Source organism: Devosia sp. 63-57 (assembly GCF_001899045.1).
Taxonomy (GTDB): domain Bacteria; phylum Pseudomonadota; class Alphaproteobacteria; order Rhizobiales; family Devosiaceae; genus Devosia; species Devosia equisanguinis.
The window spans coordinates 2,272,791-2,318,419 of record NZ_MKUY01000005.1; the positions used below are offsets into that span (position 1 = coordinate 2,272,791).

36 protein-coding genes and 1 tRNA gene (1 of these 37 only partly in view) are annotated in these 45,629 nt (G+C 60.9%); 26 read left to right on the plus strand and 11 right to left on the minus strand.

Annotation, left to right across the window (positions count from 1 at the left end; all coding sequences use genetic code 11):
* The 4 genes from BGO80_RS19190 to hflX all read left to right on the plus strand — a co-directional run.
* On the plus strand, window positions 1-559 hold the 3' end of the coding sequence (locus tag BGO80_RS19190; RefSeq protein ID WP_164550440.1) for a sensor histidine kinase. 1,631 nt of this gene lie to the left of the window's left edge; the window shows 559 of its 2,190 coding nt (coding positions 1,632-2,190); its start codon lies off the left edge, out of view; it ends in the stop codon at window positions 557-559.
* Window positions 560-1,942: a nitrogen assimilation response regulator NtrX gene (gene ntrX / locus BGO80_RS19195; protein ID WP_126151514.1), complete on the plus strand. Its 1,383-nt coding sequence runs from the start codon at window positions 560-562 to the stop codon at window positions 1,940-1,942. It abuts the gene before it with no gap.
* Window positions 1,943-2,128: 186 nt separating this feature from the next.
* On the plus strand, window positions 2,129-2,380 hold the full coding sequence (gene hfq / locus BGO80_RS19200; protein WP_126151513.1) for an RNA chaperone Hfq: 252 nt from the start codon (window positions 2,129-2,131) through the stop codon (window positions 2,378-2,380).
* 8 nt (window positions 2,381-2,388) lie between these two features.
* Complete coding sequence (gene hflX, locus BGO80_RS19205) at window positions 2,389-3,756, plus strand: GTPase HflX (protein WP_126151512.1); 1,368 nt, start codon at window positions 2,389-2,391, stop codon at window positions 3,754-3,756.
* 56 nt (window positions 3,757-3,812) lie between these two features.
* On the opposite strand, the gene mazG is transcribed toward hflX, so the two are convergent.
* Window positions 3,813-4,622 (minus strand): nucleoside triphosphate pyrophosphohydrolase, encoded by an 810-nt coding sequence (mazG, locus tag BGO80_RS19210; protein ID WP_286722965.1) that lies wholly within the window; start codon window positions 4,620-4,622, stop codon window positions 3,813-3,815.
* A gap of 374 nt (window positions 4,623-4,996) precedes the next feature.
* Between mazG and BGO80_RS19215 the strand changes: the two genes are divergently transcribed.
* From BGO80_RS19215 to BGO80_RS19245, 7 genes are all read left to right on the plus strand, one after another.
* Complete coding sequence (locus BGO80_RS19215; protein ID WP_286722966.1) at window positions 4,997-6,820, plus strand: ABC transporter permease; 1,824 nt, start codon at window positions 4,997-4,999, stop codon at window positions 6,818-6,820.
* Complete coding sequence (locus BGO80_RS19220; protein ID WP_126151509.1) at window positions 6,820-7,968, plus strand: ABC transporter ATP-binding protein; 1,149 nt, start codon at window positions 6,820-6,822, stop codon at window positions 7,966-7,968. The genes BGO80_RS19215 and BGO80_RS19220 overlap by 1 nt, the downstream gene beginning before the upstream one ends.
* Before the next feature lie 35 nt (window positions 7,969-8,003).
* Window positions 8,004-9,101 (plus strand): ABC transporter substrate-binding protein, encoded by a 1,098-nt coding sequence (locus BGO80_RS19225; RefSeq protein ID WP_126151508.1) that lies wholly within the window; start codon window positions 8,004-8,006, stop codon window positions 9,099-9,101.
* Between the two features lie 65 nt (window positions 9,102-9,166).
* Complete coding sequence (locus BGO80_RS19230) at window positions 9,167-10,273, plus strand: ABC transporter substrate-binding protein (RefSeq protein WP_286722969.1); 1,107 nt, start codon at window positions 9,167-9,169, stop codon at window positions 10,271-10,273.
* A gap of 167 nt (window positions 10,274-10,440) precedes the next feature.
* A complete protein-coding gene (locus BGO80_RS19235; protein ID WP_286722970.1) occupies window positions 10,441-11,286 on the plus strand; it encodes an inositol monophosphatase family protein in 846 nt (281 codons plus the stop codon).
* Entirely contained in the window at window positions 11,283-11,930 is a 648-nt protein-coding gene (locus BGO80_RS19240) for a dual specificity protein phosphatase family protein (protein ID WP_126151505.1), read from the plus strand. The genes BGO80_RS19235 and BGO80_RS19240 overlap by 4 nt, the downstream gene beginning before the upstream one ends.
* Window positions 11,927-13,540 carry a metallophosphoesterase family protein gene (locus tag BGO80_RS19245; RefSeq protein WP_286722971.1) on the plus strand — a complete coding sequence of 538 codons (1,614 nt, stop codon included), beginning with the start codon at window positions 11,927-11,929 and terminating at the stop codon, window positions 13,538-13,540. The genes BGO80_RS19240 and BGO80_RS19245 overlap by 4 nt, the downstream gene beginning before the upstream one ends.
* Before the next feature lie 6 nt (window positions 13,541-13,546).
* Here the strand turns inward: BGO80_RS19245 and BGO80_RS19250 are convergent, their stop codons facing one another.
* Entirely contained in the window at window positions 13,547-14,563 is a 1,017-nt protein-coding gene (locus BGO80_RS19250; RefSeq protein WP_126151503.1) for a LacI family DNA-binding transcriptional regulator, read from the minus strand.
* A 283-nt stretch (window positions 14,564-14,846) separates the two neighbouring features.
* Here BGO80_RS19250 and BGO80_RS19255 point away from each other — a divergent pair, with 283 nt between their 5' ends.
* From BGO80_RS19255 to BGO80_RS19265, 3 genes are all read left to right on the plus strand, one after another.
* Window positions 14,847-16,457: a Na/Pi cotransporter family protein gene (locus tag BGO80_RS19255; RefSeq protein ID WP_286723098.1), complete on the plus strand. Its 1,611-nt coding sequence runs from the start codon at window positions 14,847-14,849 to the stop codon at window positions 16,455-16,457.
* Between the two features lie 316 nt (window positions 16,458-16,773).
* On the plus strand, window positions 16,774-17,829 hold the full coding sequence (locus BGO80_RS19260) for an ABC transporter substrate-binding protein (RefSeq protein WP_286723100.1): 1,056 nt from the start codon (window positions 16,774-16,776) through the stop codon (window positions 17,827-17,829).
* Window positions 17,830-17,904: 75 nt separating this feature from the next.
* Complete coding sequence (locus BGO80_RS19265; protein ID WP_286722972.1) at window positions 17,905-18,774, plus strand: inositol monophosphatase family protein; 870 nt, start codon at window positions 17,905-17,907, stop codon at window positions 18,772-18,774.
* Between the two features lie 133 nt (window positions 18,775-18,907).
* On the opposite strand, the gene BGO80_RS19270 is transcribed toward BGO80_RS19265, so the two are convergent.
* Window positions 18,908-18,984: transfer RNA gene (locus BGO80_RS19270), tRNA-Arg, on the minus strand.
* A gap of 76 nt (window positions 18,985-19,060) precedes the next feature.
* Between BGO80_RS19270 and BGO80_RS19275 the strand changes: the two genes are divergently transcribed.
* Together BGO80_RS19275 and prfB are read left to right on the plus strand one after the other, a co-directional pair.
* Entirely contained in the window at window positions 19,061-19,600 is a 540-nt protein-coding gene (locus BGO80_RS19275) for a peptide deformylase (RefSeq protein ID WP_286722973.1), read from the plus strand.
* 49 nt (window positions 19,601-19,649) lie between these two features.
* Window positions 19,650-20,778 (plus strand): peptide chain release factor 2 gene (gene prfB, locus BGO80_RS19280; protein ID WP_286722974.1). Its coding sequence is split into 2 segments (ribosomal slippage): window positions 19,650-19,718 and window positions 19,720-20,778, totalling 1,128 coding nucleotides; the frame shifts between segments, so codons are not numbered across the junction.
* 65 nt (window positions 20,779-20,843) lie between these two features.
* On the opposite strand, the gene BGO80_RS19285 is transcribed toward prfB, so the two are convergent.
* The gene (locus tag BGO80_RS19285) at window positions 20,844-21,983 is read right to left on the minus strand and encodes a M23 family metallopeptidase (protein WP_286722975.1); all 1,140 of its coding nucleotides are present in this window, start codon (window positions 21,981-21,983) and stop codon (window positions 20,844-20,846) included.
* Between the two features lie 72 nt (window positions 21,984-22,055).
* Window positions 22,056-22,565, minus strand: coding sequence for a peroxiredoxin (locus BGO80_RS19290; protein WP_286722976.1), 510 nt, complete (start codon window positions 22,563-22,565; stop codon window positions 22,056-22,058).
* A gap of 141 nt (window positions 22,566-22,706) precedes the next feature.
* Here BGO80_RS19290 and BGO80_RS19295 point away from each other — a divergent pair, with 141 nt between their 5' ends.
* Window positions 22,707-26,183, plus strand: coding sequence for an AsmA-like C-terminal domain-containing protein (locus BGO80_RS19295; protein ID WP_286722979.1), 3,477 nt, complete (start codon window positions 22,707-22,709; stop codon window positions 26,181-26,183).
* A gap of 57 nt (window positions 26,184-26,240) precedes the next feature.
* Here BGO80_RS19295 and tyrS read toward each other — a convergent pair whose 3' ends face one another.
* Together tyrS and BGO80_RS19305 are read right to left on the minus strand one after the other, a co-directional pair.
* The gene (gene tyrS, locus BGO80_RS19300) at window positions 26,241-27,491 is read right to left on the minus strand and encodes a tyrosine--tRNA ligase (RefSeq protein ID WP_286722980.1); all 1,251 of its coding nucleotides are present in this window, start codon (window positions 27,489-27,491) and stop codon (window positions 26,241-26,243) included.
* A 132-nt stretch (window positions 27,492-27,623) separates the two neighbouring features.
* The gene (locus BGO80_RS19305; protein WP_126151697.1) at window positions 27,624-28,286 is read right to left on the minus strand and encodes an alpha/beta hydrolase; all 663 of its coding nucleotides are present in this window, start codon (window positions 28,284-28,286) and stop codon (window positions 27,624-27,626) included.
* 283 nt (window positions 28,287-28,569) lie between these two features.
* On the opposite strand from BGO80_RS19305, the gene BGO80_RS19310 reads away from it, so the two are divergent.
* The 8 genes from BGO80_RS19310 (at window position 28,570) to aroA (ending at window position 36,854) form a co-directional block, all read left to right on the plus strand.
* Window positions 28,570-29,715, plus strand: a complete 1,146-nt coding sequence (locus BGO80_RS19310; RefSeq protein ID WP_286722981.1) for a cysteine desulfurase family protein — start codon at window positions 28,570-28,572, stop codon at window positions 29,713-29,715.
* Window positions 29,716-29,778: 63 nt separating this feature from the next.
* On the plus strand, window positions 29,779-31,308 hold the full coding sequence (sufB, locus tag BGO80_RS19315; RefSeq protein WP_126151494.1) for a Fe-S cluster assembly protein SufB: 1,530 nt from the start codon (window positions 29,779-29,781) through the stop codon (window positions 31,306-31,308).
* Window positions 31,309-31,368: 60 nt separating this feature from the next.
* Window positions 31,369-32,130 (plus strand): Fe-S cluster assembly ATPase SufC, encoded by a 762-nt coding sequence (gene sufC / locus BGO80_RS19320; RefSeq protein ID WP_286722982.1) that lies wholly within the window; start codon window positions 31,369-31,371, stop codon window positions 32,128-32,130.
* Window positions 32,130-33,338: a Fe-S cluster assembly protein SufD gene (gene sufD, locus BGO80_RS19325; RefSeq protein WP_286722983.1), complete on the plus strand. Its 1,209-nt coding sequence runs from the start codon at window positions 32,130-32,132 to the stop codon at window positions 33,336-33,338. The genes sufC and sufD overlap by 1 nt, the downstream gene beginning before the upstream one ends.
* Before the next feature lie 78 nt (window positions 33,339-33,416).
* Entirely contained in the window at window positions 33,417-34,637 is a 1,221-nt protein-coding gene (locus BGO80_RS19330) for a cysteine desulfurase (protein WP_286722984.1), read from the plus strand.
* A gap of 10 nt (window positions 34,638-34,647) precedes the next feature.
* Window positions 34,648-35,019 carry an SUF system Fe-S cluster assembly protein gene (locus BGO80_RS19335; protein WP_126151490.1) on the plus strand — a complete coding sequence of 124 codons (372 nt, stop codon included), beginning with the start codon at window positions 34,648-34,650 and terminating at the stop codon, window positions 35,017-35,019.
* A 54-nt stretch (window positions 35,020-35,073) separates the two neighbouring features.
* On the plus strand, window positions 35,074-35,454 hold the full coding sequence (locus BGO80_RS19340; protein WP_223214253.1) for a HesB/IscA family protein: 381 nt from the start codon (window positions 35,074-35,076) through the stop codon (window positions 35,452-35,454).
* A 119-nt stretch (window positions 35,455-35,573) separates the two neighbouring features.
* Window positions 35,574-36,854, plus strand: coding sequence for a 3-phosphoshikimate 1-carboxyvinyltransferase (gene aroA, locus BGO80_RS19345; RefSeq protein ID WP_286722985.1), 1,281 nt, complete (start codon window positions 35,574-35,576; stop codon window positions 36,852-36,854).
* A 51-nt stretch (window positions 36,855-36,905) separates the two neighbouring features.
* Here the strand turns inward: aroA and BGO80_RS19350 are convergent, their stop codons facing one another.
* The 3 genes from BGO80_RS19350 to parE all read right to left on the minus strand — a co-directional run bounded on the left by BGO80_RS19350 (window position 36,906) and on the right by parE (window position 41,857).
* Window positions 36,906-37,973 carry a GGDEF domain-containing protein gene (locus BGO80_RS19350; protein WP_286722986.1) on the minus strand — a complete coding sequence of 356 codons (1,068 nt, stop codon included), beginning with the start codon at window positions 37,971-37,973 and terminating at the stop codon, window positions 36,906-36,908.
* A 143-nt stretch (window positions 37,974-38,116) separates the two neighbouring features.
* Window positions 38,117-39,508, minus strand: a complete 1,392-nt coding sequence (locus BGO80_RS19355) for a DEAD/DEAH box helicase (RefSeq protein ID WP_286722987.1) — start codon at window positions 39,506-39,508, stop codon at window positions 38,117-38,119.
* A gap of 339 nt (window positions 39,509-39,847) precedes the next feature.
* Window positions 39,848-41,857, minus strand: coding sequence for a DNA topoisomerase IV subunit B (parE, locus tag BGO80_RS19360; RefSeq protein WP_286722988.1), 2,010 nt, complete (start codon window positions 41,855-41,857; stop codon window positions 39,848-39,850).
* An 812-nt stretch (window positions 41,858-42,669) separates the two neighbouring features.
* Between parE and BGO80_RS19365 the strand changes: the two genes are divergently transcribed.
* A complete protein-coding gene (locus tag BGO80_RS19365; protein WP_286722989.1) occupies window positions 42,670-44,187 on the plus strand; it encodes an ABC-F family ATP-binding cassette domain-containing protein in 1,518 nt (505 codons plus the stop codon).
* 7 nt (window positions 44,188-44,194) lie between these two features.
* Here BGO80_RS19365 and BGO80_RS19370 read toward each other — a convergent pair whose 3' ends face one another.
* Window positions 44,195-45,364: a GGDEF domain-containing protein gene (locus tag BGO80_RS19370; RefSeq protein ID WP_126151484.1), complete on the minus strand. Its 1,170-nt coding sequence runs from the start codon at window positions 45,362-45,364 to the stop codon at window positions 44,195-44,197.
* Window positions 45,365-45,629 lie beyond the last annotated feature (265 nt).

The window sequence follows — 45,629 nt, forward strand, 5'->3', positions numbered from 1 at the left end:
GGCTGATCTCAGCGATACCATCCGCCAGGCCGTATTCCTCGAAAGCGTTCGCCTGCCTGAGGTCAATATCGTCACGCAATTGCCCGACGACGCAATCATTGCCTGGTTTGACCACCGCCTTGTGTCTCAGACCCTTACCAATCTGATCAAGAATGCGGTCGAGGCGTTCGAAGACATTCCCATGTCCGCCGATTGGCAGCCGACCATAACCGTTCAGGGTCAGATCGAGGGCAATCACGCCCGCGTGGCGGTTTCAGACAACGGCAAGGGCTGGCCGAAAGACAACCGGCAGCGCCTGCTCGAGCCTTATATGACAACGCGCGAAAAGGGCACAGGCCTCGGCCTTGCCATCGTCGCCCGCATTATCGAGCAACATGGCGGCATCATCGAACTGATCGATGCCGAACCTGATCTCCAGGGAAGGGTAGGTGCCTGCGTCACCTTCACCTTGCCAATGCATTCCCCTACGCACACCACCAATAAGAGCGAAAGCGACGAAGACAGTGTCGCAGCGCTCCAACAGGAGGAGCCGCAATTGCATGCGGTTGTTCAAAAGTAGATGGCACTCGACATCCTGATTATCGACGACGAGGACGATATCCGTGACCTGATCGCGGGCATTCTCGAAGATGAGGGCTTTGAAACCCGCCAGGCACACGACGCCGACAGTGGTCTCAACGAGATTGCGCGGCGGCGGCCCAATCTTGTTTTCCTCGATATCTGGATGCAGGGCTCGCGCCTTGATGGGCTGCAACTGCTCGACGTGTTCCAGAGCCAGCACCCCGAAATGCCTGTGGTGATGATCTCGGGCCACGGCAATGTCGAGACGGCGGTGTCGGCGATCCGGCGAGGCGCTTATGACTACATCGAAAAACCGTTCAAGATCGACCGGTTGCTGCATGTGACCCAACGGGCGATGGAAGCCACAAGGCTCCGCAGTGAAGTGGCTGAACTCAAGGAGCGCTCCGCCGGCAAGAATGCCGATATGGTGGGCTCATCGCCGGCACTGCAGCAGGTTCGGGGCACGATCGAAAAGTCTGCGCCGACCAATTCGCGCATTTTCATTTCCGGTCCATCGGGCGCCGGCAAGGGCTTGGTGGCTCGGCTCATCCACCAACGCAGCCCGCGCGCAGAATCTTCCTTCATCGAAATCAACGCCTCCCTCTATGCTCCCGAGGAAGTTCCCGTTGTGCTGTTCGGGCGTGAGGCACGAGAGAAAAACGGCCTGCTCAAGGTCGAGGTCGGCGCTCTGGAGCGCGCCCATGGTGGTACGCTTTACCTGTCGGAAGTGACGACACTGCCGCCGGCCGTACAGGCGACCTTGTTGCGCACGCTGGTCGAGAACCGTTTCCACCGCGTCGGCGGCTCTCAAGCAGTTCCGATCGATGTCCGGATCATTTCGTCCAGTTCGCAGAATGTCGCGGCGCAGATTGAGGCCGGCGACTTCCGCTCCGACCTGTTCCACCGCCTTTCCATTGTGCCGCTACCGATTACCCCGTTGCGCGAACGTCGCGAAGATGTGCCCCCTCTGGTTTCGGTGTTCATCGAGCAGGTCTGCCGCATGCACAATCTGCAGCGCGTCAATATTGGCGATGATGCCATGGCCGTGCTGCAGGCACAGGAATGGCCGGGGAATGCCCGCCAGCTGCGCAATTCCATCGAACGGCTGCTCATCCTAATGAAGGACCAGCAGCCCGAGGGCGGTTTGATCACTGCCACGATGCTGCCCTCCGACATCGGCGAGGTCCTCCCCACCGTCGGCGACACCGACTCATCGGCCCATCTGATGAGCCTGCCGCTCCGGGATGCCCGTGAAGTGTTCGAGCGGCAATACTTGCTGGCGCAGATCGAGCGTTTTGGTGGTAACATCTCCAAGACAGCCGAATTCGTCGGCATGGAACGCAGTGCCCTGCATCGCAAAATCAAATCGCTGGGCCTTTGAGCGACAACAGAAAAATAGCGGGGTGCCATGCACCTCGCGCGGGTAGGCAGGTGTTTGGAACTGTGCCATACTCTTTTTATTGTATGATAAATCCGGAGTTTTTGGCTGGGCGGCAGCCAACAATAACCGGGTACTAGACTTAACCATGACAACAGCGACAATAAATGCCGCGACCAAGAGGCCTGAATGCCCAGCGAAAAGCAGCAAAACCTGCAAGATGCCTTCCTTAATCACGTCCGCAAGCAGAAAGTGCCGGTGACGATTTTCCTCGTTAACGGTGTCAAGCTGCAGGGTGTGATCACTTGGTTCGACAATTTCTGTCTGCTGCTGCGCCGCGATGCGCAGTCGCAGCTCGTATACAAGCATGCTATTTCGACCATCATGCCGGGCGCGCCGATCCAGCTGTTCGATCCTGAGCAGAACGTCGATCGCGACTGACGGGCCATATGGACGACTTTGACGACGAGGACGGCGGCTCCGGCGGTGGGCGCGAAAAGTTCATCGACCGCCAGGAAAAGCCGACGCGAGCGGGGCTGATTTGCCCCGACGTGCGCGGCCATATGTCTTTGCATAGCATTGAGGCGCGCAAGGCCGAGTTCGAGGGCCTTGCAGGCGCTATTCGGCTCGACATCGTTTTCTCCGAAGTCGTCAAGGTCCGAGAGATCCGGCCCGCTACCTTTATCGGTGGCGGCAATGTGGAATCCTTGGCCAAGCGTGTCAAAGAGGACGAGATTGATCTGCTCCTCGTCGATGCCGCGCTGACGCCCATCCAGCAGCGCAATCTCGAGCGCGAGGCCGGCACCAAGGTGTTGGACCGCACGGCGCTGATCCTCGAAATTTTCGGCGAGCGTGCTGCCACCCGTGAAGGCGTGTTGCAGGTCGAGCTTGCCCATCTCAACTATCAAAAGAGCCGGCTCGTGCGCTCCTGGACCCACCTTGAGCGGCAGCGCGGCAGCGGTGGCATGGGCTTTATGGGCGGTCCGGGCGAAACCCAGATCGAAAGCGACCGTCGCCAGATCACCGAGCGCATCGTGTTGCTTGAAGACCGCCTGGAAAAGGTCAAGAAGACCCGCGCCCAACAGCGGCAGAAGCGCAACAAGGCGCCTTATCCGATCGTGGCATTGGTCGGCTACACCAATGCCGGGAAATCCAGCCTTTTCAATATATTGACCGGCGCTGGCGTCTTTGCCGAGGACCTGCTGTTCGCGACCCTCGACACCACGATCCGCAAGCTCGAATTGCCGCATGGACGTGAGGTCATGCTCAGCGATACGGTAGGCTTCGTCGCAGACCTGCCGCACGACTTGGTCGCTGCCTTTCGGGCCACGCTGGAGGAGGTCGTCGATGCCGACGTCATCCTGCATGCACGTGACATCGCCAATCCTGACCACTCCGCCCAGGCCCAGGACGTACTGACTGTGCTGGCCGAGCTCGGCGTTAACCCCGAGACGACGCCTGTTATCGAGGTCTGGAACAAAATCGATCGCCTCCCGGATCCCGAAACTGCGCTCGCATCGGTGTCGCCAGCCGGCAAGGTGGCAGCCACCGTGCCGGTTTCGGCCAAGACGGGGCAGGGGCTCGACGCGCTCAAGCTGGCCATCGAGTCCGCATTTGGCGACAAGAGCCGGACCTACCACGTTCATGTCCCGCACAGCGCCGGCAGTGACATTGGTTGGCTGCACAGCCATGCAGAGATCATCGGCCGCAACGAGCCTACCGAGCTCGGGTCCGACTACGTGGTGCGTGTGGACACAAGGCACCGCGCTGCATTCCTTGAGCGCTTCAACGGCCGCATCGCCATTTCAGATCTCTAGGACAGACCGGTGGGCGGGCCGCCAAAGCTCGCCCCCCCCAGCGATCTCAGCTGGCGCTAAGCCTTGTCCGCCTTTCGGATCTCGTTCCAGTAGCCGTCCATCCGCTCAAGTCCCGCTTCGGTCGGCGCAATCCCGTCCTCGCGGCAACGGGCTTCTACGTAGTGGAAGCGACGCGTGAACTTGCTGTTGGCATCGCGCAGTGCGGCTTCGGCATCGACCCCGGCATGTCGCGCCAGGTTGGCGACCGCAAATAGCAGATCGCCGATTTCTTCATGCGTCGCGGCGCTGTCTCCCGATACCTGCGCCTCCGCCACTTCCTGGAGCTCTTCCTCGACCTTGGCTTTTACCGCGGTAAAATCGGGCCAGTCAAAACCAACCTTGGCCGCACGCTTGGTCAGTTTTTCGGCTCTGGCCAGCGCCGGCAGCACCTGCGGAACATCATCGAGCAGTGATGGTTCAGTCTCGCCCCGGCGATCCGCCTTGGCCGCACGTTCCCGGGCCTTGATCGCTTCCCAACGATTCTGCGCATCGGTAGCGCCATCGGCAGTCACGTCGCCAAAAACGTGTGGGTGCCGGCGGATCAGCTTCTCGGTGACGGCATAGACGACATCACCGATGTCGAAATGGCCAGCTTCTTGCGCCATCTGGGCGTGATAGATCGGTTGTAGCAGCAGGTCTCCAAGCTCCTCGCGCAGATCAGAAAAGTCCTCACGCTCGATCGCATCGGCGACCTCATAGGCTTCTTCGATCGTGTAGTGGCGGATGCTGCGGAAATCTTGCTCAAGATCCCAGGGGCAACCCGATTGGGGGTCTCGCAGCGCCGCCATGATTTCGATGAGTCGGGAGATGTCGCGGGAGGGCTGCATGGGAGAAATCCTGGGAATCGATCACGTGCGGACGATGCTGTCTTAGCTATAGTCAAACCGATCCTTGATGCCCAATCCCTATTCACGCAGCAATGCCTTCAGCCTGCGAGCGGCTCTGTTCAGCGCATTTTCCTTGTCCTTCCATGGCTCATTCGCAGTACTGAGACAGCATTGCAAAGCTGTGCAATTGTGTATTGACAGTCCGGCAAGGCTGCGGAATGATCCGTATCGAAGAGTGGCGTACGAACAAGCAGAAACTGCAAGACGCGCCACGATTTTCCGCAGTGCCATGCTGGCGCTCGGGAGGAGACAACCATTGCACGGCTTTGCGTTGCGGTTGCCCGCCGCTCCATTGTGCCGTTTTGGGGGAGTTCATGACGCAAATTGACGTGGCCGCGGCCCCGGCTGCACCGGGAAGTCGTTGGCGCTACCGGCTCAAACTGGCGATGCGCGAGCCCGCGACGCTGATCGGCCTGGTGATGGCCGCACTGTTTCTCTATCTCATTGCCGTGCCGATCATCTCGATCCTCTCGGACGCGGTGACGGTCCAGTTTGGCGACGAACGGCGCAGTCAGTCGCCCGTGGGCACCCACACGCTCTACTATCTGCAGCGCGCCTTCACCTCTCCGGTGGCGCATGATCTCTTCTGGACGCCGCTGCTCAACACTCTCAAAGTGGGCTTTGGCGCCATCATCCTCTCGGTGACCGTCGGCGGCGTCCTGGCCTGGCTGATTGCGCGCACCGATATGTTCGGCCGCCGCTGGTTCGCCACCGCGTTGATCGTTCCCTATATGCTGCCAGCCTGGACCTTCGCCCTTGCCTGGACTACACTTTTCAAGAACCGCACCGTCGGTGGCCAACCGGGCTGGCTTGAAGCTGTCGGCCTGACGCCGCCGGATTGGCTCGCCTATGGGCAGGTGCCGATCACCATCATCCTGGCGCTGCACTACACACCCTTCGTCATCCTGTTGTTCGGCTCGGCCCTGCGCCGCTTCGATAGCCAGCTCGAGGACTCTGCGCGCATCCTTGGGGCATCCGGTCGGACCGTGGCTTGGCAGGTGATCATGCCGCTGATGCGTCCGGCGCTGATGTCGGCCGTAGTGCTGATTTTCGCAAAATGCCTTGGCGAATTCGGCGTGCCTTATGTGCTGGGCCTGCCGGTGAAGTTCGACGTGCTCGCAACCTCGCTCTATCGCTCGATCAGTTCGCGCCAGACCGGCGTTGCGGGCGTGCTGGCCGGCGCCATCATGCTCATTGGTATCCTGGCGATCCTGGTGGATGGCTATCTGGCACGCGAAGCGCGTCGCTTCGTCACGGTCGGCTCCAAGGGCTCGATGAACCGCACCTCGCGGTTGAAGAAGTGGCGCTTTCCCGCGTCCGGCTTTGCCGCGGTGATGTTCATGATCTCGGTTGGCCTGCCGCTGCTCACTTTGGCGCTGTCCACCATCATGCGTCGTCCAGGCAATTTCGACTGGTCCAATTTCACGCTCGACTACTGGATCGGTCAGGACCTGCCGACCGTTGCCATGCGCACCGGCATCCTGCTCAGCCCCGATCTCTGGCAGGCCGCACTCAACACCATAACCATCGTCGGCACCGCATCGGTCTGCTCGGGCATTCTGGGCATCCTCACCGGCTATGTGGTGGTGCGTTCCAATGTCCGGCCGCTCTCCTTCTTCATGCGGCAAGTCACCTTCATGCCGTACCTCGTCCCCGGCATCGCTTTCGCCGCCGCCTATCTCTCGCTCTTCGCCGTGCCGCGTGGTCCCATTCCCGCGCTCTATGGCACGTCCATGATCCTGATCCTGGCGCTGATGGCCGACCAGATGCCCTATGCTTCCCGTGCCGGTATTTCGGCCATGATGCAACTGGGCAAGGATCCAGAAGAGGCGGCACAGATCGTCGGTGCCGGCTGGTTCCGCCGCATGATCTCGGTGGTCATTCCGATCCAGAAGGGTTCGCTGGTCACCGGTATCCTGTTGCCGTTCATCTCCGGCATCAAAGGACTGTCACTTTTCGTGGTTCTGGCCGTGCCCGCCACCGATGTGCTGACCACCTTCTCCCTGCGCCTCGTCGACTACAACTATACCCAGGCCGCCAATGCGGTTGTCCTCATCATCGCCGGCTTGGCTTATGGCGGCACCGTGCTGGCCCAGAAGCTGACCCGTACCAACCTGGCCGAAGGACTAGGCAACTGATGCCCGATATCATCCTGCGCAACGTGCAAAAATCCTACAGCGCCAATTCCCCAAAGGCGGTGAGCGATCTGGACCTTCATATCGGCAATGGCGAGTTCATGTGCCTGCTCGGCCCGTCGGGCTGCGGCAAGACCACCACGCTTCGCATGATTGCCGGTCTCGAAAATCTCAGTGACGGGGAAATCGTCGTTGGCGACAAGGTGGTGGACAGTCCCGCGCGGGCCCAGTTCATCGGGCCGGAAAAGCGCGGCATGGGATTGGTGTTCCAGTCCTATGCGCTTTGGCCCCACCTCACCATCGAACGCAATACCGATTTCGGACTGCGTTTGCGCAAGGTGCCCAAGGCCGAGCGGGAAGAGCGCGTGACCAAGGTCATGAAGGCGCTCGACATCGAAAAATACCGCACCCGCTATCCGTCCCAGCTGTCCGGCGGGCAGCAGCAGCGTGTTGCCCTTGCCCGCATGCTGGCGGTCAATCCCGGCGTCCTGCTGCTCGACGAGCCACTCTCCAATCTCGATGCGCGGCTGCGTCTCGAGATGCGTGCCGAACTCAAGCGTATCCACGCCGAATTCCGCACCACCATCGTTTTCGTCACCCACGATCAGTGGGAAGCCATGACCCTGGCGACGTCGATTGCGGTCATGAATGAGGGGACGCTGCAGCAACTTGGCACCCCCAACGACATCTATGATCGTCCGGCCAACCGTTTTGTCGCCGAATTCGTTGGTAGCCCACCGATCAATATTCTTGAGATCGGTGCCGGTCATGCGCTCGATCTCGCGGTCAATGAATGGCTGCGTCCGCGGCTGGGCACGCGCGGCGAAGTCGGCTCTGTTGGCATACGCCCCGAAGCACTGTCCTTCACCACCAGCGAGGCAGCGGTGCCCTCGGGCAGCTTCCGTCATCGCGCTGAAATCGGCGGCATCCTGCCCACTGGTGGCAGTTGGATCATCGAGCTCAAGGTCGATGGGCGCATCGTTTTCGCAACGACGACCGAAGCACCGACGCTACGGGGCGGCGAGACTGTCTGGCTGCATGCTCGGCCCACAGCGCTGCATGTCTTCGACAAAGCCCGCAATCGGCTCGAAGAAGCCGACGCCGCGCTGCAACGCGCGGCCAGCGGCGTGGCCGCCGTCAAAGGCGCCTGACCACACAGCAAGATTTCAATTCCGGGAGGGAATTCATGACTAGACTATCCGCATTCGGACTGGCGCTGACGGTCTCCATGCTCTCGCTTGCCGCTCAGGCCAGCGAACTCGATGACCTGATCGCCGCCGCCAAGGGCGAACCGCCGACCACTGTCTATGCCGTCACCGGCAAGATCGTGGAAACGGCCGAAGCATTCAGTGCCAAATACGGCCTGGAGGTCACAGGCAAGAAGGTCAATGAATCCGGCCAGATCGACCTGCTTATCCGCGAACACCAGTCCGGCAACGTCACCGGTTCGGTGTCGCTGGCGTCGGATGCCTCGGTGATCATTGCCGATCTCATCGGGCAGGGCCTGGTGGAAAGCTGGGCGCCCGAAGATATCGCGCCGCATCTGCCCGAATCTGCGCGCAATCCGCTCGTGGTGGTCAACGATCCTCATGTCTGGGCCTATAACAGCGAGGCCTATGAGAGCTGCCCGATCACCAATATCTGGCAGCTGACCGACGCCGACTGGTCGCGCCGGGTCACCGTCATGGATCCGCTCGACAAGCCTGCTTATGCCGATTGGTTCAACCAGCTGGCCGACCATCATGACGGTGCTATGGCCGCCGCCTATGAGGCCCATTACGGCAAGGCGTTCGAGGGTGTCGAAGGCACCGCGACCGAAGCCTGGGTAAAGGCCTTTGCCAGCAATAGTCCGCTCGTGGGTGACAGCAGCGTCGTTGCCGAGGCGATCGGCGCCCCCGGCCAGGCCGAACCATTCTTCGGCATGCTATCGACGGCGAAATTCCGTGACAATGAAAGCAAGGGTTTCAAGCTCGCTATCTGCAACGACATGCAGCCCTTTTCCGGCTGGCTCTATCCCGGCCTGGGCGTCATCGCCAGCGAGACGCCGTCGCCGAACACAGCAAAGCTTTTTATCCATTACCTGCTCACCGAAGAGGGTATCGCCCCGCAACGCGTTGACGGCAAGGTTCCGTCCGATCCGCGTATTGGCCTGCCAGCAGACGAAGCCTCAGGCGTGGCCGCGGTCATGGATCAGTTGATGGTTTGGGACACCGGGTCAGCGGTTTCCGATATCGACGCCCGCCAGGATTGGCAGGACATCTGGCGCACCAGCCTGACCCGCTAACCAATGTGTATCCACGCCACCCGAGGAGGAGTTGGGTGGCGCGGCGATTTCCTGGAGGAGAAATCATGAAACGACGCAGCTTTGCTACTGCCACTGGACTGGCGCTGCTTTTGACATCAGGCGCGATCGCGCAGGATTTTGACCTCGATGCCCTGATCGAGGCCGCCCGTGCGGAGCCGCCGCTGACCGTGTTCGACAGCACCGGCAAGATTGTCGACATCGCCGAGGGGTTCAGCGCCAAGTATGGCATCGAGGCGATTGGCACCAAGTCCAAGGCCACCGCGCAGATGGAGACCATCATTCGCGAAGTTCAGTCTGGCAATGTGCAGACCGACGTGTCGCTCATTGCCGATCCTGCGGCCGTGATCGGCCAGTTGCTGCCCGCCGGGTTTGTCGAGAGCTGGGTGCCCCCCGACCTCGAGGCCGATATCAAACCCGAGGCGCGCAATCCCTTGCTGGTGGTCTCGAGCCCGAACATCTTTACCTACAATACCGCGCTGTTCGATACTTGCCCAGTGACAAATATCTGGCAACTGACCGAGCCCGAATGGAAGGGCAGGGTGTCGATGCAGGACCCGCTCGGTAAGCCCAGCTATACTGACTGGTTCAACCAGATGCGCAGCTATGCAGACGACCGTATCGCTGCCGCCTACCAGGCGCAGTATGGCAAGCCGATTGAGAGTGAATTCGACAGTGCCGCCGAGGCTTTTGTCGCCGCGCTTGCCGCCAACGGGCCATTGCTCACCGATTCCGACTCTTCAGCAGCCGAAGCTGTGGCGGCACCTGGACAGACCGAGCCGTTTGTAGGTCTGGTGTCGGCGGCCAAATTCCGTGACAATGAGGGCGCTGGCTTCACCCTTGGCCTCTGCTCGGGAATGAACCCTATCATCGGCTTCGCCAACGCCACAGTCGGCGTCATCGTCAAGGGCACCGATAGCCCAAATGCCGCAAAGCTGTTCATTCACTACGTGATGACCGCTGAAGGCATCGCCCCACAGGCCGAGGATGGCAAGGTATCGTCGAACACCACAGTTGGCCTGCCTGGCGATGAACCTTCCGGGATCGGTGAGCATCTAAATGAACTACTGACCTACAACGCCGCCAGCGGTCTTGATGATTGGGACACCCGTCAGGACTGGCAGGATTTCTGGCGCATTCACTACAAGCGCTAATGCACCGGGTTGGGCCGGGCATTTTGCCCGGCCCGCTTACGCCCCGCCGCATTGGACCTCTCAGCGAACGGCATAACCATCACGACACTGTCTCGAAACGGTTGCAAATTTAGGTTGCACAGCTGTGCAATAATCAGCAAGGTGCGGCCAATGGAGGAATCTCCCAAATGACACTTGATGCGCTCGCCATCGATCGGCGTGAAACGTTTCTCGCGCAGCTGACCAGGGAGGCGGCGTCTATCGCCTTGGCCGGTTTCCAGCGCCAAGCCGGTGCCGCGGTCAGTCTCAAGGGGCCGCAGGATTACCTGACGGAAACGGATGGGCAGGTTGAAGAGTTCGTGCGGCGTCGCATCGCCGATGCCTTTCCCGAAGACGGTTTTCTCGGTGAAGAGGGCGGCGGCGTACCGGGCCAGCAGGCCTGGGTGGTCGATCCCATCGATGGCACCGCCAACTTCGCCCGCTCGATTCCGCATTTTTGCGTTGCCATCGCCTTCGTTGCCAATGGCACCGTGCAGCTCGGCAGCATCGTCAATCCGGTGCTTGAAGAGACCTACGCGGCGCGCTTGGGGCGCGGGGCCACGCTCAACGGTCGCCCGATCCATGTTTCCGGCGTCGACGATATCGCTGCCTCATCCGTCGAGATGGGCTGGTCGGGTCGTCGTCCCCTGGCCAATTACCTCTCCGCCATCGAGACGCTCTATGTCGCTGGTACCAATGTGCGGCGTGGCTCCTGTGGTGCCCTCGGCCTCGCTTATGTTGCCGATGGCCGCAGCGATGGCTATGCCGAACTGCACATGAATTCCTGGGACTGCCTGGCGGGTCTGCTCATGGTGCGCGAGGCAGGCGGCGTCACCGGGCCGTTCCTGGCCGTACACGGCCTCACCGAGGGCGCGCCGGTCCTGGCTGCAGCACCTGGCGTGGCCACAGTCATGTCGCGCGCCACCGGTATTCCGCTGCACGAAGAGATCGATTTACTGCCCGACGCGGCCTATCAGCAAAGGAAGACAGCATGAGCGACAAGCCCAGCCCCCGCTACGATCGGCCCCATATCAGCAAGGTCTATGAAGACTTGCCTGGTTTCGGTGTCGATCTCTATGTCGGCGGCCGCGAAGGCGCCTCCGATGTGCCTCTGTTGCTCGAGAATGGCATTTCCACGGTTCTGAATTGCGCCGTGAATCTCGACTTCAACTACGTCGCCGAGCCCGACGAGGTCTCTCACGATAGCCGCGTTGGCTACGGTGCAGCCCCCATCCGCTACTACAAGCTCGGCATTGTCGATGGACCGGGCAATCCCGACACGATGATGCTGGCCGGCTACTATCAGCTGCGCGGTGCCCTCGACCAGATCCTGCCGGATCGGCCGAGCTATCCCACCCGCACCAGGGGCAATCTCCTGGTCAATTGTCGGGCCGGTCGGTCGCGCTCGGTGATCCTCGCAGCGCTGTTTTTGCACCTGCATATTCCCGAGCAGTTTCCCCGGCTGGTCGACGCCATTGACCACGTCCGCATCAAGCGCGAACTGCGTCGTGACGAGTGGCACGAAACGCCCAAGCCAATGCTGATCGCTGCCGCCGAGCGCACCGCCCATTGGGTGCATCTCGTCGAATCCGACCGGACGGCCGCTCAGGCGAAAAAGGTCGCTGGAGCGTCGGCGTGATCCGTTTTGCAGTCATCGCCGACCCGCATGTGCACGATTGCGATTGGGTCCCCACAGGGTCAGGCCTGCCGGGTGCCATCCGCAGTTTCGGCGAGACCGGGCAATCGACCCGCATCTTCAACGAGAGTGTGCCCGCGTTTCGTGCCGCGCTGACAGCGGCGGTCGAGGCAGGCGCCAAGATTGTTGTTCTGGTTGGCGACCTCACCGATGATGGCCAGCGACCGAACATCGACAAGGCGCTTTCTATCATTGCTGAGTTTCGGAAGCGCCATGGCCTGAGGGTTTTGATGACCCCCGGCAATCACGACTTCTTTGCTATCGATGGCCGACCGCAGCGCAAGACGTTCCTTGCCGCCGACGGTATGCGTGTGGCCGTGGACAGCGCGGCCTCCGCTGAAGCTGCTACCCTGGGCAGTGGCGAGGCCTTGCAAATCCTCTCCGGCCTGGGCTTTACCCCGGACGCGGCCGACCGCCACTGGGAGACGCCGTTCGGCCACGATCCGGACTGGCAGGCGCGCAGCTACAGGACAACGAGCCCGAACGGACACACTGCCTGTGATATGATTGATGCGTCCTATCTGGTCGAACCGGTGGACGGCCTTTGGGTGCTTTCCATCGACGCCAATGTCTGCATTCCCCGCGACGATGCCACCGATTTCACTGATTCCATGCATTTTCTCGATCCCAGCAAGCTTGGCTGGGATGTCGTGGCAAAGCATCGCCCGCACCTTTTGGGCTGGATCACCGATGTGGCGTCACGCGCGCGTCGACTGGGCAAGCACCTGGTCGCTTTTTCGCACTATCCTCCGCTTGATGTCTTGGGCAATAGCGCCGCGACCGAAATTCCGGTGTTCGGCGCAAACGGCCTCGCGCAGCGCATTCCGGATCCGAGTGTTGCTGAAGCTCTGGCGGCCACTGGCATCAAACTACATTTTTCTGGCCATCTGCACGTTAACGACACCGCGCGCTATCGCTCGACCGCCGGTGGTTTCGTCAACATCGCCGTGCCGTCTCCGGTTGGCTATGGAGCCGGGCTAAAAATCATCGATATGACGCCGACTGCGACCCATGTCCGCACGCTTCCATTGCGTCGCATCGAGGGGCATGACATCGCCTTCGCCGCCTATCGCGCCGAAGCTGCGCATATGCATCGGGCGGCGCCCGCTGCGAGCAAGGCGGTTGACCATGGTCAGTTTCTCAACCGCCATCTCTGCCACCTTGTCCGCCGTCGCTATCTGCCGCGCGAATGGCCGTCCGACCTCGAGGCATTCGTGCAGAGCGCCAAGGTATCCGACCTGCTGAAATTGCTCGGCGTGACCCTGCCAGTCGTCAACGACTTCTCCATGTTGTGCATGGTGGAAGACTGGTATCGGTTCCGGAAGGCAGGCGCTTTGGCCTTGCCCGACATTGCAGCAGAGCGCGTGGCGCTCTATCAGCGCCTGGTGTCTGGTCCGCGTGCCGAGCCCGAGACTGAGCTTGCCGCTCGCATGGCGGTGATCGTGGACCTTTTGGGTCTCTATATGAACCGGCAGCCGAGTATCGACTTCGCCATCATGCCGAACCTCGACATCATCGAGGGTGGTGCAGAACAGGGCAGGGCGGTAGCCTAGTCGCGTTCAGGGCCGCACAGTCTTGCGCCACACCACCTGCGTCGGCAGCACGACCGGCTGTCCGGGCTCGGCATCTTCCTTCTCCACGATGGCGACGATGTGGTCGGCGATCTCGGACAGCGGCTGGCGGAACGTGGTGAGCTCGTAACCGAGCCATCCGGCTTCGGGGATGTCGTCGAAGCCTATAACGCAGAGATCCTCGGGGATGTTCATGCGGAATTCGAGCCGCGCCGTATCCATGAACCCCAGCGCCAAGAGGTCGGTGACGCAAAACACGCCATCCGGGCGGCGCGAGGTGGCCAGCACCTGCCGCGCGCTGTCCACGCCGGTCTGATAGCCGGTCGGCCCGGCACGTGAGACGCTGACCTCCAGGCCATGCTCGGCGGCCGCCTCGACAAAAGTCTTTTCGCGCATTTCCAGGCCGGGCGTGCCTGCTGTGGAATTGATCACGGCGACGCGGCGGCAACCGGCGCGCTTCAGCATCAGGCAGGCCTCAAGGGCCGGGGTTCTATTCTCGACCGAAATGAATTCCGGCCCTTTGATCGGGTCGGCGCGGTTGATGAGAATGACGCGTTGGCCGTTTTCGAGACAGGTCTTGACCAGCGATGCCGGCGGCGTCCCGGAAATGACTACGGTGGCATCGGCGCGATAGTTGAGCGTCTGCCGCAATGCCGCTTCAACGCCTTCCGCTTCGCCCGAGGTGTTGAGCACCATCACCACCTTACCGATGGCCTGCAGCCGTCGCGTGATGATTTCGACGATGGAAGCCTGGAAGGGGGCCTGCATGCCGGCCACGATAAGGCAGACAATTCCGGTGCGATGCCAGAGCAGGCCGCGCGCAAGGTGATTGACGTGATATCCCAACTGGTCGGCCGCCGCGAGCACCTTGGCCCTCGTCTCCGGCGATACGCTCGCGCCATCTGTGAAGGCTCTTGAGACCGCAGAGCGCGACACGCCGGCAAGCTCGGCGACCTTATCGGCGCTGACAGAGGCCTTGCGCGGCTTCGTCTTGACCTTGGACATCTGTGCTCCTCCTCAGGGCGCTGTGCTTGTTGCACAGTTTTGCTGCAAACCTGTTACCGTTTCCTGCCGACGCACCGCACCGCCGCCTCAAAAGCCTCGGAAATCCGCAGCTTCGATGCAATTTATGCCGGCTGATCGCCACCGCTGTCATAACCCAGGGCGAGCTTGTTGCAAAGCTGTGCAATGCGTGTAATGCTCCCCTCTGGCTGAAGCCGTCTGCTTGGAGAGGGGTAGGGTTTTGGAATCCACCATAGGTTTGGTTGATCTGCTGGGCGCGGCCGCGTTGCTGCTCTGGGGTCTGCGCATGATCAAGACCGGCGTGCTAAGGGCCTATGGGACAGTGCTCCGCCAGCGCCTGGGACGCAGCACAGCCAACCGATTCATGGCGGCGTTCTGGGGGTTCCTGGTGACCCTGGGCCTGCAATCAAGCACGGCGACAGCGGTAATCATTGCCTCGTTCACTGCCCGTGACATTATTCGCCCCCGCATGGCCCAGGCCATGATGCTGGGCGCCAATTTCGGCACCGCCGTGGTCGCGCTCGTCCTGTCGGCCGATATTCATTGGGTCGGCAGTGCGCTGCTCTTCTGCGGCGTCATGCTGTTTAATCTCTCGCAGGGAAGCCGCAACCGCAATCTCGGGCGCGCGATTATCGGGCTTGGACTGATGCTGCTCGCGCTGCAACTCTTGGGGGGCGTAACCGCGCCGTTGCGCGAATCCGAGACTCTCATCACTGTCCTTGCTGCCTTGGGCGAGGCGCCGGTCTTTGCCGTTATTCTTTCGGCCGGGCTGGCGGTCATGGCGTCGTCTTCGCTCGCCGTCGTGGTTCTGGTCATGATGCTGGCAGCCGCTGGCGTCGTCGGACCGGAACTGGCGCTATGGCTGGTCGCTGGCGCCAATTTGGGCGGGGCCATACCCCCTTACCTGGCAGTGCGTTCCGAGGGGCTGCCGGCCCGCCGCCTGACCCTTGCAAATCTGCTGGTGCGCAGCAGTGGTGCCATGGTGGTGCTGATTTTTGCTGCGCCATTGGCCGAACTGTTGTCGCGCTGGTTTACTGATCCTGCGGCCTTCGTCGCCGCCGCGCATCTGGGATTCAGCGCGGTTCTACTCCTCGTTTTTCTGCCTCTCCTTGGGCCGGTCACGAAGCTGGCGGAACTCCTGCTGCCGGCGCGTGCCGACGCCGACGGCGAAGCACAAACCTATCTAGACGAGGGACTCATGTCGTCACCCGACATGGCCATTGCCGTGGCTGCGCGGGAAACCCTGCGCATGGGCGACCTCATCGGTTCTATGCTCGATCAGACGCAGCGCTCACTGCGCGATGGTGACGAGGCGGCCTATGCTCTGGTATCGCGCCAAGAAGAAGAGGTGGACCGGCTGCACGAGGCCATCAAGCTCTATGTCGCGCGCATCAGCCGCCTCGATCTCGAAGAAGACGATGCCCGCCGTGCCAGCGAGGTGATTTCCTACGCCATTAATCTTGAGCATGTGGGCGACATCATCAAGCGAGGCCTCGCCGAGATCGCCGCGAAAAAGGCACGCAAGAAGCTTTCCTTGTCCCCTGAGGGACTGGCAGAAATCTCGGAATTTTTCCAGTACACGCGGGACAATCTGCAGCTGGCGCAGGCCATTTTTATGTCGCGTGATCCTGATATTGCCAAGCGACTGCTCGCCCAGAAAATCGAAATCCGCAAGCTTGAGGCACGGTCTGCCGGCTTGCACATGGCGCGCATGCGGGCCGGACGGACGGAGAGCGTCGAGACTAGTTCGATTCATCTGGACCTGCTGCGCGACCTCAAGCGCGTCAATGCACATCTCGCGTCAGTAGCCTATCCTATCCTCGAGGAAATTGGCCTGCTTGACGAAAGTCGGCTGCGTAGCGCCAAGGGTGATTAGTCGCCTCTACCCCTACCACTCCACCCCTCTCCGGCACGGCCGAACTACGCGCCTCATCTGCCAAGACAAAAGTTCGCTGCATCGCAGCGGAATTTTTATTCCACCACCCATCAGTTTTGGAATTTGTCTGTTGCAATGCAGTGCAAGTTGAGCTCAACTTTTGATCGTGAACAGCCGTGCAAGGTGCGGCCGAAAACAATATGGGGCGCACCCACGGACCGCCGGGCGTGTCGCCGCGAGCGGTGATTTTCGGAGGAAGGAAGCTGTGAACACAAATCTCAAACGAGCCCTGCTGCTGTCTGCCGCGGCCGGCTTGATGGCCGGTCCGGCAATGGCCCAAACGGTGGACGAATTGCTCGCTGCCGCCAAGAACGAGCCGTCGATCACCGTCTATGACAGCACCGGCAAGATCGTCGACATGGCCGCCAATTTCGAGGCCAAGTACGGGCTCAAAGCCGTGGGCCAGAAAGTTTCGGCCAATAGTCAGCTGGAGATGATCATCCGGGAGAGCCAGGCCAACAATGTCCAGGGTGACGTGGCGCTGATCACCGATGCACCGGCGGCCATGGCGCAACTGCTGCCGAATGGCTTTGTCGAAAGCTGGCTGCCGGCCGATTTGGCTGACAAGATCGCGCCGGGCTTCCAGAACCCGCTGGCCATTTCCACCAATGCCAATGTGTGGGCCTACAACACCGAGGTCTATGAGAGCTGCCCCGTCACCAACATTTGGCAGCTGACTTTGCCGGAGTGGCGCGCCAAGGTGGCCTTCGTCGATCCTTTGACCAAGGGCACCTATACCGACTGGTTCAACCAGATGGAGATGCATGGCGATGCCGCCGTGGCCACCGCCTATAAGGAACAGTTCGGTAGCGATCTCGATACCAGTTCTGAAAGTGCTACAAAACAGTGGTTGAAGGCCTTCGCCGCCAATGCGCCGCTGGTGGTGGATGGCGACGATCCGGTGTCAGAAGCGGTCGGCGCTCCGGGGCAGGCGGCTCCTTTCTTCGGGATGCTGAGTTCGGCCAAGTTCCGCGACAATGCCGACAAGGACTATAAGCTCGGCCTCTGCGCCGAGATGACGCCATGGGCTGGCTGGACCTATACCAAGCTGGGCTTGATCGCGACGGGCACGGACAGCCCTAACGCTGCCCGCCTTTTCGTCCACTATATCCTGACCGAGGAAGGCATCGCGCCTCAGGTTGCCGACGGCAAGATTTCGACCAATTCCGACGTCAAGATCCCCGACGAAGAGCCATCGGGGCTCGCCGACCATCTCGACGCACTCTTCCCCTACGATGCCACGACCGGTCTAGACGACTGGGAGACCCGCCAGGACTGGCAGGATTTCTGGACCATCAACTACCGCAAATAGCCAAGTATTGGCGGCCCTGAAACATGGGCCGCTACCGCCGCCGACCATCCTGGCGATGATTAACCTGGACCCAATATGACCCTGCCTATCAATCTCTCGCCGCACCAGCGCGCAGAATTGTCCACGCGCCTGATGCAAGTTGCCAAGGACGCTGCGTTTCTTGTCGGCCCTTCGCTTCGCGCCGCGTTCCGTTCGACCATGGCGGTGGACTACAAGGTCGATCTCCACGACATCGTCACCATCCACGACAAGCAGAGCGAGATCGCGATTCGCGACTACATCCTGGCCGCCGAACCTGACTCCACCCTCCTGGGCGAAGAGGGGGGCAGTGTCGGGACGGGGCGGGTGCATTGGTATGTCGATCCGATCGACGGCACCTCGAATTTCGCGCGCGGCCTGGCCTTCTGGTGCGTTTCCATCGGCGCCATGGTCGATGACGAAATCGTCGCCGGCGTTGTCTATGATCCAATCGCGGAGCAGCTGTTCTCTGCTGATCTGGAGGGCGCCTGGCTCAATGACCGGCCGCTACGGTCGCAGGCCGCCCTCGACGAAAGCCACGCAACCCTGATCACCGGCTATCCAGTGGCGCGTGATTTCCGCCTCGATGGCAAGGATGCTGCCCTCGAGCGTTTTGGAACCCTGGTTGAAACCTTCTCCACCCTGCGTCGTCCAGGCAGTGCCGCGCTGACGCTGGCTCATGTCGCTGCCGGATGGTCCGACGCCGCAGTCGGCTTTGGCGTCAATCCGTGGGATGTCACTGCGGCTATGCTGATCCTCAGGAATGCCGGCGGCACCTACAGGCCGCTCACCCTCGGCAAAGTTGGCGTCGATGCTCCCGCAAACCAATGCCCCGGCTATGTGGCCACCGGCGCGGGCGGTCACTATCCGACCCTGGACCGCGTGGCCGACGCCATCGACATGAGCCGCAAAGCCGCTCGCCGTTAGTTCGGTCGCTATCCGTCTTCCAAGGCGCGCAGCTCGTCAGCGTCTCGACAAATTTGCTAAGCTGAGCGATTTTGGGAGCGCTACACGGAACGACCCGCATCCTTGGGGGGTAGCAAAACCGATCCAATGTCTCTGGTGACCCCGACTGGATTCGAACCAGTGGCCTCAGGATTAGGAATCCTGCGCTCTATCCTGCTGAGCTACGGGGCCGACCGCGTTCGACCTAGCAGCGGCAGGGGTGATTTTCAAGCTGTACCGGCGCTCAGGGCTGTTTTAACCAGGTGCCATGACACACCTTCCCGATATCGTGCTCTATCCCCACCCGGCTCTTGCCAAGGCGGCCATGCCTCGTCCAGTGGACGACGAAATGCGCAGCGTCGGGGCGGCACTCCTGGACGTTGCCCGGTCAGTTAACGCCTATGGCCTGGCCGCCGCCCATATCGGCCGCAATGAGCCGCTGGTGGTTGTGAGCTTCGGCCCGCTCGAAACGCGCGACTATCGCCTGTTATTCAATCCCGAAATCGTGGCCATAGATGGGGAAAATTCCTCGGGAGCAGAGGGTTCGGTATCCTTGCCGGGGATCGAGGTGGACGTTGCGCGGCCCACCGGGGTGAGGTTGCGCTATGACAATGGCCATGGCGATGGCGATGGCGAAAGCACAGAACTAGCGCTGACCGGCTTCGCGTCACGGGTGGCCCAGCACGAAATCGATCAAATGAATGGCATTTTCTTTCTAGACAAGCTCTCACGCCTGAAGCGCGATGCAGCACTGCGCCGCTATGGAAAACGCGCGCGACTGGGGAATTTGAGCGGGCAGGGCGGTTGATCCAGTGCTCTCGGTCCGGTAAACGGAGCCGGAACGAAAAGGAATTGCAATGCGCGCGGAAATTGAAAAAGCCGTTGCCGAAATCGAGCAGGTTCTGACCCTGCTGAGGAGGCATCTTTGACTGGGATACAGCTGAACTCCGTCTCGATGCGCTAACGGCGCAAACTGAATCTCCCGACTTCTGGAACGACCCGCAGAAGGCCCGCGTCACCATGCGCGAGCGCGATGACCTCGACGTGGCGGTGAAAACCGTGCGCGAGCTCGAAAACGGCATTCGCGACAATATCGAGCTGATTGAACTGGGCGAAGCCGAGGGCGACGCCGAGGTGATCACCGAAGCCGAAAACGCTCTGCTTGAGCTCAAGCAGGTGGCCAGGCGCACCCAGATCGAAACGCTGCTCTCCGGCGAGGTCGATTCCAACGACTGCTATGTGGAAATCCACTCTGGTGCCGGCGGCACGGAGAGCCAGGACTGGGCCAACATGCTGCTGCGCATGTACACCCGTTGGGCTGAACGCCGGAAAATGAAAGTCGAAGTGCTTGAAATGCACGACGGCGAAGAAGCCGGCATCAAGTCCGCGACCATTCTGGTCAAAGGTCACAATGCCTATGGCTGGCTCAAGACCGAAAGTGGTGTGCATCGGCTGGTGCGCATCAGCCCATATGATTCCGCCGCTCGCCGTCATACGAGCTTTTCAAGCTGCTGGGTTTATCCGGTGGTCGATGACAGCATCGACATCGAAATCCGCGATGCGGATCTGAAGGTCGATACCTATCGCTCCTCGGGTGCCGGTGGCCAGCATGTGAACACCACGGACTCGGCGATCCGCATCACCCACATTCCCTCGGGCATCATCGTTGCCTGTCAGCAGGAGCGCAGCCAGCACAAGAACCGAGCCACCGCCATGGCGATGCTGAAGTCGCGGCTCTATGAAATGGAACTGCAGAAGCGCGAAGAAGCCGCCAATGCCCAGTCGGCCAGCAAAACCGACATCGGCTGGGGCCATCAGATCCGCTCCTACGTCCTGCAGCCCTACCAGATGGTCAAGGATCTGCGGACCGGGGTCGAAAGCAGCCAGCCGGCAGCGGTTCTGGACGGGGATATCGACGAGTTCATGGAAGCAGCTCTGGCGCAACGAGTCGGTGTCGCAACCGACGTCGTTTCCGACGAAGCCTAACAAAACAAACGCCCGGCCAATGCGCCGGTCGTTTCACTTTCGGCGCTGCTGCACGCGGCGCGCGCCTAGTCCACCATTGCCATCAGCCGCTTGCCGGCATCCATGAACGGCGAGGGGTCGATGGCCTGATCATCGCGGCGCACTTCCAGATGCAGGTGGGGCCCGGTAGAGCGGCCCGTGGAGCCGACTTTGGCGATGGGCGTGCCGGCCTGAACTGCCTGACCCTCCTTGGTCAGAAAGGCGCTGAGATGGGCGTAGCGGGTCATCAAGCCGTTGGCATGGCTGACCTCGATGACATTGCCATAGCCTGACTTGGTGCCAACAAAACTCACCACGCCCGCTGCCGCACTCAACACCGTGGTGCCGGAAGGCGCCGCCCAGTCCAGCCCGGCATGGAAGGCGCGCCCGCCGGTAAACGGATCGGTCCGATTGCCGAAGCCAGAGCTTCTCCGAAAATTGCCGGCAATCGGCATATGGACAGGCACGGAATCAAGGCTATCGCGCGCCGCCTTGTAGCGTAGCAGCGCATCCATGACCGCATTGGCGTCTTCGATCATCGGCGATGCATCCGCACCGTCGACGGCATCGAGCAGCGGGCCGCCAGCGCCGTTGAGGCCAGCTGCCGGCAACTGCAGGCGAATGCCCAGCTTGCCCAATTCTGATGAAATGCCTTCAGTGCGCTGGTTGGCCGCGGTGGCAATGCCGGTCATCGCCATCTGCGTCTCTTCCATCATCTGAGCGACGGCTTGTGCCGTCGCCGGCACGTCGGGATTGCCAGCGGCGCCAATGGTCATCTGCGGTTTCGGCACGGATGCATCGGGCTTGACCGCGGCAATGCCGAGCTGATCGGCTTTCTCCACCAGGACGCGGACCAGTTGATGCTGTTCCAGCAATACGTCCTGCTGCTGCGCCAACTCCTGCAATTGCAGGTTGATATCGCCCGCCTGGGCATAGCTGCGGGAATGCAGCCGGTCGATTTCGACCCGCATTTGTGCCAACCGGTCCTCGTAGGCCGAGACCACGAGATTGTTCTGCCCGCTCATCAGCCGGGCGATGTCGGGCGCCATGAGGAGGCCAGTTGCGGTTAGCGCATTGGTGCCAAGCAGCGCCGCAAACAGTCCATAGAACAGGGCAGGATGGATCCCCTTGCGCGCAGGTGCCGCGCCTTTAGTCTCGCTTCTGCGATAGCCGGACGCTTGCAACACGCCGCACCCCCAAAACCAGCCCCGTATGGTTAGGGAAATATAACCGGCGATGGTTAAGAAAGCCGAAAACCGTCAGGGGGACCCGCCCTTACGGGCTTTTCCCGCCCCGCCCGCCAGGACGCCATCGAGCGCTTCCAGCATCTTGGCAGCGTGGCCCTTGATGCGCGTGGCCCGCACGATGGCGGCAACCCGGCCATCGGCACCGATAATGAAACTGGTGCGAACAAGCCCCATGAATTCCCGGCCATAGAGCTTTTTGAGCTGCCACAGCCCGAAACCTGCAATGGCCTTGTGCTCGGGATCGGCCACCAGCGGAACGGTCAAGCCATATTTGGCGCGGAACTTTCGATGTTTGTCGAGATCATCAGGCGAAATGCCGATCAGCGCCGCATCGCGCTTGGCAAAGTCTGCCGCCAGTTCGGAGAATTCGCGGTTCTCGTCGGTGCATCCGCCCGAGTCGTCCTCGGGATAAAAGAAGATCACGACCGGCTGGCCGCGCAAGGCGCTGAGGGTCACCGTGCTACCGTCGTCGCGCGGCAGTGTGAAGTCTGGTGCGATATCGCCGATCTTGAGCTGGGTCATGAGGCTTTCCTAGGCAGCACTCTGATGCAATAGAGGGTGTTGGCGCCACATTCCAGCCGGTATCATCTCGCAATGGACCGCGATGGGCGGTTGATTCTGAAGGGCGATGGGGGAAACGGCTGACCCTCGATCTGGCGGCAAGTGAACGAAGCGACCATTTCAACAGATCAGCCCAATCCCAAGCCAAAGGCCGGCAATCGTCGCCCCTTGCGCCGCGTTTCAAAAATTGCGGTCTGGGTGCTGGGCGTGCCTGCCGCGCTGCTGATCCTGCTCTATGTCGTGCTGCTGATCACCCCGGTGCGCCTGCCCTTTACCGGCCAGGCGGTTCGCGGATTTGTCCAAGGGTTTATTCCGCCCACCTCCAGCATCGAGATGGGCGACATGGCACTGGCGCTGGAAAGCGGCATCTGGCCAGTCATTCAGTTCTCACCGGTCGTCCTCACTGACAGCAAATCCGGTGCCCGTGTCGCCATGGCGGCGCTCGAAGTCGGCTTTTCGCCGGCCCGCGCCCTGCTTGGGCAGCCCGGGGCAACCGTGACAGTGGTCGAGCCGCACATCCAGATGGTTCAGGATCTCTACGGCCCACGCCTCTCAACGTTCGAAATGGTCGATAGTCCTGATGGTGGCACGCCCACGCTCCGCGTGTTGGAGGGCGAGGACGCCTTTCCCACCATAGCCATCTCTCCGGAGGGTATCGGATCGGCGCCTGGCAAACCCGTGCCCATGCGATCGGATAATGACTGGCTGATCTACAATCTTGAAGCCAGCGAAGTGGCGATCAACGACCTCGTCGCGCAGATCGAACAGGGCAAGTTCTCGCGTCTCATGGTCCGAGGCGGCATCATCGACATGTCGGACACGGTCTATAGTCTGCATCGACGCTTCGAAAATGTCTCGCTCGAGATTGGCCCGGCTACGGGGGCCAAAGCTATTCACGGCGAGTTCGGCGCGTTGATCGGTGGTCGCACCGTCTATGGCACTATAGATCGTGGCGTTGCCGATGACGGCACGTCTCGCCTCCAGGTCGATATTACCAATCTCGATTTCGCGGCCTTCCTGCCTTTCATAGACGATGCCGAAAGCATGGCGGCGATGCGGGGTGCGGGGGCTGTTTCGCTGGACGTGGCCTTCAGTCCAGCCGGTGGCAAGCTGGTGGATGGGACCATGAAGGTTGATCTGACAGGGTTGGACCTGCGGATCGGTCAAGATTATTTCCCGGTCGCCAGTTCCATCCTCGAAATCAACTGGCTGCCCGCCGAAGGCCAGTTCAAGCTCGCCGAAGGCGCCTTGCAGATCGGGCAGAGCTCGGCCCGAATTTCCGGCACATTTGCCTTGGGGCTGGATCGCACTTATGGGCCGACCATTGGCATTGCTCTTAACGCGCGAGACGTTATCATCCATCCAAACGACATGAACGCGCCAGCCCAACCATTTGACTCCATGGATTTTTCTGGTTGGTCAGCCCCCTTATATGGCGCCCTCGGCATCGACAGATTCGTGGCCCGAAAAGGCGATGCGGTTGTCGAAACCACTGGCCGCATCGACATGTTGCTGGCGGGGCTGGGCGTCAAGATGGAGGTAGCCGGGCAGGGGGTAAGTGCTGACGATCTCAAACGGCTCTGGCCTTATGTGATGGGCAAGGAAAGCCGCGACTGGTTTGTTGCCAACGTTACCGAGGGCGTGGTCAAGACGTCGCGCATGCAGTTCCGATTCCCTGTTGGCTCCATGGCCCTTGAAGGTGAGGACAAGCCCATCCCCAAGGGCGGTATGCATGTGGAGATCGTCGGCGAAAACGTCGCCATCAAAGCCACCGAAACCATGGCCCCGATTGTCATCGACGGCGAAACGCGCCTCGTGGTCGACGACGCCAATGTGACCATTGCCGGTGGCGGCGGCGTGATTGACACGGCCGACGGCGCCATCACCGTCCGCAATCCTGCTTTGGTGATGGACAATGCCAATCCCGACGAACGCATCGTCGAAATCTCGGGCGATCTATCCGCACCCATTCCCGCGCTCTTGGACCTGATCAAAGAGCAACAGCCGGATGCCTTGGCAAATGCCGAACTGCCGGTTGATCTTGCAGCACTCGAAGGCTCGGTCGATCTCGGTCTCGTCGCCACCATCGTATTGGCCGACGAGAAAACCGGCCGCGCCATGGACCTCGACTATGTCATCAATGGCAGCGTCAATGATTTCGCCAGTACCCAGCCCATTGAGGGCCGCAAGATCGGCAATGGCCAATTGGCATTCTCCGCCTCGCAGGATGGCTATCAGTTGGGTGGAAGTGCCGAGATCGACGGCATGAGGGCAGATCTCTCCATCGAAGGCACACCGACCACTGAACCGGTCTTCCGTCTGGGCTCGACCGTGGCCGTTGCCGACCTTGCGGCATTGGGCTTCGATGTTTCCCAGTTCGCCAGCGGCCGGGTGCGCTTCGTCGCGCAACCCATGGCCAATGGCGCCCTCAGCATGCTGGTCGATCTGCGCGATGCCGGTCTTGCCATCAAGGATTTGGGTATCAACAAAGCCGTGGGCACGCCCGGCAGCCTCACGGCGACCATCAAGCCCGAAGGCGATACCACAAAGCTCGAAGACATCGCTTTGTCCTTTGGCACCGTGTCGCTGGCCGGCGGGCTTGAATACCACGCGACCAAGGGGCTGGTCTCAGCCGATTTCTCGACCTTTGCCCTCAGCACTGGAGATCGTGCCCAGGTCGCAGTCGCACCCATCGAGGGCGGCTATCAGGTGCGCATTCGTGGCCAACAGCTCGATCTTAAGCCGATGTTGAGCCAATTCTTCAGTCTCGGGCAGGGTAGCGGCGGCGTGCAGTCGACGCAGTTCACCCAGACCATTGCCCTCGATGTCAAACTGGACCGGGCCGTTGGCTACTACGCAACCACCGCCTTCAATGTCGACCTCAACCTGCTTCTTGCTGGGTCGGACCTGCGCCGCGCTGCACTAACGGCCCAGTTCGGCGAGGGCAATGCCGTCTCCGTCACCACGAACCCGGCGCCAAATGGCCGCACCATGAGCGTCGCCTTCAACGACGCCGGAACCATCCTGCGCCTGCTCGGGGTCTATTCGCAGCTGGCCGGCGGCTCGGGCAGCCTCGTGCTCACCACAGATCGCACCCAGGATGTTGAAGCGGGCCAACTGGTCATGCGTGATTTTGCCATCGTCGATGAAAAGAACGTGGTTCAGGTCCTCGGCAACCACTCCGATTCTCGCGCGGCAATCTCGGCCAGTAATCGCCTCGACTTCGATGCCGCGCAAGTCGATTTCCTGCGCCGCAAGGACCGGGTTGAGGTGACCAATGCGCTGCTGTCGGGTGATACCGTGGGCGGCACCATGCGTGGCTTCATCTACACCGATCGCCGCCAATATGATCTGGCGGGCACCTATGTGCCGCTCTACGGCCTCAACAACGCCTTCCAGCAAATTCCGCTGCTCGGTCCGCTGCTCGGTGGTCGTGCCGGCGAGGGCCTGCTTGGAGTGACGTTTGCCGTGCAAGGGCCCCTCGACAACCCGCAATTCCGCATCAATCCGCTGTCGGCTCTCGTGCCAGGAGCGTTCCGCGAGCTCTTTGAATTCCGCTCGCGTGAATTGCCACGATAAAAAAGGCGCCGCACCCAATGGTGCGACGCCCTTTCAAACGTCAATGTGTTCGGACCATCAGATCGGCTTGATCAGCGCGTGGCGCTTCTTGCCGACGGACAGCTTGATAACGCCTTCCGTCAGCAGGGCGTTTTCGCCAAGGCTGAGCTTGTCATCCTCGACGCTCTCGTCGTTGACCTTCACCGCGCCAGAGGCCACATGGCGGCGCGCCTCGCCATTCGAAGCGGCAAGGCCGGCCTTGACCAAGGCATTGAGGATACCGATGCCGGAATTCAGTTCGGCATGGGTCACCTCGGCGGTCGGCAGTGACAGATCGATGGCCCCGGCCTCGAACGTCGCCAATGCCGTCGCGGCGGCCTGAATGGCGGCATCACGGCCATGCACGATAGCCGTCACTTCGGTCGCCAGGATTTTCTTGGCTTCGTTGATTTCGCTACCACCCAAGGCGCCGATGCGCTCGATCTCGGAGATCGGCAGACGGGTGAAGATCTTGAGGAACTTCACCACGTCGGCGTCTTCCGTGTTCCGGAAATACTGCCAGAAGTCATAGGGGCTGAAGAGGTCGCCATTGAGCCAGACGGCGCCAGAGGCGGACTTGCCCATCTTCTCGCCACTCGACTTGGTCAGCAGCGGCGTGGTCAGCGCATAAAGCTGCGGCCCGCCCATGCGATGGGAGAGATCGACACCGTTGATGATGTTGCCCCACTGATCAGAACCGCCCATCTGCAGCACCGTGCCATAGCGCCGGTTGAGCTCGACGAAGTCATAGCCCTGCATGATCATGTAGTTGAACTCGAGGAAGCTCAGCGACTGCTCGCGATCAAGGCGCAGCTTCACTGAGTCGAAGCTCAGCATGCGGTTGACCGAGAAATGGCGGCCGACATCGCGCAGGAATTCGACATAGTTGAGCTTCAACAACCAGTCGGCATTATTCACCATCATGGCAGGGTTGGAACCGCCATAATTGAGAATGTTGCCGTAGACCCGCTTGATGCTCTCGATATTGGTGGCGATCTGCTCGACCGTCAGCAGTTTGCGCTGATCGTCGCGGAAGGACGGGTCACCCACCATGGAAGTGCCGCCGCCCATCAGGCTGATGGCCTGGTGCCCGGTTTCCTGCAGCCAATAGAGCATGGTGACGGTAATCAGGTTACCGATATGGATCGACGTCGCTGTCGCGTCATAACCGACATAGCCGGTGATCTTGCTCGTTGCCGCGAGCTGATCCAACCCTTCCGGATCGGAAATCTGGTGAATGAAGCCGCGCTCGTCGAGCACGCGCAGGAAGTCGGATTTGAACTTGGTCATTTTGAACCACTGAAGCCTGGTGAGACCTCATGGCGAGCCTGTCGAACCATGAGATCGTTTTGTTTGGAACCTCGCCCCTGGACAGGCTCAGGGCGGGGTTCCACCAATGGGTCGCTTCAATGCGCCTCTAACTCAGCGCCCGCCGCCGTCCGCGATCTCCTGACGACGACGGTCGAGATACTCGGCACAGTTGGCCGTCAATTCGTCGATCTTGCCTTCGAAGAAGTGGTTTGCCCCTTCCACGACCTGCTGTTCGATGGTGATGCCCTTCTGTGTCTTGAGCTTGTCGACCAGCTTCTGCACCGAACTCGGCGGCGCGACGCGGTCCTTGTCACCATGGATGATCAGGCCGGAAGACGGGCAGGGGGCAAGGAAGGAGAAATCGTAGAGGTTTTCCGGCGGCGCGATGGAGATGAACCCTTCCACTTCCGGACGGCGCATGAGCAGCTGCATGCCGATCCAGGCGCCGAAGGAGAAGCCCGCAATCCAGCAGCCTCGCGATTCGCGGTTGATGATTTGGAGCCAGTCCAGCGCCGCCGCTGCGTCGGAAAGCTCGCCGATGCCGTGGTCGAACACGCCCTGGCTGCGGCCGACACCGCGCGAATTGAAGCGCAGCACCGAAAAGCCGCGTTCCGCGAACATATAGAACAGGTTGTAGACGATCTGATTGTTCATCGTCCCGCCGAACTGCGGATGCGGATGCAACACGATCGCAATCGGTGCATTCGGCTCCTTGCCCGGCTGATAGCGCCCTTCCAGGCGCCCTTCCGGGCCGTTGAAAATCACTTCTGGCATAGGTTTGTTTCCGGCCTTCTCGGCTGTGTCACAACGGTCGTTCCGGGCCCGGGAAAGCTGCCGCGCGGCTTGACTAAGCGCGGGGGGCTCCCTAAAACATGGGTCCGAAAAACCAGTTTAGAATTGTTCAAAACGCGGTTTTGGCCACGGATCGGCCATTTGGAGCGCCCCTTGTAATGAAGTTGGGCCTCGAATTTCAAGAAGTGTTTGGTTTTGATGGGGTTCGAACCCCGCAAGCCGCACATGAGAGGTATGAAGGGTGCGCATGCGCCCGGATAACGCGATGAGCAAAGCTGCGGTCTATCTCGATCACAATGCTTCATCCCCGCTTCGGCCAGAAGCGCGGGAGGCGTTGCTTGCTGCGCTCGAGCTCAATGGCAATCCGTCGTCCGTCCATGGGCATGGTCGGGCGTTGCGGGACCGGATCGAGACCGGCCGACAGCAGGTGGCGCGCCTTTGTGGCGCCGAGACGCGCCAACTCGTCTTCACCGGTTCAGCCACCGAGGCGATCACCCAGGCAATCGTCGGTGGCGCCAAAGCATTTGCACCCGATGCCATTGTGGTCAGCGGCGGCGAGCACGCAGCCGTACTGAAGGCTGCAGAGGCAACCGGCCTTGACATATGGACTATCGGGCTTCAGGCCGATGGCCGCCTTGATTTGGATCAACTGGTTGCCGCGCTTGCTCGTGCGGACGCCGAAGGCATTACGCTCTTAGTTGCGCTGCACTGGGTCAATAATGAAACTGGCGTCGTCCAGCCGATGGCGCGGATAAATGCCCTTGTCGGCCCTACGCGCCACAGCCTCTTCGTCGACGCGGTACAGGCGCTCGCCAAGCTGCCGCTGGATTTTGCCGCCTCTGCACCCGACATGATGGCGATCAGCGCGCACAAGATCGGTGGCCCTGCAGGCATAGGCGGCCTTTTGGTCAAGGGCCATGCCGACACTGTCAGGTTGATTCCGGGCGGCGGGCAGGAGCAAGGCCGCCGCGGCGGCACCGAGTCTGCTGCGCTCATTGCTGCCTTTGGCGCCGCTGCCGCTGCCGCTAGCTCTAATACTGATACCATGCGCGCCCTCACCGACACCGTCGAGACCGGCTTGCGGACCATGGCGCCAGATGTGGTTATCTTTGGCCAATCAGCCGAACGGATCGGCAATGTCGTCAACTTCGCCGTGCCCGGCCTCGGCAATGCCACCGCCATGATGGCACTGGACCTGATGGGGCTCTCGGTGTCCTCAGGCTCCGCCTGCTCGTCGGGCAAGGTCGGCGCCAGCCATGTCCTCGCGGCTATGGGCGTCGACAAGGCGCTTGCCGGATGTGCCCTGCGGGTCAGCTTCGGCTGGAATTCACGCGTCGAGGATGCCGAGGCATTTCTCGATGGTTTCGAAACGCTCCTTTCCCGCCGGAAGCGGGGAGGGCAGGCGGCCTAGCCGCCCAAAAGTCTATCGTTCGCGGCGGCCTTGACCCGCCGAGGGACAAAAAGGAGAAGCCGAATGGCGGACTACGATATTCCGACCCTCAAGGAAGAGATCGACCGGGAAACGGTCGAACAGGTGCTGGCGCTCGACGTCGACAAATACAAGTACGGCTTCGAGACCGACATCGAATCCGATGTGCTGCCGCCTGGCCTGACCGAGGATACCGTCCGTTTCATTTCCGCCAAGAAGCAGGAACCGGAATGGATGCTGGAATGGCGCCTGGATGCGTTCCGCCGCTGGCAGACGCTCGAAGAGCCCAACTGGGCAAAAGTCCACTATCCCAAGATCGATTATCAGGCGATCAGCTACTACGCGGCGCCCAAGTCGGTGACTGGTCCGAAGAGCCTGGATGAAGTCGATCCGGAACTGCTCAAGACCTATGCCAAGCTCGGCATTCCGCTCAAGGAACAGGCGATCCTCGCCGGTGTGCAGGGCGCGGGCGAGCCGACCGGTACGCCGTTCGGCGCCGGCGTGGCCGTCGACGCCGTGTTCGACTCGGTATCTGTCGTCACAACCTTCCGCGAAGAACTGGCCAAGGTCGGCATCATTTTCTGCTCGATTTCCGAGGCGGTGCGTGAGCACCCGGAACTGGTGCAGAAATATCTCGGCACCGTGGTCCCGGTCTCCGACAATTACTACGCCACGCTCAATTCTGCCGTCTTCACCGATGGGTCCTTCGTCTACATCCCCAAGGGCGTCCGTTGCCCCATGGAATTGTCGACCTATTTCCGCATCAACGAAAAGAACACTGGCCAGTTCGAGCGCACGCTGATCATCGCCGACGATGACAGCTATGTCTCCTACCTGGAAGGCTGCACGGCTCCGAGCCGTGACGAAAACCAGCTTCATGCTGCCGTCGTCGAACTGGTGGCGCTCGATAATGCCGAGATCAAATATTCCACCGTCCAGAACTGGTATCCGGGCGATAAGGACGGCAAGGGCGGCATCTACAATTTCGTCACCAAGCGCGGGGATTGCCGCGGCGTCAATTCGCACATTTCCTGGACGCAGGTGGAAACCGGCTCGGCCATCACCTGGAAATACCCGAGCTGCATTCTGCGCGGCGACGGTTCGCGTGGCGAATTCTATTCCATCGCCATTTCGAACGGCTATCAGCAGGTCGATAGCGGCACCAAGATGATCCATCTGGGCAAGAACACGTCCAGCCGTATCATCTCCAAGGGCATCGCCGCTGGCTTCTCGGATAACACCTATCGTGGTCAGGTCTCGGCGCACGCCAAGGCCAAGAATGCCCGCAATTTCACCCAGTGTGACTCGCTGCTGATCGGCGACAAATGCGGTGCCCACACGGTGCCCTATATCGAGAGCCGCAACGGCACGGCCGTGTTTGAGCACGAGGCCACGACCTCGAAAATCTCGGACGACCAGATGTTCTACTGCATGCAGCGCGGCCTCTCGGAAGAGGATGCCGTCGCCCTGATCGTCAATGGTTTCGTTCGCGACGTGCTTCAGCACCTGCCGATGGAATTCATGGTCGAAACTCAGAAGCTGATTGCCATCAGCCTCGAAGGCAGCGTCGGCTAAACCTGTAACAGATCAATTTCCGGGTGGCGCGACACGCGACCCCGGCCTTGGAGAAAAAAGATGACCACTCCCGTTCTTGAAATCCGCAATCTGCATGCTCGTATCGAGGAGCGCGAAATCCTCAAGGGTGTGAACCTCATAATCCCACCGGGTGAAGTCCACGCCATCATGGGCCGCAACGGCTCGGGCAAGTCGACGCTGAGCTATGTGCTTGCCGGCAAAGAAGATTATGAAGTCACCGAGGGCGAAATCCTACTCAACGGCGAAAACATCCTCGAAATGGAGCCCGACGAACGCGCCGCAGCGGGCCTCTTCCTCGCCTTCCAGTACCCGATCGAAATTCCGGGCGTCGCGACCATGACCTTCCTCAAGGCAGCGATAAACGCCCAGCGCAAGGCGCGCGGCGAAGATGAGCTCAAGACCCCGGACTTCATGCGTCTGGTCAAGGAAGCCGGTGCCCAGCTCAACGTCGACAGCGACATGCTGAAGCGTCCGCTCAATGTCGGTTTCTCCGGCGGTGAGAAAAAGCGTGCCGAAATCATGCAAATGGCGCTGCTCAAGCCCTCGCTCGCCGTCCTCGACGAAACCGATTCCGGCCTCGACATCGACGCCCTGCAGGTCGTCTCCAAGGGCGTCAACGCCCTGCGTGATGGTAAGCGCTCCATGCTGGTCATCACCCATTACCAGCGTCTGCTGAACCACATCGTGCCTGACGTGGTGCATGTCTTCTCTGATGGCCGGATCGTCGAGAGCGGTGACAAGGACCTGGCGCTCAAGCTCGAAGCCGAGGGCTATGCCAATTACGGTGGTGAGGCAGCATAATGCGTCCGAACTTTCCCGTAAGGCTCGGCTCCGCCGAAGAGACCCTCATTGCTCAGCTCAAGGCTGTCGGCGCTGATCAGGTCGCTGAACGCATCACCGTGGCCGGCCTGCCGACCCGTCGTGTCGAGGCCTATCACTACACCGATTTGAAGACCCTGCTGCGCGCCGTTCCAGCGCGTGGGCAACCTGCCAACGAAGCCAGCGCTCCGGCGCTACGGGTGCCGGGCGCCTTCAATCTGATGGTCGCCAATGGCGTGATCCAGAACGCCTCCACGGCTCCCGCAGGCGTTATCGTCGGCCAGGCCCATGGTGGCGTTTTGACCACGCGCGACGACGTCATCGTCAATATCGGCAATGCTTTGGCCAAGACTGCGCTCACCCTCACGCTTGAGGGTAGCGTCGATCCGGTCATTCAGATCGAGCGCCGCATCGAAGGCGAAGCTGCCCACGTGGCCGATGCGCTCAAGGTGTTCGTGGCAGATGGTGCCGCCGCCACTATTCTCGAGACCTTTTCCGGCTCCGATGCTGCCCATGTCGGCAACCATGCCAGCTATATCGCCCTAGGCAAGAATGCTGTGCTGACCCATATCACGCTGGATCTCAGCGCCTCTGGCGTCAGCCACTTTGCCACCAACGAATATCATCTCGCCGATGGTGCCAAGCTGCGCACGCTGATCATCCATGCCGGCGCCAGCCTCGCCCGCACCCAGCTGTTCCCGACGCTGGGCGGTGCCGAGGCTCACGCTGATATCACCGGGCTCAACCTCGTATCGGATGGGCAGCACGCTGATATCACCATGGAAACGACGCACGCCGTTCCGCATACCTCCTCGCAGCCGCTGTTCAAGTCCATCACCCGTGGCCGCTCCAAGTCCGTCATTCAGGGCAAGCTGATCGTCGCTCGCGACGCTCAGAAGACTGATGCAAAGTTCATGCATCAGGGTCTGATGCTGTCGGATGACGCGGAGATCCTCTCCAAGCCGGAACTGGAAATCTATGCCGACGACGTCGTCTGCGGCCATGGCTCCACCTGCGGCAAGCTGGACGAAGACAGCCTGTTCTACCTCTTGAGCCGCGGCATTCCCAAGGCTGAGGCCGAGACCATGCTGGTCCGTGGCTTCATCGCCGAACTGCTCGACCCGGTGGAGGACGAAGCCCTCAACGAAGCCCTGCAAGGCGTCGTCGACGGGTGGTTGCTGGGACAGTAAGCGGCCGGAGCTTCGGCTCCATTGCATCCCTCCCCTCAAGGGGGAGGGGAGACCAGAGGCCACTCCGGTGGATGATTGATGACCTTCGACCTCGAAAAAATCCGCGCCGATTTTCCCATCCTGTCTGAGCAGATCCATGGCCATCGCCTGGTCTATCTCGATAGCGGCGCGTCGGCGCAGAAGCCGGTGCAGGTCCTCGACCGGATGGACCATGCCTTCCGGCACGAATATGCCAATGTCCATCGTGGCTTGCACACGCTGGCCAACCGCGCCACCGAGGGCTACGAAGCCGGTCGCGAGAGCGCTCGCCGCTTTCTCAATGCCGGTCGGATCGAAGAGATCATTTTCACCAAGTCGGCGACCGAGGCAATTAATCTGGTCGCGTCCTCCTTCGGCGGGCCCCGCATTGCCGAGGGTGACGAGATCGTGCTCACCATCATGGAGCACCACTCCAATATCGTGCCCTGGCATTTCCACCGCGAACGCAAGGGCGCGGTGATCAAGTGGGTGGATGTGCGCGACGATGGTAGTCTCGATCTCGATGCTTTCGAGGCGTCTCTGAGCGACAGGACGCGTATCGTGGCGGTTACACATATGTCCAACGTGCTGGGAACCATCAATCCGATCAAGGACATGATCGCGATGGCGCATGCACGCGGCATTCCGGTTCTGGTCGATGGCTCACAGGGGGCAGTCCACACCAAGGTGGATGTGCAGGATCTCGATGCCGATTTCTACATCATGACCGGCCACAAGCTCTATGGCCCCACCGGCATCGGCGTGCTCTATGGCAAGTACGATCTTCTCGCCGACATGCAGCCCTATCAGGGCGGCGGGGAGATGATCGAAGCCGTTACGCTTGAGGGCGTCACCTATAACGAGCCGCCGCATCGCTTCGAGGCCGGCACGCCCCCCATTGTGCAGGCCATGGGCCTCGGAGCCGCGCTCGACTACATGGAAGGTCTTGGCCGCGACGCCATTGCCGCCCATGAACATGACGTTGCCGAATATGCGCATGAGCGGCTCAGTCGCATCAATTCACTGCGCATGATCGGTACAGCGCCCGGAAAGGGCGGCATTTTCTCCTTCGAGATCGCCGGGGCCCACGCCCACGACGTCGCCACCATTCTCGATCGCTACGGTATCGCTGTTCGGGCTGGTACCCATTGCGCCCAGCCGCTGCTCAAGCGCTTCGGCGTGACCTCTACCTGCCGCGCGTCCTTGGCCCTATATAGTGGCAAGGACGATGTTGACGCGCTGGTCGACGGCATCGAGCGCGCCCAGAAATTTTTCGCCTGAGGAAGGCACAATGACCGAAGAAGCCATCGATACTCGCATCCAGCCGACCATGCCCTCGACCATTCCCGAGGGCGAAGTCGAGCGCATCACGTCCGATCTGATCGGGGCGCTCAAGACGGTCTATGACCCTGAAATCCCAGTCGATATTTACGAACTCGGCCTGATCTATAAGGTCGATCTCGACGATAATCGCAACCTCACCATCGACATGACGCTGACTGCGCCGGGCTGCCCGGTTGCTGGCGAAATGCCGGGCTGGGTCGAGAATGCGGCTCGCGGCGTGGAAGGTATTCAGGACGTCACCGTCAACATGGTCTTCGATCCCCCCTGGGACGCCTCGCGCATGAGCGAAGAGGCTCAGGTCGCGTTGAACTGGTGGTAATCCCGCGCATTTGCGCCTATATATCGTGAACCGCCGATAAAAGGTCACACGCCTATGCCGTTCAAGATCATGTCGCTGACCGATGCCGCCGCGGAGCGCATCACCGAGATCATCGAAGACAGCGAAAAGCCCGTTGTCGGCTTGCGCGTCGGTATCAAGAATGCCGGCTGCGCCGGTGTGTCCTACACCATGGATTATGTCGAGGCGCCTATCGCCGGCGATGACCACGTGGAAGATCACGGTGTCCATGTCTGGGTCGATCCGAAGGCCACGATGTACCTGCTTGGCACGGTGATGGATTTCGAGCAGTCCAAGATGGGTTCGAGCTTCACCTTCAAGAACCCCAACCAGACCGGCGCCTGTGGCTGCGGCGAAAGCGTGACGCTGGCTGCGGCGGATCTGAAAGCGCTGGCCGAGGCCAGGGCAGGGGCTTAGTCCCCACCGTTCGGCCACCCGCCTCCCCACCATTTGGGGGGAGGTTAGGAGGGGGTAGTTCGCCTTGCCGGTGGAACGAAGTTGCACAGCGCTTCGCCATGGTGCATTGATCCCCCATCATGCCGAACGCTCTTCCCCCTGCCTACGCCATTATCCCGCCAAACCGTCCATTGACCGGCCGCGTTTCCCCGCCTGGAAGCAAGTCGATCACTAATCGCGCCTTGCTGCTGGCTGCCTTGGCCGAGGGCACCAGCACGCTCACTGGCGCTCTCAAAAGCAAGGACACGGTGCTGATGGCCCGCGCCCTGCGCGAAATGGGCGTAGCAGTGGACGAGCCAGACGCGACCAGTTTCCGCGTCACCAGTACCGGCAGGCTGGTCGCGCCTGCGGGGCCGCTGTTCCTGGGCAATGCGGGCACCGCCACGCGCTTTCTGACCGCCGCTGTTGCCACTATCGACGGCTCAGTGGTCGTCGATGGCGACGAAGACATGCGGCTGCGCCCGATCAAGCCTTTGGTCGATGCCTTGCGCTCGCTCGGCATCGCTGCCGAAAGCCCCACCGGCTGCCCGCCGGTTACCGTTCGCGGCAATGGCCGCTTCGGAAAGGGCAGGGTGGAGATCGATGGTTCGCTTTCTAGCCAATACGTCTCAGCACTCCTGATGGCCGCGCCGTTCGGCGATGGCCCCATCGAAGTCGCACTGACCGGCAAGGATATCGGCGCGCGTGGTTATGTCGACCTGACGCTCGCGGCCATGCGCGCCTTTGGCGCTGTTGTGGAGGCACGCGATGACGGGTCCTGGTCAGTTCAGCCCACCGGCTACACGGCCACAGACTTCCACATCGAACCAGATGCGTCAGCGGCCACCTATCTCTGGGGGATCGAGGCGCTGACAGGTGGCAGGATCGATCTCGGCGTGGAGGCTTACGCCTTCACCCAGCCCGACGCCGCCGCGCAAGCCATCATCGCGTCCTATCCCAATATGCCCGCCGTCATCGACGGCTCACAAATGCAGGACGCGGTGCCGACAATGGCCGTGGTCGCGGCCTTCAACAACACGCCTGTCCGCTTCGTCGGCATCGCCAATCTGCGTGTCAAGGAAACCGACCGCATCCGCGCCGTCGCCAACGAGCTCAATCGCATTTTTCCGGGCCTGGCTATCGAAGAGGGGGACGATTTGCTCGTCGCTTCGGACCCTGCGCTCGCATCAAGCCTTGCTGGCCGCAACTCCCGCATCAAGATCGAAACCTACCACGATCACCGCATCGCCATGAGCTTTGCGCTGGCCGGACTACTGATACCCAACATCGTCATCCTGGACCCGGCCTGCACCGGCAAGACCTATCCCGAATATTGGGACATGTTGAGATCGCTGGGTGTTGAACTGGCGGCGACCGAATAGGTCGTCGTCACCCGCAAGGGTGCAACGGCAAAGAAGCAGAGAAATACCGGATCAGGCGGCGGAGACGCCGGTACTGGCGGTGACATCGATCTCGACCAGATCGATTTCAGCCACCACACGATTGCGGCCGGCGCGCTTGGCCGCGTAGAGGCACCGATCGGCGCGCTCGATCAGCGAGGACGCATTGTCGTCGGCGCGGAACATCGCGACGCCAAACGAAGCAGTGATGCGCCCGAGCTTTTCATTGGTCGAGCGCTTCAGCAATTCCTTGGCCTGGATGGCCTTGCGCACATTTTCCGCGGCAATCACGGCGCCATCGAGATCGGTGGAGGGCAGCACGGCGACAAATTCTTCGCCACCATAACGGGCCGCCAGATCGCGGCCTTTGATGTTGGACTTCAGCGTCATAGCCACAAGCCGCAACACCTGGTCACCCGTCTGATGGCCATAGGTGTCGTTGAATTTCTTGAAATAGTCGATATCGACCAGAACTAGGCTCAGCGGCGCGCGCGTGCGCTTGGCATCATCGATGGCGCCGGCGAGGCCCTCGTCAAAGCTCTTGCGATTGGCGATCTTGGTCAGCGGATCGAGCATTGACTCCCGCCGCACATCGTCGAGATCGCGCTGCAGAGCGGCAATATCGTCGCGCGAGGCTTCGAGCTTCTTTTCGAGCTGGCGATTGGTGTCCTGCATACGACGCGTTTCCGACAATAGCCGCTGAGCCAGTTGGCGCATCGCGTCTTCACTGAGGTCGCGCTCGAGGTCGCCTGTCGCCGACTGTAGCGAGCCGGAATAGGCATTGGCTGTGGTCATCGCCGAATCGATAGCGTCATGCACCGCCTCGATACGCGCATGCATGCGCTGCGACACGCTCGACATCCGCTCATTGGCGTCGGATTTCATGAACTCGTAGTAGAGCGTCTCGGCCAGTTCGGCCGATGGCATCGTGCCGCCCCGGAAGATGGCGTTGATCCGGTTGTTAAGAGAGGGATTTACGCCGGTCGCATAAGTATAAAGCAACTCGTAAAATTGCGGATAGGGGGGTATCCCGCTCCGCTTCAGCAGGTCGAATGCAGCGGTGGCATAGCCCAATGCGCGCTTGAATTCTTGATCCGACACTGCCTACCCGCGCCCCTTTGCGCCGCGCCAAAGGTCCAGGACCTTCGGTGAGTCGTTTTATCCTAAATACCGTCCCAACTGCCTTGCACACAACATGCCGCTAACAAGTTTCCTATGTTAGCAGCCACAATATTGCTTTTGGATTACTGTGCGAGCCGTGTTGGCCGCAACAAGAACGCCGGAATTGGGCCATCGTCGCCAAAAGGCGAGTTGCTCTCGACAACATCGTCATTCCGCTTTGCAGGCCGAGTCGGGGCAGGGCGCGACGCAGCGGCGGGCTTCTGAACCGGCTTTTCTTCGGCCTTTGTTTCCACCGGTCGGGTATTGGCTCGGCCGCGCCGACCGCGCTTCGGCTTTTCCTCGGCTGCGGGAGCCTCGTCATTTGCCGCCTGGGGCGCAGAAGACTTGCCGGTCTCCAGCCATTCGATCGGCTTCTGGATCAAGTTCAGAATGGCATCGAGATGCTTGCCATCTGCGGGAGCCACCATGGTGTAGGCCACGCCCGAACGTCCGGCACGACCCGTACGGCCGATGCGGTGCACGTAATCTTCCGCATGCACTGGCACGTCGAAATTGAACACATGACTCACTGCCGGAATGTCCAGGCCACGCGCTGCCACGTCGCTGGCCACCAGAAGCGTCAGTTTGTTGGTCTTGAACGCATCAAGCGTTTCCATGCGGCTCTTCTGGTCCATGTCGCCATGCAGGGCGCCGGCAGAATATTTGTGACGCTCCAGCGAGCGGGCGAGGGTGGCCACGTCGCGCTTGCGATTGCAAAAAATGATGGCGTTGGTCAGCCCTTCGGAATCGTCGATGAGCGAGCGGAGTGCGGCGCGCTTCTCGTCCGGCTTTGACGAGACCTTGACCAGCTTCTGGTCGATGGTGTCGGCGGTCGATGCAGCGCGGGATACCTGCACATGCACCGGATCCTTGAGGAACTTCTTGGTCAGCTTCTCGATCTGGCCATCCATGGTCGCCGAGAACAACATGGTCTGGCGGCGCGGCGGCAGGCGATTGACGATCTTTTCGATGTCATCGATGAAGCCCATGTCGAGCATGCGGTCGGCCTCATCGATCACCAGGATTTCGACGCCGTTGAGCATGATCTTGCCGCGTTCGATCTGGTCGAGCAGGCGGCCGGGGGTGGCGATGAGCACATCTACGCCGCGGTCGAGCTTCTTGTTCTGGTCTTCGAACGACACACCGCCAATGATCAGAGCCATGGTGAGGCGATTGTTCTTGCCGTATTTTTCGAAATTCTCGGACACCTGGGCTGCCAGTTCGCGCGTTGGCTCAAGAATGAGCGTGCGCGGCATGCGGGCCCGGGCGCGGCCGCTTTCGAGCAGCGTCAACATCGGCAGCACAAAGGAGGCGGTCTTGCCGGTGCCGGTCTGGGCAATGCCGATCAAGTCCTTCTTCTGCAGAAGGTGAGGGATAGCTTGTGCCTGAATTTCGGTGGGCTTGGTATAGCCGGCCTCTGCCACCGCATCGGTGACTTTGCTGGAAAGTCCAAGTCCGGAGAATGTATCGGTCAAGTCTGTGGTTCCACTCATGGATTCTGGCCTGGGAACGGCCGGTCCGAACATGTCGGGCCGGGCTCCCGGTCTTTGAAGATGGGGTTCCGCGTCAACGCGCGGGGCCCGTGCAGCTCTGCGGACAGATGGATGAAGACGCATCCGCACTCGGGCGCTGGAACTGATGCAGGCAGCATCTGCGCACCAATGCCCCACCGGGCTCGCCGATCAGGGGAAAACAGTAGTTTGTCCCTGGTCTTCAAGTCATACCGGCGGCGCGGACCATAGCGCAAAGCCCTTGCCTGTCAACGGTCTCGGGCGATTTGACTGCTATTGCGGTTAAGCGCAGCATCGAAATCGCTAGATATCGAGGTCAGTAACGAAGGCCGCGTTCTCCTGGATGAACTCGAAGCGGGCTTCTGGCTTAGTGCCCATCAGCCGGTCGACTGTTGTCTTGGTGGCGTCGCGATCATCCAAAATCTTGACTTGCAGCAGGGTGCGCGTGACCGGCGACATGGTGGTTTCGCGCAAATGTGCGAACGGCATTTCGCCCAGACCTTTGAAGCGTGTGATGTCGACCTTGCCCTTGCCGGTGAATTCGGTCGCCATCAACTCGTCTTTGTGTGCGTCATCACGCGCATAAAGCGTCTTGCCGCCCTGGCTGATGCGGTAGAGCGGCGGCATGGCCAGGTAGAGGTGGCCATTTTCGATCAGGCGCGGCATTTCCTGGAAGAAGAAAGTGATCAGCAGCGACGCAATATGGGCACCGTCGACGTCGGCGTCCGTCATGATGATGATCTTGTCATACCGCAGATCGTCTTCGGCATAGCGGTCACGCGTCCCGCAGCCGAGCGCCTGGATCAGGTCGGAGATCAGCTGGTTCGCAGCCAGCTTGTCGCGACTGGCGCCTGCTACGTTGAGGATTTTGCCGCGCAACGGCAGCACCGCCTGATTGGAGCGATTGCGCGCCTGCTTGGCCGATCCACCTGCCGAGTCGCCCTCGACGATGAAGATCTCCGCGCCCTGGGCGGCATTTTGCGTACAGTCGGCCAGCTTGCCCGGCAGCCGCAGCTTTCGCGTGGCGCTGGCGCGATCGATTTCCTTTTCCTTGCGGCGGCGCAGGCGCTCCTCGGCCCGCTCGACAGCCCAGTCCAGCAGCTTGCCCGCCTGTTGCGGCGAGGCCGCCAGCCAATGGTCGAATGCATCACGCAGCGCCGAGTCCACAATGCGCGTTGCTTCGCCCGAAGCCAGCTTGTCTTTGGTCTGGCCGACGAATTCGGGCTCGCGCACGAAAACAGACAGCATGGCCGAGCACGATGTCAGCACGTCCTCGGCAGTGAGGTTCGCTGCCCCCTTGTTCTTGGTCAGCTCCGCATAATTCTTGAGCCCGCGCAGCAGCGCCATGCGCAGGCCAGCCTCATGGGTACCACCATCGGGCGTCGGCACGGTGTTGCAATAGGATTGCACGCCACCATCGCCAATGGTCCAGGCAATGGCCCATTCCACCGAGCCATGGCTGCCCGGCCGGCCGCTCTTGCCCGAAAATATCTCGTCGGTGATCCGCGTCTCGCCTTCGATGCGGGCGGTCATGAAATCCTTGAGCCCATCGGGATAGTGGAACACCGCCTTGGCCGGCACGTCTTCACTGGCCAGGCTTTCGTCGCAGCTCCAGCGCAGCTCGACGCCGCCGAATAGATAGGCCTTGGCCCGGGTCATGCGGAAAATGCGGCCGGGCGAGAAATGAGCGCTGACGCCGAAAATCTGCGGATCGGGATGGAAGCGCGTCGTGGTGCCTCGACGGTTCTGCACCCTTCCGACCGGCTCGACATCATGAACGACGATGCCGCGGCTGAACTGGATGCGATAGAGCTGCTGCTCGCGCGCCACCTCGACCACCATATCGTCGGAAAGCGCATTCACCACCGAAACGCCGACGCCATGCAGGCCGCCTGAGGTTTCATAAGCCTTGGAGTCGAACTTGCCACCGGCATGCAACACGGTATGCACGATCTCAAGTGTCGACCGGTTGGGAAATTTCGGGTGCTTTTCAACCGGGATGCCACGGCCATTATCGGTAACCGTAATGTATCCGTCGGCACCCAGATGCACTTCGATGCGCGAGGCATGCCCGGCAATGGCCTCGTCCATGGAATTGTCGATCACCTCGGCGAAGAGGTGGTGATAGGCATTGGAATCTGTGCCGCCGATATACATGCCGGGCCGGCGCCGAACCGGCTCCAACCCTTCCAGAATCTCGATATCGGCGGCGCCATAAGCCTCTTGCGTCTGCGCAGGCGCGCTCGCCTTTGCCGGTGTTGGCTTTTTGGGCTGTCCCGGTTGAGGCGCGGCGCTACCGAAGAGATCTGACATGCACGTTCCATTGCTTGAGCCCGAATCGGGCAAGACCGATTCCTAGCATAACCCAGCCATTTCCGGGCACTTGACGCTTGTCCGCAATTCCCACAGCCGCGCAAGCCTCCGCGCCGTCAAGCAGAACGGTAGACGAACGTTTGACCTGAAGGGCAGGGACCTTCAGTTGCAGATGAGCAGCGCATGAGGCGGCAAGAGCACAAACCGAGCCGCCGAACTCGTGCGGGTGCGTGGTCCGGTCCCCGGATCGATACAGTTTGAGTCCCAAAACAAGGCGTTCGGTTTACGCCTCGTTTGCTTCTTGAAAGCACTTTCTTAAGTGCACCCTGATAGAAAGATGGACATACGGTTTTTGTCTGGAGTTGCCGTATGCGAGCCGATCCGACGAGTATTGCGTATCCACCGAAAGGTATCGGTTCATCACACCTCGGTCATTGGCCGGAAGCCGGAATTTTCAGTATTGCGTACCGGCTGGCCAATCTCCGCGTGTCCCGTTTGGGCACGCTTTTCGGGGTAAGCCTTGTCTTCTTTCTCGCATGAACTGGCTTGCGTTGCTTCGGCAGCGCAGCTAGTCATGTGCGTGTCCACAACGCGAACGGGGGAGGGCTGCATGACTGTATTTCACACGCATCGTCAGCGCGGACCCGTTTATGCCCTGCGGCAGATGCTGCAGGGCTGACCGGGACTGGTTCGGCACGATAGACGTTCCAACACCTTCTGGTTTGCCCTTCATGGCGGCTTGTCAATCAAGCCGCTGAGGTTTTGGCAATGGCGCCTGTCTGCGTGACGCGCCGATCCAGAAAGACTAAGCAATGGCAACCATCAGCCTTCGCAACGCTGGCCACCGCGCTGGCGAAACCTTGTTTTCCAATCTCAACCTGGTAATCGGCGATGCCGACCGCATCGGTCTCGTCGCCGCCAATGGTCGAGGCAAATCCACACTGCTGCGCGCCATGGCTGGCCTTGTCGAGCTTTCCGATGGCGAGATGACGCGCTCGCGCGGCCTGGCCATCGGCTATGTCCCCCAGGAAGTGCCGGCCGCGAGCCTCGCACTTTCCGCGCGCGACTTCATCACCCAGGGCCTCGGTGCAGCCACCGATCAGGACGAATTCTGGCGCGTCGACATGGTGCTGGAAGAATTTGCCATACCCGAACATCTACGATCTCTGCCGCTTGGACAATTGAGCGGCGGCTGGCAGCGCATGGCTTTGCTCGCGCGCGGCTGGGTGGGGCAGCCCGACATACTCCTCCTCGATGAGCCCACCAATCATCTTGATGTCGGCCGCATCCTGGCGCTCGAGACCTGGATGGACTACGCCACTCGCACTATGCCAGTGGTCATTGCTAGCCACGACCGCGCCTTTCTCGACGCCACCACCAACCGCACTTTGTTTCTGCGCCCCAGCGAGCAGGTCTATCTGCCGCTGGCCTATTCGGCCGCCCGCCAGGAGCTCGATCGCGTCGATGCTGCTGCCGAAGCGCAACGAGAGCGCGACCTCAAGCAGGTGTCGCAACTGCGCAAGCAAGCGGCCAAGCTCACCAATATCGGCATCAATTCGGGTAGCGATCTGCTGACGGTCAAATCCAAACAATTGCGGGAACGGGCAGAGAAGATCGAAGGTCAGGTCCAGTCGGTGCACAAGGAGCGCACCGGTCTCGTCAAACTCGGCAATAGTGGCGCCGATGCGCGTGTGATGATGGCGTTCGAGGCCGTTCCAGTCAGTACGCCCGATGCGCGGGCGCTCTTTACCATCGCCAAACTGCATGTCTTCCAAGGCGACCGCATCGCGCTGCTCGGTCGCAACGGCACCGGCAAGTCACAATTCATGCGGCTGGTATCCAGGGCCCTGGGCGGCGATGTGCCGCCAGGCATGCGGCTCAGCCCCCAGATTGCACCCGGCTATCTCGACCAGGACCTGAGCTGGCTACCGCTCGATCCGTCACCGCTCGATTACCTCTTACATCGCTTCGACGAAGGTGATCGGCGCACCGTCGCCCTGTTGGCCGGCGCCGGCTTCGCTCCGGATCGCCAGACCAGGCCGATCCGGACGTTGTCACTGGGCCAGCGGGCGCGTGTGGCGCTCCTGGCCCTGCGCCTGGCAGAGCCGAATTTCTATCTTCTGGACGAGCCGACCAATCACCTCGATATCGCCGGACAGGAGCAACTCGAAGCCGATATCTGCGGGCAGGGGGCCACCTGCCTTCTCGTCTCCCACGATCGGGCCTTCCTGCGTGCGGTGGCGACCCGCTACCTCATGATCGATGGCAAAAAACTGGTCGAAGTGGATAGCCCGGAGCCGTTCCTGGCACAGATGGCGGCTGACGCGTAGCTCGAGGTCAGGCCCGCGCTTGAGGCCGGATGGAATGCAACTGGATCGCGCTGTTTTCAACGCGATCCTTGCCGGCGCGCTTGGCGCGATACAGCGCCTGATCGGCGCGGTGTAGCATCTGCGCCAGCCCTTCGCCGGTATCGCGCCAATGCAGGCCAATGCTGAGCGTCACCATTTTCTCCACTGGCGGGCCCGAGCCATCAGATTGCGCCAGGGCCAAGCGAATATCATCGGCGATTGCGCGCAGCGGCGGCCGCTCCATGTCGCTATAATAAAGGGCAAACTCCTCGCCACCGATGCGTGCCGCATACAGCGCCTGGCCATGGTGCGCCAAAATCTCGGCCACGTGCCGGATGACGGCGTCGCCGGTCTGGTGCCCATAGGTGTCGTTGACCTTCTTGAAGTCGTCGATATCGGCGATCAGCAGTGCCGGCTTCTTTGCCGTTGTGAGATCGCTTTCCACCAAGGTTTCGAACCCGCGCCGATTCAGCAATCCGGTTAGATAATCGTGGTTGGCCTCAGTCTTGACCTGCTCGTAGATATCGAGCGCAATGGCCGCAAGAAACACGAAGCCGACGCCAACCGAAAGAATGGGCGTGAAGGCAACGACGGTGGCCCAATAGGTCGATTGCAGAAACGTGCCCTCGGCGCCGATATCGAGGACGTGCAGATGCGCCAGGATCGGCCGGACGATCGAGAGCAGCATTCCGAAGCACACCGCCGCCGCGATCATGTAGTCGGCCAGCGCCCAGTTCGGCTTGCGCCGCAAATGCACCAAGGTAACGAGGGAAATGGCATTGAAGCCGATCGCCATCACGTAGATGCGCCCGAGCGTTGAGGGCATCACCACCTCGAACCAGGCAAATCCCGCAACCGTGAGTGCCACCAATACTATATACATCGGCACCGGCACTCTGAGCCCGGCGCGCATGATGGTGCACACGCAAGCCAGCGTTACCGCGCTGAAAAATCCGACATTGGCAACGTAACGCGAAAAGTCGGCATTGGGTCCGATACCATAGGCCGTTGCCCAAAAGGCAATGGATGTCAGCGCGAACGCCACCGAAATCAGCCCCAGATGACGTTGTGACGTCCAGCGCAATGCCAGGGTGGCGAAAGCTCCTGCCAATAGCAACGAGAGCAAGGGGTTCATGACGGCAAAGAACTGCTGAACCATGGCGCGAATTTTCCTGCCGACATGCGCCTTTATGCGCGCCCGGATGATAAAGATGCACAGATAACCGCGACGTTAATCGCATCGCGCCATTCCGCGCGTTTTCTACCGTGCGCAGCCATTATGGCGGAACCAGACGCCGAACAGCCATCAAAACCCACATTTCGCATCAACAAAAGTTCCATAATATATATTATGCGAACCGAGAGAAGCTTCGAAACTGGTGCGTGATTTTTCATATACCGGTAGGCATGCCGAAATTTTCCCT

What these genes read in the sequence shown, in the direction of transcription:
- hflX (WP_126151512.1), top strand. Translation starts at nt 2,389, where the DNA reads ATGGACGACTTTGACGACGAGGACGGCGGCTCCGGCGGTGGGCGCGAA.
- mazG (WP_286722965.1), bottom strand. Translation starts at nt 4,622, where the DNA reads ATGCAGCCCTCCCGCGACATCTCCCGACTCATCGAAATCATGGCGGCG.
- sufB (WP_126151494.1), top strand. Translation starts at nt 29,779, where the DNA reads ATGGCGGACTACGATATTCCGACCCTCAAGGAAGAGATCGACCGGGAA.
- hfq (WP_126151513.1), top strand. Translation starts at nt 2,129, where the DNA reads ATGCCCAGCGAAAAGCAGCAAAACCTGCAAGATGCCTTCCTTAATCAC.
- BGO80_RS19235 (WP_286722970.1), top strand. Translation starts at nt 10,441, where the DNA reads ATGACACTTGATGCGCTCGCCATCGATCGGCGTGAAACGTTTCTCGCG.
- BGO80_RS19275 (WP_286722973.1), top strand. Translation starts at nt 19,061, where the DNA reads ATGACACACCTTCCCGATATCGTGCTCTATCCCCACCCGGCTCTTGCC.
- BGO80_RS19260 (WP_286723100.1), top strand. Translation starts at nt 16,774, where the DNA reads ATGGCCGGTCCGGCAATGGCCCAAACGGTGGACGAATTGCTCGCTGCC.
- BGO80_RS19265 (WP_286722972.1), top strand. Translation starts at nt 17,905, where the DNA reads ATGACCCTGCCTATCAATCTCTCGCCGCACCAGCGCGCAGAATTGTCC.
- BGO80_RS19220 (WP_126151509.1), top strand. Translation starts at nt 6,820, where the DNA reads ATGCCCGATATCATCCTGCGCAACGTGCAAAAATCCTACAGCGCCAAT.
- BGO80_RS19340 (WP_223214253.1), top strand. Translation starts at nt 35,074, where the DNA reads ATGCCGTTCAAGATCATGTCGCTGACCGATGCCGCCGCGGAGCGCATC.
- BGO80_RS19335 (WP_126151490.1), top strand. Translation starts at nt 34,648, where the DNA reads ATGACCGAAGAAGCCATCGATACTCGCATCCAGCCGACCATGCCCTCG.
- BGO80_RS19290 (WP_286722976.1), bottom strand. Translation starts at nt 22,565, where the DNA reads ATGACCCAGCTCAAGATCGGCGATATCGCACCAGACTTCACACTGCCG.
- BGO80_RS19225 (WP_126151508.1), top strand. Translation starts at nt 8,004, where the DNA reads ATGACTAGACTATCCGCATTCGGACTGGCGCTGACGGTCTCCATGCTC.
- BGO80_RS19240 (WP_126151505.1), top strand. Translation starts at nt 11,283, where the DNA reads ATGAGCGACAAGCCCAGCCCCCGCTACGATCGGCCCCATATCAGCAAG.
- parE (WP_286722988.1), bottom strand. Translation starts at nt 41,857, where the DNA reads ATGTCAGATCTCTTCGGTAGCGCCGCGCCTCAACCGGGACAGCCCAAA.
- ntrX (WP_126151514.1), top strand. Translation starts at nt 560, where the DNA reads ATGGCACTCGACATCCTGATTATCGACGACGAGGACGATATCCGTGAC.
- BGO80_RS19370 (WP_126151484.1), bottom strand. Translation starts at nt 45,364, where the DNA reads ATGGTTCAGCAGTTCTTTGCCGTCATGAACCCCTTGCTCTCGTTGCTA.
- BGO80_RS19250 (WP_126151503.1), bottom strand. Translation starts at nt 14,563, where the DNA reads ATGTCCAAGGTCAAGACGAAGCCGCGCAAGGCCTCTGTCAGCGCCGAT.
- aroA (WP_286722985.1), top strand. Translation starts at nt 35,574, where the DNA reads ATGCCGAACGCTCTTCCCCCTGCCTACGCCATTATCCCGCCAAACCGT.
- BGO80_RS19230 (WP_286722969.1), top strand. Translation starts at nt 9,167, where the DNA reads ATGAAACGACGCAGCTTTGCTACTGCCACTGGACTGGCGCTGCTTTTG.
- BGO80_RS19365 (WP_286722989.1), top strand. Translation starts at nt 42,670, where the DNA reads ATGGCAACCATCAGCCTTCGCAACGCTGGCCACCGCGCTGGCGAAACC.
- BGO80_RS19305 (WP_126151697.1), bottom strand. Translation starts at nt 28,286, where the DNA reads ATGCCAGAAGTGATTTTCAACGGCCCGGAAGGGCGCCTGGAAGGGCGC.
- sufC (WP_286722982.1), top strand. Translation starts at nt 31,369, where the DNA reads ATGACCACTCCCGTTCTTGAAATCCGCAATCTGCATGCTCGTATCGAG.
- tyrS (WP_286722980.1), bottom strand. Translation starts at nt 27,491, where the DNA reads ATGACCAAGTTCAAATCCGACTTCCTGCGCGTGCTCGACGAGCGCGGC.
- BGO80_RS19330 (WP_286722984.1), top strand. Translation starts at nt 33,417, where the DNA reads ATGACCTTCGACCTCGAAAAAATCCGCGCCGATTTTCCCATCCTGTCT.
- BGO80_RS19215 (WP_286722966.1), top strand. Translation starts at nt 4,997, where the DNA reads ATGACGCAAATTGACGTGGCCGCGGCCCCGGCTGCACCGGGAAGTCGT.
- BGO80_RS19310 (WP_286722981.1), top strand. Translation starts at nt 28,570, where the DNA reads ATGAGCAAAGCTGCGGTCTATCTCGATCACAATGCTTCATCCCCGCTT.
- sufD (WP_286722983.1), top strand. Translation starts at nt 32,130, where the DNA reads ATGCGTCCGAACTTTCCCGTAAGGCTCGGCTCCGCCGAAGAGACCCTC.